General features: G+C 60.7%; 50 protein-coding genes (2 of these 50 only partly in view). 32 read left to right on the top strand and 18 right to left on the bottom strand.

The genetic code is table 11. The annotated features are described in order from the left end of the window. The 4 genes from groL to guaA form a co-directional block, all read left to right on the top strand. Positions 1-878, top strand: the 3' portion of a protein-coding gene (gene groL, locus RWL87_RS00905) for a chaperonin GroEL (protein WP_070824594.1). The gene continues 709 nt to the left of window position 1, outside the view; only the last 878 of its 1,587 coding nucleotides appear in the window; its start codon lies off the left edge, out of view; the stop codon is at positions 876-878. Positions 879-1,185: 307 nt separating this feature from the next. Continuing rightward, on the top strand, positions 1,186-2,703 hold the full coding sequence (gene guaB, locus RWL87_RS00900; protein WP_294627912.1) for an IMP dehydrogenase: 1,518 nt from the start codon (positions 1,186-1,188) through the stop codon (positions 2,701-2,703). 147 nt (positions 2,704-2,850) lie between these two features. Further along, a complete protein-coding gene (locus RWL87_RS00895; RefSeq protein ID WP_070690995.1) occupies positions 2,851-3,981 on the top strand; it encodes a GuaB3 family IMP dehydrogenase-related protein in 1,131 nt (376 codons plus the stop codon). A 218-nt stretch (positions 3,982-4,199) separates the two neighbouring features. Next, the gene (guaA, locus tag RWL87_RS00890; RefSeq protein WP_313968599.1) at positions 4,200-5,792 is read left to right on the top strand and encodes a glutamine-hydrolyzing GMP synthase; all 1,593 of its coding nucleotides are present in this window, start codon (positions 4,200-4,202) and stop codon (positions 5,790-5,792) included. Between the two features lie 231 nt (positions 5,793-6,023). Here the strand turns inward: guaA and RWL87_RS00885 are convergent, their stop codons facing one another. After that, positions 6,024-6,509 carry a hypothetical protein gene (locus tag RWL87_RS00885; RefSeq protein ID WP_313968598.1) on the bottom strand — a complete coding sequence of 162 codons (486 nt, stop codon included), beginning with the start codon at positions 6,507-6,509 and terminating at the stop codon, positions 6,024-6,026. Positions 6,510-6,811: 302 nt separating this feature from the next. Between RWL87_RS00885 and RWL87_RS00880 the strand changes: the two genes are divergently transcribed. After that, the gene (locus tag RWL87_RS00880) at positions 6,812-7,786 is read left to right on the top strand and encodes a permease (RefSeq protein WP_313968597.1); all 975 of its coding nucleotides are present in this window, start codon (positions 6,812-6,814) and stop codon (positions 7,784-7,786) included. A 140-nt stretch (positions 7,787-7,926) separates the two neighbouring features. Here RWL87_RS00880 and RWL87_RS00875 read toward each other — a convergent pair whose 3' ends face one another. From RWL87_RS00875 to RWL87_RS00865, 3 genes are all read right to left on the bottom strand, one after another. Next, entirely contained in the window at positions 7,927-9,732 is a 1,806-nt protein-coding gene (locus tag RWL87_RS00875) for an alpha-glucosidase (protein WP_313968596.1), read from the bottom strand. A gap of 126 nt (positions 9,733-9,858) precedes the next feature. After that, on the bottom strand, positions 9,859-11,673 hold the full coding sequence (locus RWL87_RS00870; RefSeq protein ID WP_313968595.1) for an alpha-glucosidase: 1,815 nt from the start codon (positions 11,671-11,673) through the stop codon (positions 9,859-9,861). 78 nt (positions 11,674-11,751) lie between these two features. Beyond that, entirely contained in the window at positions 11,752-12,630 is an 879-nt protein-coding gene (locus tag RWL87_RS00865) for an endonuclease/exonuclease/phosphatase family protein (RefSeq protein ID WP_313968594.1), read from the bottom strand. Between the two features lie 417 nt (positions 12,631-13,047). Between RWL87_RS00865 and RWL87_RS00860 the strand changes: the two genes are divergently transcribed. The 5 genes from RWL87_RS00860 (at position 13,048) to RWL87_RS00840 (ending at position 20,677) form a co-directional block, all read left to right on the top strand. Further along, positions 13,048-14,685, top strand: coding sequence for an alpha-glucoside-specific PTS transporter subunit IIBC (locus tag RWL87_RS00860; protein WP_313968593.1), 1,638 nt, complete (start codon positions 13,048-13,050; stop codon positions 14,683-14,685). Positions 14,686-14,993: 308 nt separating this feature from the next. Next, on the top strand, positions 14,994-15,740 hold the full coding sequence (locus tag RWL87_RS00855) for a MurR/RpiR family transcriptional regulator (RefSeq protein ID WP_246827250.1): 747 nt from the start codon (positions 14,994-14,996) through the stop codon (positions 15,738-15,740). Positions 15,741-15,828: 88 nt separating this feature from the next. Then, positions 15,829-16,287 carry a cell shape determination protein CcmA gene (locus tag RWL87_RS00850; RefSeq protein ID WP_070642894.1) on the top strand — a complete coding sequence of 153 codons (459 nt, stop codon included), beginning with the start codon at positions 15,829-15,831 and terminating at the stop codon, positions 16,285-16,287. Positions 16,288-16,410: 123 nt separating this feature from the next. After that, a complete protein-coding gene (locus tag RWL87_RS00845) occupies positions 16,411-20,412 on the top strand; it encodes a DNA helicase (RefSeq protein WP_313968592.1) in 4,002 nt (1,333 codons plus the stop codon). Beyond that, the gene (locus RWL87_RS00840) at positions 20,405-20,677 is read left to right on the top strand and encodes a hypothetical protein (protein ID WP_141762262.1); all 273 of its coding nucleotides are present in this window, start codon (positions 20,405-20,407) and stop codon (positions 20,675-20,677) included. Before RWL87_RS00845 ends, RWL87_RS00840 begins: the two co-directional genes overlap by 8 nt. 91 nt (positions 20,678-20,768) lie before the next feature. On the opposite strand, the gene RWL87_RS00835 is transcribed toward RWL87_RS00840, so the two are convergent. Beyond that, a complete protein-coding gene (locus RWL87_RS00835) occupies positions 20,769-20,954 on the bottom strand; it encodes an FmdB family zinc ribbon protein (RefSeq protein WP_005505091.1) in 186 nt (61 codons plus the stop codon). Positions 20,955-21,194: 240 nt separating this feature from the next. After that, positions 21,195-21,854, bottom strand: a complete 660-nt coding sequence (locus tag RWL87_RS00830; RefSeq protein ID WP_246827248.1) for a 5-formyltetrahydrofolate cyclo-ligase — start codon at positions 21,852-21,854, stop codon at positions 21,195-21,197. A 333-nt stretch (positions 21,855-22,187) separates the two neighbouring features. Between RWL87_RS00830 and galU the strand changes: the two genes are divergently transcribed. The 7 genes from galU to RWL87_RS00795 all read left to right on the top strand — a co-directional run bounded on the left by galU (position 22,188) and on the right by RWL87_RS00795 (position 30,301). After that, positions 22,188-23,096 (top strand): UTP--glucose-1-phosphate uridylyltransferase GalU, encoded by a 909-nt coding sequence (gene galU / locus RWL87_RS00825; RefSeq protein WP_070642885.1) that lies wholly within the window; start codon positions 22,188-22,190, stop codon positions 23,094-23,096. 321 nt (positions 23,097-23,417) lie between these two features. Beyond that, on the top strand, positions 23,418-25,097 hold the full coding sequence (locus RWL87_RS00820) for a hypothetical protein (protein WP_313968591.1): 1,680 nt from the start codon (positions 23,418-23,420) through the stop codon (positions 25,095-25,097). A 408-nt stretch (positions 25,098-25,505) separates the two neighbouring features. Beyond that, positions 25,506-25,994 (top strand): hypothetical protein, encoded by a 489-nt coding sequence (locus RWL87_RS00815; protein WP_313968590.1) that lies wholly within the window; start codon positions 25,506-25,508, stop codon positions 25,992-25,994. A gap of 166 nt (positions 25,995-26,160) precedes the next feature. Continuing rightward, positions 26,161-27,351 carry a LysR substrate-binding domain-containing protein gene (locus RWL87_RS00810; RefSeq protein ID WP_313968589.1) on the top strand — a complete coding sequence of 397 codons (1,191 nt, stop codon included), beginning with the start codon at positions 26,161-26,163 and terminating at the stop codon, positions 27,349-27,351. A 38-nt stretch (positions 27,352-27,389) separates the two neighbouring features. Beyond that, entirely contained in the window at positions 27,390-27,887 is a 498-nt protein-coding gene (locus tag RWL87_RS00805; protein WP_044150240.1) for an NUDIX domain-containing protein, read from the top strand. Beyond that, a complete protein-coding gene (locus RWL87_RS00800) occupies positions 27,887-29,071 on the top strand; it encodes a glycine betaine ABC transporter substrate-binding protein (protein WP_313968588.1) in 1,185 nt (394 codons plus the stop codon). The genes RWL87_RS00805 and RWL87_RS00800 overlap by 1 nt, the downstream gene beginning before the upstream one ends. A gap of 6 nt (positions 29,072-29,077) precedes the next feature. Beyond that, the gene (locus RWL87_RS00795) at positions 29,078-30,301 is read left to right on the top strand and encodes a pyridoxal phosphate-dependent aminotransferase (RefSeq protein WP_294643817.1); all 1,224 of its coding nucleotides are present in this window, start codon (positions 29,078-29,080) and stop codon (positions 30,299-30,301) included. Between the two features lie 138 nt (positions 30,302-30,439). On the opposite strand, the gene RWL87_RS00790 is transcribed toward RWL87_RS00795, so the two are convergent. Both RWL87_RS00790 and xseA read right to left on the bottom strand, forming a co-directional pair. Next, positions 30,440-30,700, bottom strand: a complete 261-nt coding sequence (locus RWL87_RS00790) for an exodeoxyribonuclease VII small subunit (RefSeq protein WP_313968587.1) — start codon at positions 30,698-30,700, stop codon at positions 30,440-30,442. Between the two features lie 54 nt (positions 30,701-30,754). Next, positions 30,755-32,056 carry an exodeoxyribonuclease VII large subunit gene (gene xseA, locus RWL87_RS00785; RefSeq protein WP_313968586.1) on the bottom strand — a complete coding sequence of 434 codons (1,302 nt, stop codon included), beginning with the start codon at positions 32,054-32,056 and terminating at the stop codon, positions 30,755-30,757. 156 nt (positions 32,057-32,212) lie between these two features. Between xseA and RWL87_RS00780 the strand changes: the two genes are divergently transcribed. The 8 genes from RWL87_RS00780 to RWL87_RS00745 all read left to right on the top strand — a co-directional run bounded on the left by RWL87_RS00780 (position 32,213) and on the right by RWL87_RS00745 (position 41,761). Then, complete coding sequence (locus RWL87_RS00780) at positions 32,213-33,442, top strand: dehydrogenase (RefSeq protein WP_313968585.1); 1,230 nt, start codon at positions 32,213-32,215, stop codon at positions 33,440-33,442. A gap of 27 nt (positions 33,443-33,469) precedes the next feature. After that, positions 33,470-34,555, top strand: a complete 1,086-nt coding sequence (locus RWL87_RS00775) for a 4-hydroxy-3-methylbut-2-enyl diphosphate reductase (protein WP_049341830.1) — start codon at positions 33,470-33,472, stop codon at positions 34,553-34,555. 404 nt (positions 34,556-34,959) lie between these two features. Beyond that, entirely contained in the window at positions 34,960-35,913 is a 954-nt protein-coding gene (locus RWL87_RS00770) for an ABC transporter ATP-binding protein (RefSeq protein ID WP_313968584.1), read from the top strand. 71 nt (positions 35,914-35,984) lie between these two features. After that, positions 35,985-36,743: an ABC transporter permease gene (locus RWL87_RS00765; RefSeq protein ID WP_070688555.1), complete on the top strand. Its 759-nt coding sequence runs from the start codon at positions 35,985-35,987 to the stop codon at positions 36,741-36,743. Positions 36,744-36,888: 145 nt separating this feature from the next. Continuing rightward, entirely contained in the window at positions 36,889-38,145 is a 1,257-nt protein-coding gene (locus RWL87_RS00760; protein WP_313968583.1) for a histidine kinase, read from the top strand. Between the two features lie 129 nt (positions 38,146-38,274). After that, a complete protein-coding gene (locus RWL87_RS00755; RefSeq protein WP_313968582.1) occupies positions 38,275-38,907 on the top strand; it encodes a response regulator transcription factor in 633 nt (210 codons plus the stop codon). 214 nt (positions 38,908-39,121) lie between these two features. Next, on the top strand, positions 39,122-40,207 hold the full coding sequence (gene ychF / locus RWL87_RS00750; protein WP_313968581.1) for a redox-regulated ATPase YchF: 1,086 nt from the start codon (positions 39,122-39,124) through the stop codon (positions 40,205-40,207). A gap of 384 nt (positions 40,208-40,591) precedes the next feature. After that, positions 40,592-41,761 (top strand): hypothetical protein, encoded by a 1,170-nt coding sequence (locus tag RWL87_RS00745; protein WP_313968580.1) that lies wholly within the window; start codon positions 40,592-40,594, stop codon positions 41,759-41,761. Positions 41,762-41,940: 179 nt separating this feature from the next. Here the strand turns inward: RWL87_RS00745 and RWL87_RS00740 are convergent, their stop codons facing one another. Then, positions 41,941-42,153: a molybdopterin-binding protein gene (locus RWL87_RS00740; RefSeq protein WP_005505155.1), complete on the bottom strand. Its 213-nt coding sequence runs from the start codon at positions 42,151-42,153 to the stop codon at positions 41,941-41,943. A gap of 346 nt (positions 42,154-42,499) precedes the next feature. Between RWL87_RS00740 and RWL87_RS00735 the strand changes: the two genes are divergently transcribed. Then, positions 42,500-42,868 (top strand): zinc ribbon domain-containing protein YjdM, encoded by a 369-nt coding sequence (locus tag RWL87_RS00735; protein WP_070690950.1) that lies wholly within the window; start codon positions 42,500-42,502, stop codon positions 42,866-42,868. 139 nt (positions 42,869-43,007) lie between these two features. Here RWL87_RS00735 and RWL87_RS00730 read toward each other — a convergent pair whose 3' ends face one another. The 4 genes from RWL87_RS00730 to RWL87_RS00715 form a co-directional block, all read right to left on the bottom strand. Further along, entirely contained in the window at positions 43,008-43,265 is a 258-nt protein-coding gene (locus tag RWL87_RS00730) for a GlsB/YeaQ/YmgE family stress response membrane protein (protein WP_313968579.1), read from the bottom strand. Positions 43,266-43,431: 166 nt separating this feature from the next. After that, a complete protein-coding gene (locus RWL87_RS00725) occupies positions 43,432-43,824 on the bottom strand; it encodes a hypothetical protein (protein ID WP_294631994.1) in 393 nt (130 codons plus the stop codon). 436 nt (positions 43,825-44,260) lie between these two features. Continuing rightward, entirely contained in the window at positions 44,261-45,043 is a 783-nt protein-coding gene (locus RWL87_RS00720; protein ID WP_313968578.1) for an LppP/LprE family lipoprotein, read from the bottom strand. 174 nt (positions 45,044-45,217) lie between these two features. After that, entirely contained in the window at positions 45,218-46,141 is a 924-nt protein-coding gene (locus tag RWL87_RS00715) for a hypothetical protein (RefSeq protein ID WP_313968577.1), read from the bottom strand. Positions 46,142-46,273: 132 nt separating this feature from the next. Between RWL87_RS00715 and tpx the strand changes: the two genes are divergently transcribed. Next, positions 46,274-46,774, top strand: a complete 501-nt coding sequence (gene tpx, locus RWL87_RS00710) for a thiol peroxidase (protein ID WP_303981461.1) — start codon at positions 46,274-46,276, stop codon at positions 46,772-46,774. A gap of 199 nt (positions 46,775-46,973) precedes the next feature. Here tpx and RWL87_RS00705 read toward each other — a convergent pair whose 3' ends face one another. The 3 genes from RWL87_RS00705 to RWL87_RS00695 form a co-directional block, all read right to left on the bottom strand. Further along, positions 46,974-47,912 carry an AzlC family ABC transporter permease gene (locus tag RWL87_RS00705; protein WP_313968576.1) on the bottom strand — a complete coding sequence of 313 codons (939 nt, stop codon included), beginning with the start codon at positions 47,910-47,912 and terminating at the stop codon, positions 46,974-46,976. Between the two features lie 9 nt (positions 47,913-47,921). Next, positions 47,922-48,257 carry a branched-chain amino acid transporter permease gene (locus RWL87_RS00700; RefSeq protein ID WP_294628450.1) on the bottom strand — a complete coding sequence of 112 codons (336 nt, stop codon included), beginning with the start codon at positions 48,255-48,257 and terminating at the stop codon, positions 47,922-47,924. Positions 48,258-48,713: 456 nt separating this feature from the next. Continuing rightward, positions 48,714-49,547: an AzlC family ABC transporter permease gene (locus RWL87_RS00695; protein WP_313968575.1), complete on the bottom strand. Its 834-nt coding sequence runs from the start codon at positions 49,545-49,547 to the stop codon at positions 48,714-48,716. A 209-nt stretch (positions 49,548-49,756) separates the two neighbouring features. Here RWL87_RS00695 and RWL87_RS00690 point away from each other — a divergent pair, with 209 nt between their 5' ends. Together RWL87_RS00690 and RWL87_RS00685 are read left to right on the top strand one after the other, a co-directional pair. Further along, the gene (locus RWL87_RS00690; RefSeq protein WP_313968574.1) at positions 49,757-50,254 is read left to right on the top strand and encodes an OsmC family protein; all 498 of its coding nucleotides are present in this window, start codon (positions 49,757-49,759) and stop codon (positions 50,252-50,254) included. Between the two features lie 329 nt (positions 50,255-50,583). After that, positions 50,584-52,077: an amino acid permease gene (locus RWL87_RS00685; RefSeq protein WP_313968573.1), complete on the top strand. Its 1,494-nt coding sequence runs from the start codon at positions 50,584-50,586 to the stop codon at positions 52,075-52,077. Between the two features lie 151 nt (positions 52,078-52,228). Here the strand turns inward: RWL87_RS00685 and RWL87_RS00680 are convergent, their stop codons facing one another. Then, positions 52,229-53,968: an LPXTG cell wall anchor domain-containing protein gene (locus tag RWL87_RS00680; RefSeq protein WP_313968572.1), complete on the bottom strand. Its 1,740-nt coding sequence runs from the start codon at positions 53,966-53,968 to the stop codon at positions 52,229-52,231. 254 nt (positions 53,969-54,222) lie between these two features. Here RWL87_RS00680 and RWL87_RS00675 point away from each other — a divergent pair, with 254 nt between their 5' ends. The 3 genes from RWL87_RS00675 (at position 54,223) to RWL87_RS00665 (ending at position 56,229) form a co-directional block, all read left to right on the top strand. Continuing rightward, positions 54,223-54,744, top strand: a complete 522-nt coding sequence (locus tag RWL87_RS00675) for an NUDIX domain-containing protein (RefSeq protein WP_313968571.1) — start codon at positions 54,223-54,225, stop codon at positions 54,742-54,744. A gap of 147 nt (positions 54,745-54,891) precedes the next feature. Then, on the top strand, positions 54,892-55,479 hold the full coding sequence (locus RWL87_RS00670; RefSeq protein ID WP_070690927.1) for a TIGR00730 family Rossman fold protein: 588 nt from the start codon (positions 54,892-54,894) through the stop codon (positions 55,477-55,479). 45 nt (positions 55,480-55,524) lie between these two features. After that, positions 55,525-56,229 (top strand): pyroglutamyl-peptidase I, encoded by a 705-nt coding sequence (locus RWL87_RS00665; protein WP_313968570.1) that lies wholly within the window; start codon positions 55,525-55,527, stop codon positions 56,227-56,229. A 142-nt stretch (positions 56,230-56,371) separates the two neighbouring features. Here RWL87_RS00665 and pgi read toward each other — a convergent pair whose 3' ends face one another. Further along, positions 56,372-57,671 carry the 3' portion of a glucose-6-phosphate isomerase gene (gene pgi / locus RWL87_RS00660; protein WP_313968569.1) on the bottom strand. 377 nt of this gene lie beyond the right edge of the window, so 1,300 of the gene's 1,677 nt are visible here — the last part of the coding sequence; its start codon lies off the right edge, out of view; the stop codon is at positions 56,372-56,374.

The raw sequence follows: 57,671 nt of genomic DNA, 5'->3' as shown, positions 1-57,671 counted from the left end.
TCGTTCAGGCCAAGAAGCCGCTGACCATCATCGCTGAAGACGTTGACGGTGAGGCGCTCTCCGCCCTGGTCGTGAACAAGCTGCGCGGCACCATCAACGTGGTGGCTCTGAAGGCCCCCGGTTTCGGTGACCGCCGCAAGGCCATCATGCAGGATCTCGCAATCCTGACCGGCGGTACCGTCGTGACCGGCGAGCTCGGCATCGACCTGCCGCAGGTTACCCTGGAGCACCTGGGCTCGGCACGCCGCGTGACCGTCACCAAGTCCCACACCACCATCGTGGACGGCGGCGGCGACCCCGAGGCCATCGAGGACCGCGTGCAGCAGCTGCGCCGCGAAATCGAGCGCGTGGATTCCGAGTGGGACCGCGAGAAGCTCAAGGAGCGCCTGGCTAAGCTGGCCGGCGGCGTGGGCGTCATCAAGGTCGGTGCCGCAACCGAGGTTGAGGCGAAGGAGCGCAAGCACCGCATCGAGGATGCTGTCTCCTCCACCCGCGCAGCCCTGGAAGAGGGCATTGTCTCCGGTGGTGGTTCCGCGCTGGTCCACGCTCTGAAGGCGCTGGACGGCCTGGAGCTGGATAACCACGACGCAAACGTGGGCGTGCAGATTGTTCGCCGCGCCCTGGTTCAGCCGCTGCGCTGGATTGCTGAGAACGCCGGCGAGGACGGCTACGTCATCGTCTCCAAGGTCTCCGAGCTGCCCGTGGGTCACGGCTACAACGCCAAGACCGGCGAGTACGGCGACCTGATTGAGGCCGGCGTGATTGACCCGGTGAAGGTGACTCGTTCGGCCCTGCAGAACGCCTCCTCCATCGCGGCTCTGGTGCTGACCACCGAGACCCTGGTGGTTGAGAAGCCCGAAGAAACAGAAGAAGACTAAAAAGTGTGTGTGCCCGGTACTGCCCCCTGAACTGGAGGCGGTACCGGGCACTCGCTGTCGGTAGGCTCGGGTGCGCTCGCGTTCGTGAGTGCGCTAGAACCTACCGGCGGCCTCCCGCTGAGGGGTGCTTACTATGAGTGCTTCTCAGCAAAGAAACCTTTAGCGGTTTACTATAGAAGGTAAGCTGCTCCCGTTTGCGCTCAAACCACCTTGTGGGGTGCGAGCAGGCGGGTCGTACCGCATCTTGACATACGCAACGTATAGGCTGAGCTTCTCACCGATGAAGCCAGCATCCGAAAGGTAGACAATGACCATTCCCACCGCTCTGTCCGAGGATCCCTTCGGCTTCACCGGCCTGACCTACGATGACGTGCTGCTGCTGCCCGGCAACACCGACGTCATCCCCTCCGATGCGGACACCTCCACCCGCCTGTCCAAGCGCATCACCCTGAACACCCCCATCATCTCCGCGGCAATGGACACCGTGACCGATTCCGCTATGGCAATCGCTATGGCACGTCTGGGCGGTATGGGTGTTATCCACCGCAACCTTTCCATCGAGGATCAGGCTGCACACGTTGACCGCGTGAAGCGCTCCGAGTCCGGCATGATTATCAACCCCGTCACCATCGGTGCTGACGCAACCATCGCTGAGTACGACGAGGTCTGCGGCTACTACAAGGTTTCCGGTCTGCCGGTTGTCAGCGAAGAGGGCGTGCTGGAAGGTATCATCACCAACCGCGATATCCGCTACATCTCCCGCTCCGACTACGACGGCATTCGCGTTCGCGACATCATGACCCCCATGCCGCTGGTCACCGCGCACCCCAGCGTCACCAAGGACGAGGCGTTCGCACTGCTGTCCCACAACAAGATTGAGCGTCTGCCCCTGGTTGACGACGCAGGCAAGCTCGCCGGTCTGATTACCCTGAAGGACTTCGTCAAGACCGAGCAGTACCCCCGCGCCACCAAGGATGAGGATGGCCGCCTGCGTGCCGGTGCCGCTATCGGTTTCTTCGGTGACGGCTACGAGCGTGCAATGACCCTGGTCGAGGCTGGCGTCGACGCACTGTTCGTGGATACCGCAAACGGTCACTCCCAGGGCGTGCTCGACATGATCGCCCGCCTGAAGAAGGACCCCGCCGCAGCACACGTGGACGTCATCGGTGGCCAGGCTGCAACCCGCCTGGGCGCACAGGCAATCATTGACGCTGGCGCTGACGGCGTGAAGGTTGGCGTTGGTCCCGGCTCCATCTGCACCACCCGCATTATCGCCGGTGTTGGCGTTCCCCAGGTGACCGCTATCAACGAGTCCGCTAAGGCAGCAATCCCGGCAGGTGTGCCGCTGATTGCTGACGGCGGTATGCAGCACTCCGGCGAGATTGGCAAGGCACTGGTTGCTGGCGCTGACTCCGTGATGCTCGGTTCCCTGCTTGCTGGTACTACCGAGTCTCCCGGTGAGCTGATCTTCATGAACGGTAAGCAGTACAAGGCATACCGCGGCATGGGTTCGCTCGGCGCAATGCAGACCCGCGGCCGCCACAAGTCCTTCTCCAAGGACCGCTACTTCCAGGCTGACGTCTCCAGCGAAGAGAAGCTGATCCCCGAGGGTATTGAGGGTCAGGTTCCCTTCCGCGGCCCGCTCTCCGCAGTGATTCACCAGCTCGAAGGCGGCCTGCGCCAGACCATGTTCTACGTCGGTTCCCGCACCATCGAGGAGCTCAAGTACAAGGGTCAGTTCGTGCGCATCACCCCCGCAGGCCTGAAGGAATCGCACCCGCACGACATCATGATGACCGTTGAGGCACCGAACTACCGCCGCTAAAACGCATCACTAACGATGATTCGCCGCATGGTGTGCACACCGTGCGCCGTTGAGCCCGCCCCATACCCGCTACGGTATCGGGGGCGGGCATCGGCGCGAATAACGCCCAGCGGCACCCCTCAAACCGAATTCGAAAGGATTCACCCCATGTCTGAAATTCAGATTGGCCTCTCCAAGAACGCCCGCCCCACCTACTCCCTGGACGATGTAGCGCTGGTACCCACCCGCCGTACTCGCGACCGCCGCGATGTCGACACCTCCTGGCAGATTGACGCCTTCAAGTTCGACACCCCGATTATTGGTGCGCCCATGGACTCGGTCATGTCCCCGGCGACCGCCATTGCCCTGGGCAAGCTGGGTGGCCTGGGCGTGCTGAACCTCGAGGGCCTGTGGACCCGCTACGAGGACCCGCAGCCGCTGCTCGACGAGATTGTTGAGCTGCCCGAGGCAGATCCCGCCTCCGCAACTACCCGCATGCAGCAGATTTACTCCGAGCCGATTAAGCCGGAACTGATTACTGCACGCTTGGAAGAGATTCGTGACTCCGGTGTGGTTGTTGCCGGCTCCCTGAGCCCGCAGAACACCCAGGAGCACTACGAGACTGTGGTGAAGGCTGGCGTTGAGCTGTTCGTTATCCGCGGTGCATCCGTCTCTGCTGAGCACATTTCGACCTCTCACGAGCCGCTGAACCTGAAGAAGTTCATCTACGAGCTGGACGTTCCCGTCATCGTCGGTGGCGTGGCTGGCTACTCGCAGGCTAAGCACCTGATGCGTACCGGTGCCGCCGGTGTGCTGGTTGGCTTCGGCGGCGGCTCCGCGCAGACCACCCGCCAGGGCCTGGGCATCTCCGCACCCATGGCAACCGCTATCGCCGACGTGGCAGCGGCACGTTCCGACTACCTGGACGAGTCCGGCGGCCGCTACGTACACGTGATCGCTGACGGCTCCCTGGGCCGCTCCGGCGACATGGTGAAGGCGCTCGCACTGGGCGCTGACGCTGTCATGCTGGGCGCTCCGCTGGCTCGCGCATCCGAGGCTCCCGGCCAGGGCTGGTACTGGGGCAACGAGGCGCACTCGCTGGACTTCCCGCGCGGCGTGCGCACCCCGCTGGGTGTTGTCGGCTCCCTGGAGGAGGTCCTGTACGGTCCTTCGCACCACGTGAACGGCACCAGCAACATTGTCGGTGCGCTCAAGCGCGCAATGGCTAACTGCGGTTACTTGGATCTGAAGAAGTTCCAGAAGGCGGAACTGACTGTGGTTCCTTCCTACCGCGGCTAATGTAGCTTCATGAATCACCGCTTGGCGGTTGGCAGGTTTTGGTCTGCCGGTCGCCGGGCGGTGCTTTCTATACGCGCGCTCTACCCCGTTAGGACATGTAGCGGCACCTCCGGATGGGGGAGTGTCTACGTGCCGTCGGCGGCGTACAGCGATAGCGTAAAATAGATGTATCCCCGCGCAAGTGCGCGGATTAGTACCAACACGTTGAGGTAATTTTCGTGACCAACTCTGTGAACCTGGACCAGCTCGAAGAGCGTCCCGTCCTGGTGGTAGATTACGGTGCACAGTACGCGCAGCTCATCGCTCGCCGCGTGCGTGAAGCCGGCATCTACTCCGAAATCGTCCCCCACTCCATGAGCACCGAGAAGATGCTCGCCAAGAACCCGGCAGCCATCGTGCTCTCCGGTGGCCCCTCCTCGGTCTACGCCGATGGCGCACCCAAGGGCGACAAGGCCCTCTTCGAAGCTGGCGTGCCGATTTTCGGTATCTGCTACGGCTTCCAGGTGATGGCCCAGACCCTCGGCGGCACCGTCGCCCAGACCGGCCTGCGCGAATACGGCGCAACTGACGCTGTGGTCTGCGCCGAGAACTCCTCCTTCCTGACCGGCACCCCCACCACCCAGAACGTGTGGATGTCTCACGGCGACTCCGTGACCGAAGCCCCCGAAGGCTTCGAGGTGCTGGCAAAGACCCCCGGCGCATCCGTGGCAGCATTCGTGGACGAGTCCCGTAAGCTCGGCGGCGTGCAGTGGCACCCCGAGGTGAAGCACTCCGACTACGGCCAGGTCGCCCTGGAGAACTTCCTCTACAATGTGGCAGGCCTGAAGCCCACCTGGTCCACCAACAACATCATCGAGGAGCAGGTCGCTAAGATCCGCGAGCAGGTCGGTAGCGACCGCGTCATCTGCGCGCTCTCCGGCGGCGTTGACTCCTCCGTGGCGGCAGCACTCGTGCACAAGGCTGTCGGCGACCAGCTCACCTGCTTCTTCATCGACCACGGTCTGCTCCGTGAGGGCGAGCGTGAACAGGTCGAGCAGGACTACGCAGCATCCATGGGCATTAAGGTCATCACCATCGACGAGTCGGAGCGTTTCCTCTCCGCACTCGAGGGCATCACCGAGCCCGAGGCAAAGCGTAAGGCTATCGGCCGCGAGTTCATCCGCTCCTTTGAAGAGGCACAGCGCAAGCTGATTGCCGAAGCTGGCGAAGAAGGCGCAGACATCAAGTTCCTGGTCCAGGGCACCCTGTACCCGGATGTTGTCGAGTCCGGCGGCGGCGACGGCACCGCAAACATTAAGAGCCACCACAACGTGGGCGGCCTTCCCGACGACCTGACCTTCGAACTGGTTGAGCCGCTGCGCACCCTGTTCAAGGACGAGGTCCGCGCTATCGGTCGTGAGCTCGGCGTTCCCGAGAAGATCGTGGCGCGTCAGCCCTTCCCCGGCCCCGGCCTGGGCATCCGCATTGTCGGCGAGGTTAACCGCGAGAACCTGGAGACCCTGCGTGCCGCTGACGCTATCGTGCGTGAAGAACTGACCGCAGCAGGTCAGGACGAGCACATCTGGCAGTGCCCCGTAGTTCTGCTGGCTGGCGTTCGCTCCGTGGGCGTTCAGGGCGACGGTCGTACCTACGGTCACCCGATTGTTCTGCGCCCGGTCTCTTCGGAAGACGCAATGACCGCTGACTGGTCGCGCCTGCCGTACGACCTGCTGGCTAAGATCTCGAACCGTATTACGAACGAGGTCAAGGACGTTAACCGAGTGGTGCTGGACGTTACCTCCAAGCCCCCGGGAACCATTGAGTGGGAGTAATAATCCCTGTGGGGGAGTGAAGCTCCTCCCGTGAAAAAGCCGCCCGGTGCATCCTGTTGTGGATGCGCCGGGCGGCTTCTTGCGTAAGAACATGTAGAAAATTTCTGGGCGGATATTTTTCAAATTTATAAAAAATCGTCTATTTATTTAAACCGTGAGTCTAAATAAAAGAAATGCACTCCATAAATACCTCGAAAGTACCCACAAAACTACATCAAGAAATAAAACGGTTTAGTGCGGGTGGTTCGGGTGACGAATCGAATCACGCCAATGAGCGCTCGACCCCAACCCAAAATGCAGAGCAAAAAACGTGCCAAAACAACAGAACCCAAACGCGCACGCCATGTACACGCCGTAGGTCAGCATCATAAACTCAGAATCGTGACTCACACCCGAAGCGACATTCAGCGCCAACGAGACGCCCAGAATCACAAGCCACGCAGCGCTTGCAGCCGCAATCAGCCACGAGATAGCACTCAACACCGGGTGAGGAACCCTAAACGTGCGCTCAGGGTCGCTCACAGACGCTACAGGCGCATTATCAACGGCGACAGGTTCAGCTACCACGGTCGAAATATTCGAGGCTGAGGGAGCCGCAGAAGAACGCCACGGAATATGCACACCGGCGTGCTGCCCCTGCGTCTTCGCGGGGTTCTTTGCGGACCGGTGAGGGACGCCTCCAGATTCGGGAGGAGAAGAAAGATACGGTTGCTGCATGGCGGGCTCCTGGATATATAACCTCGCATGAGAAGAAACAACAGTGCGTCTAATGATGCGAGAAAATGAGTGTCGGCGATAGATTGAAAGAATACGGTGAGGACATATTCTTTCTATATTTCAAGATTAGAAGCGAACCGCATAAAAAACGAGGGTTTGACGGAATATGATGCAATATGACGCGAAAAATCCGAAAACCATAGAGAAAAAATAATCAACCTCAACCTGAAGGTTCAGGGTAGGGTTATTAGACACGCCCCATTGCGGCGAAAAACAGCAGAGCTACAGCGAAAGGAACGAGCATGGGAATCATCCTCCCACTCATCTACCTAAGTCTAGGTCTGGGGCTCGCGCTACTGCTACCCGAACGCTGGAGCACCCGCCTCAAAGAAAGCGCCTCAACCCTGCTGACCCGCTGGATTATTCCCGCCGTCATCATCTACACGGTTGCCACTAGCCGTCCCGAGCTGTTCTTTGTTGCCGCCTCCACCATGGTGCTGATGCTCCTCGGCGTGCTCGGTGCCGGGCGGATTACCCGTGATCCCGTGCAGAAGCTCGCCTTCGTCTACCTGAACGCGGGACTCTTCGGCATCCCCGTGGTCGCGGGCATCTGGGGCGATGAGGCCGTGCGCGTCTACATTGGCGCGTACATCGGAAACTCCATCATGGGCAATATCCTGGGAACCTCGCTACTACGCGGTGGTTCCAAGACAGATGCCGGGGCAGGGAAGGGCAACGCACCGGATACACAAGCCACAAGGAGTCACGGTGGGACCCTCCTCACGGTGTTGCGGGGTCTGCGTACCAGCCCGCCCGTTATCGCCGTGGTGGTGGGTCTACTCTGCCTGCCCGCTGGGCCCATCCTGAGCCAGCACGGGGCAGGTTTCTACCGGGTACTGACCTGGGTCTTCAGCTTTATCGGAATGATCGTGCTGGGCATGTGGCTCGGTGCCGCCAAACTGCACCGCGCAGACCTCACCCGCGCCGCCGGATGGGCTCTCCTACGCGCCGTGCTCATGAGCGTCTACAGCGTCGGCGTGCTGGGGCTCGCCCGCTGGGCACACGATACAGCGGGCATACACTTCGACCAGCTACTCGCGCATCCGCAGGTGCTCTTCATCCTTGCGGTCCTGCCGCCAGCCGCCAACATCGTCATCCTGGAAACACACTACCGGCACGAAGGCACCGCAGCCCCCGTCATTGCCGCCGGCGCGGTCGTCAGCCTGGGAATGATCGCGCTCGCCGTACCAATCCTGCAACTCGTATTCGCCAGCTAAACAGAGCCAAGAAAGCACGCCGGGATCACCAAGAAGACAACAAAAAAGACAGCAAAAGGAGGGCGGGGCATAAGCCTCACCCTCCTTCTACTGTCTATTCACCTTATCGGCACGCGGTAGCACTCAACGAGCTACAGCGCTTAGCGTACGATGTGGTACACCTTCGCCTCGTAGGGGCGCAGGGTCGAACCCGCATCGTCCTTGTAGTTGGAGCTCACCAGCTCAACACGAGCGCCAGCCTCACGAGCCTCGTTCAGCAGCGCGAAGTCACGCTCCTGCTCTTCAGCGGTGAAGTTCGAAATCACCAGCAGAGACTCGTTCGCCGGGGAACCGTCAGCGCCACCGGTACGGGTGTACGCGTACACAGCCTCGTCCTCGTTGTGCGGAACCTGAACCGAATCCACCGGAGCGAAGGACGCATAAACCATCAGGTCCTTCAGCTCACCGCGGCGCAGCGCCACCAGCTGCTGGTAGTGGTAGAAGACCGAGTCCTCATCCGCCAGAACAGCCTCAGCGTTAATCGCCGGGTAGTTCGGGTTCACAGCAATCCACGGGGTCACACCCTCGGGGCTAAAACCGCCGTTAGCGGAAGCATCCCACTGAACCGGGGTACGAGCATTGTCGCGGCCCTTGATGTAGATCGCCTGCATCGCCTCTTCGTGGCTCAGACGCTTGTGGTCCACGTGCATGTCCTCGTAGAAGCGAATCGAGTCACCATCGCGGTAGTCCTCAATCGAATCGAACTTCACGTTGGTCATGCCGATTTCTTCACCCTGGTAGATGTACGGGGTGCCCTGCATGAAGTGCAGGGTGGTCGCCAGCTGCTTAGCGGACAGGGTGCGGAACTCATCCGAATCGTTACCGAAACGGGAAACCACGCGCGGCTGGTCGTGGTTGTTCCAGTACAGCGAACCCCAGGCGTTACCCTCCAGGGTGGTCTGCCAGTCGTTCAGGATGCGCTTGAGCTCGGTCAGCTTGTACGGTGCGTAGGACCACTTACCGCCCAGGGAGCCGTTCGGGTCGTTGTCCACGCCCATGTGATCGAAGTGGAAGATCATGTTCAGCTCACCGGTGTGGTAGCCGGCCCACAGCTTAGCGTCCTCGGGGCTGGTTGCGCTGGTCTCGCCCACGGTCATCACGTCGTAGCGGCTGAAGGTCTCGCGGGTGAGCTCCTTCATCCACGGGTGCACCATGGTGCCGTTGGAGATGACGAACGGAATCGAGGAGGTGTGCTTCTCAAAGTCGGTGGAGGGGTCATCCGGGAAGCCCTCGGGCTTGGAGATGATGTTGATAGCGTCCAGGCGGAAGCCGTCAACGCCCTTGTCCAGCCACCAGCGAACCATGGAGTACAGGTCCTCGCGAACCTTCTCGTTCTCCCAGTTCAGGTCGGGCTGTTCCTTGAAGAAGATGTGCAGGTAGAACTGGCCGGTCGCCTCGTCCCACTCCCATGCCGGGCCACCGAACTCGGATGCCCAGTTGTTCGGAGGAATCGGGTTGCCGTCCTCGTCGAAGCCCTTCGGGTCCTTCCAAATGTAGTAGTCGCGGTAGGGGTTGTCCTTGGAGGAGCGGGACTCCTTGAACCAGGGGTGCTGATCGGAGGTGTGGTTCGCGACCAGGTCCATGAGGATCTTGATGCCGTGCTTGTGGGCGGTCTCAAGCATCTCGTCGAAGTCTTCCATGGTGCCGAAGTCACTCATGATGGCGAAGTAATCGGAAATGTCGTAGCCGTTATCCACGTTCGGCGAGTCGAACACAGGGGAGAGCCAGATGACGTTGATACCCAGCTTAGCCAGGTAGGGCAGCTTATCGGTGATACCCTTCAGGTCACCGATACCGTCGCCGTTCGCGTCGTTGAAGGAACGGGGGTACACCTGGTACACCACGGCTTCCTTCCACCACTGGCGGCCCTCGTAGGAGGGAACCTCGTATGCCTCGGAGTTGCTCATAATTGCCTTTCTGTACCGGCGGTTACGCCGAAGAGGGAAAAGGTGTCTGTGATTGAAGTATAGGGCGAAGGGGGACCGGAATGTCTGTGCCGAATCCCCCTCGCGCATTACATTTTTGGGGCGTGCCTACTTAGCGTTGCCGAAGAGGTAAACCTTCGCCTCGTAGGGGCGCAGCAGGGTGCCCTCGTCGGTGAACTCGCGGTTCTCATCGCGGTAGTTCGAGCTAATCAGCTTCGGGGTGTTCTCGATAGCCTTCAGCTCGTTCGGGGAGAGAGCCTGCGAGTTGGTCAGAACCACCGAATCCAGGTTGCCGCCCGCGTAGTTCAGCTGAACGGTGTCATCGGTGAAGTTAGCTACGACCAGCAGGGCGCGCTCGCCGGTTGCAGCGGCGTCCTCATCGGAGTTCACGCGCAGGTAGGCGTAGACCTGCTCGTCCTCTTCATCCAGGAGGCGGTACTCACCGGTCAGGACGATCGGGTGCTCACGGCGCAGGCTAATCAGGTCGCGGTAGTGGTAGAACACGGAATCCGGGTCTGCGAGCTCTGCTTCTGCGTTGATTTCGGTGTAGCGCGGGTTCAGCTTCAGCCACGGGGTGCCGGAGGTGAAGCCTGCGTTCTCGCCAGCGGTCCACTGCATGGGGGTGCGTGCGTTGTCGCGGCCGGAGGCGCTGATGTAGCGCAGCATGTCCTCGGCGGAGACGCGGCCCGACTCTTCAACGTACTTGCGCCAGGAGTCGTGAATTTCCAGGTCGTTGTAGTCCTTGACGTCGTCGAAGAAGACGTTGGTCATGCCCAGCTCTTCACCCTGGTAGATGTAGGGGGTGCCCTGCATCAGGTGCAGTACGGTGCCCAGCATCTTGGCGCTGACGGTGCGGTACTCGGGGGAGTCGTTACCGAAGCGGGAGACGGTGCGGGGCTGGTCGTGGTTGTTCCAGTACAGGGAGTTCCAGCCGCGGCCGTGCAGACCCTCCTGCCAGTGGGTGAGGACCTTCTTGAGGTCAACCAGGTTGAAGCGGCGGTCGGACCACTTGCCGGTCACGCCACCTTCGGAGGCGTCTACGTCCATGTGTTCGAACTGGAACACCATCTGCAGCTCGTTGCGGTCGAAGCCGGTGTAGAGTGCGGCGTCGTCCACGGTCACGCAGGGGGTTTCGCCCACGGTCATGACCGGGTACTTGCTGAGCACCTCGCGGTTCATTTCCTGCAGGAACTCGTGCACGCGCGGGCCGTTAGCTGCGACGGCAAGGGAGTTGTCGAGGCCGCCAGCGAGGACTGCCGGGTCCTCGGGGAAGGAGAGATCCTTAGAGATCAGGTTGATGACGTCCATGCGGAAGCCGTCCACGCCCTTGTCCAGCCAGAAGCGCATGATGTCGTAGACCTCTTCGCGGACCTTCGGGTTCTCCCAGTTCAGGTCGGGCTGCTTGACGGAGAAGTAGTGCAGGTAGAACTGGCCGGTCGCCTCGTCCCACTCCCATACGGAGGGGCTGAAGCAGGAAATCCAGTTGTTCGGCGGAATCGGCTTGCCGTCCTCGTCGAAGCCCTTGGGGTCGCGCCAGATGTAGTAGTCGCGGTAGGGGTTGTCCTTGGAGGAGCGTGCCTGCTTGAACCATTCGTGCTCGTCGGAGGTGTGGTTGACCACCAGGTCCATCATGAGCTTGATGCCGTGCTCGTGCGCGGTTTCGAGCAGCTTGTCGAAGTCGTCCATGGTGCCGAACTCGGTCATGATGGCACGGTAGTCGGAGATGTCGTAGCCGTTGTCGTCGTTCGGGGACGCGTAGATGGGGGAGAGCCACAGCACCTCGATGCCGAGGTCTGCCAGGTACGGAATCTTCTCGGTGATGCCGGGCAGGTCGCCGATGCCGTCGCCGTTGGAGTCGTTGAAGGAACGGGGGTAGATCTGGTAGACAACGGGTTCCTGCCACCACTGGGTCTGGGTCGTCATTGGGGTTCCCTCCTTTGGGGTGGATGAGTGTTGTGCGGTTCGCCCTGCTGCGGTGCGGGCGGTTAAGCCTTGGGTTGTTTAGGGCAGCTGGTTGAGGGGCGTGAGGATGCTCTCCGGTGCCCAGCTTTCGGGGTCAATCTCTAGCAGCAGACCGCTGTGGTCGGAGATTGCTTCGGGGGAGTTGTCACGGAAGACAACCGCGTGGGAGTTGACCGTGAGCAGGCGATCTGCGAAGACAAAGTCGATGCGCTTGGCATCCGTGCTACCTTCCCAACCCGCAATTTCGCGGTGGACGGTGTTCTCGCCGTCGGTGTGCTCCGCCAGGGAGCGGGTATCAATCAGACCGCTGGAGGTTACGAACGCGTAGCCTTCGTTGGGCAGGTGCGCCGCGGAGTTGAAGTCGCCGCCGAGAAGTACCGGGGCGGTGCGGGCGCACTCGGCAAGCTCCTGCGAGAGGTGTGCATATTCCTGGGCGAAGAGGGGTTCGCCGTCGAAGTCCCACCAGGACATGTGGGTGGTTGCGCACCAGAAAGGACCGGAGGGGGTCTCGATGAGCGCTGCCTGGGCGGCGCGGCGCTGTACCTGGTGGTAGCCGTAGCCGGGGGACATATTGACGGGCTTGATGCCGCGAATCGGCAGGCGCGAGAGGATGGCTACGCATTCGTCGTAACGGTCCCAGCCGATGTGGGTTTCGGTGAGGGTCCACTCGTAGGTGGCGCCCATTTCGTTGAGCGCCTGCACGAGCAACAGGGCGTAGTTGTCTTCGCGGACCGGAATGCCCGCGCCGCCGCGGTAGTTGAGGGGCTCCTTCACCACTGGGGTGGAGGTGAGCTGGTTGACTTCCTGCAACGCAATGACGTCCACCTGCTGTTCAATGATGAACTTGGCGAGGGTACGGATCTTGGCAATCTGGTGGATTTCGCACCAGCTGTGCGTATTGAGGGTGAGGAAGCGCATGTATTAAGTCCGGGGTATGTGTGAGGTTGAAGAATGATATGCGCACCGCGTATTGAGGTGGTGAGTGTTTATGCACTCTGACCTATGGGTGCACTGTTTATGCTATCGATTCTGTGGGCTGAGTAATAGGGGAAAAGTCGCATCCGCCCTCAGTATTTTTAACCAGTGCCGGGAGATGTTTCAGGTTCTGAAAAACTCTTTCAAAACTCACAGTTTTGGTACCTGCGGGTAGGTAATACCTGGCATTATTGTTTCTGTCTAAAACACATTCGGCATTTAGCGCACGCAGGATATGTGGCACCCGTCTCATATACTTTCGTTTGGAGGTATAAAGATGCGGCGTGACCATCGCAGGCTGGCAATGATCGCCAACCCCTGCGTCCGCTCACTCGACAACCCGAAAGGGCGTATAGCCTCATGATGGAAAAAGTACAGAGGTTCGGCTCTGCCATGCTGGCACCCGTTCTTCTCTTCGCATTCGCTGGCCTCGCGGTCGGTATTGCGATCATTGCACAGAACGGCGACCTGATCCCCCTCGCTGCTGACAAGGAAAGCGCGTGGAACCACTTCTGGTCCGTTTGGGAGTCCGGCGCATGGACCGTCTTCAACCAGATGGAACTGCTCTTCGTGATCGGTCTGCCCATTGCACTGGCAAAGACCGCTAACGCACGTGCAGTGATGGAAGCTGCAATGGTCTACCTGACCTTCAACTACTTCGTCGGCACCATGCTCAAGGTATGGGGCAAGGGCGGCACCGGTTTCTTCGACCTGGACTACACCACCGACATCTCTAAGAGCGCGGCAGGTACCGGTCTGAAGATGATCGCCGGTATCAAGACCATGGACACCGGTATCTTCGGTGCAATCATCATCTCCGCAATCGTGGTGTGGGCACACAACCGCTGGTTCGACAAGAAGCTGCCCGACTTCCTCGGCATCTTCCAGGGTTCCCAGTACGTCTACGGCGTCTGCTTCTTCCTGATGATGCCCGTGGCATTCCTGTTCTCCTGGCTGTGGCCCTACGCTCAGCACGGCATCTCCTCCCTGCAGGGCTTCTTCATCGCATCCGGCGCACTCGGCGTGTGGGTTTACACTTTCCTCGAGCGCTTCCTGATTCCGACCGGTCTGCACCACTTCATCTACTCCCCGTTCGTCTTCGGTAATGTTGTTACCCCGAACGGTATTGCTAAGGACTGGCCGACCCACCTGACCGAGTTCGCAAAGAGCGACAAGCCCCTGAAGGAACTGTTCCCCGGCGGCGGCTTCGCACTGCACGGTAACTCCAAGGTCTTTGCACCCATCGGTATCGCAGCGGCGTTCTACACCACTGCTCGTCCCGAGAAGCGCAAGGAAGTTCTCGCTCTGATGATCCCCGTCTGCCTTACCGCAATCCTGATCGGTATCACCGAGCCCCTCGAGTTCACCTTCCTGTTCCTGGCACCCCCGCTGTTCCTGGTCCACGCAATCCTGGCAGCATCCATGGCAGCAATCATGTACCAGCTGGGCCTGGTTGGTTACATGGGTGGCGGTCTGCTCGACTTCCTGTTCCAGAACTGGATTCCGCTGTGGGCAAACCACTCCGGCACCTACCTCATGCAGATTGGTGTGGGCCTGTGCTTCACCGTCCTGTACTTCCTGATCTTCCGCTTCATGATTCTGAAGTTCGACTTCAAGACCCCCGGTCGTGAAGAAGACGGCGGCGAGACCAAGCTCTACAGCAAGGCAGAGTACAAGGCAGCTAAGGCTGCTGAGAAGAACGGCGGCGCAGCTGCTGAGTCCGCTGACGGCGACCTCTACGCACCCCGTGCAGCTGGCTTCCTCGAACTGCTCGGTGGCGCAGAGAACATCACCACCGTGAACAACTGCGCAACCCGCCTGCGTGTCTCCGTCGCTGATGAGTCCCTCGTCAGCACCTCGGATGCAGACTTCAAGAATGCAGGCGCTCTGGGCCTCGTCCGCAAGGGCAAGGCATTCCAGGTCATCGTCGGCATGGACGTTCCCCAGGTTCGCGAGCGTTTCGAGACCATGGTGAACGAAGCTAAGACCCTCTCCTAAGAGGTATCAGCTTTCAACCGCCTGACGGTATGACGCCTCATAAGGTATAGACTTCGCCGGCGGTATCGGATAACACCGATGCCGCCGGCGAAGCTGTACCCGGGCGCGTGCCTGGACTCAAATCTGCACGAGGCACCCACCCAAAGTGAGCGACGACCATCCCCACCCACCCTGGCCGATAACCCTAGAGCGTGTACTATTTATATATTGCTCACCATCGGATTCAGGAGCTTTGAGTGGATTTACAAGACGTCGTGAATGCGAACCAGCACCGATTCAGTGAAACTGAACGGGAAATTTTGGCATTCATGCTAGAAAATGAAGAGTTCGTTGCGGAGTCAACGATCAACTCTCTGGCACATAAAACGTATACTTCGACCAGCTCAATTATCCGCCTGACGAAGAAGCTGAACTTCTCCGGATTTGCCGAGTTGAAGTACTTCATTAAGTCCTCTCTGAACCGCAGCGAACCCTTCAACCCGCGGTTCATTGAGAGCGGCCGCGAAGATATTCAGCGCACCTACGACTACCTCGAGCACATGGAACTGAGCGGACTGCTCAAGCGCATCCATGAGGCTCGTACTGTGTACTGCTTCGGTACCGGCTACGCTCAGCGCAATGCGGTGCAGGAATTTACCAAGTCCATGCAGGTTTGCGGTAAGTTCTGCCAGGTCATCCCGGCACGCAATGAGTTCGAAAGCGCCATGAACAATATGACCCAGGACGACGTGGTCATCATTGTGTCCTTCTCCGGCCAGACCGAGAACATGCGCGAACACATTAAGATGCTGGCGCTGCGCCGCATCCCCATGATTGCGGTGACCGCCATTGGTGTGAACTATATGTCCTCGCACGCCGAGTACTCCCTGCACTACCAGACCACCCCCACCCACATCAGCACCCAGCGCAAGCCCTACTACTCCTTCGTTGCGCTGTCGGTGCTACTGGACTACATCGTGCGCCGCTACATTGAATTCGTTGAGAATGAGCGCCGCGAATCCCTGCAGGACCAGGTGGACGACGCCCTCAACGCTGGGGACGAAACCGACGCCTGACAAGGTATTATTGTGCCCACCTGCTCCTTCACTCACTCCTCCTGAATCCGACCGAATCCCGCCTGAGACCATCTGAAAGAGACACCCTGTGACCGCAATTTTCGCGCTCATCGAAAACACCGAGAAGATGCGTAAGTACCTGTTCTGGTACCTCATGATTATCCCTGCGCTGCTACTGCTGTGGATTGCTCTGGGCGCAGCGAACTCCCAGATGGATTTCCAAGCCGCCCTGAAGATTCCCTTCTTCACCGTGGCGTTCCTGAACGCCTGCCTCAGCCTGCTGCTGGGCGGCACCCTCAAGTTCGCGGGCGCAGAGAACGAACGCACCGAACGAGCCTACGCCCTGTACCTGACCATTCTGCTGGTCATCATCGGTAACCTGCCCGGCGCAATCCTGAGCTTCTTCCTCTTCCGCTCCCTGCGCTTCGGCAACCTGGAAGGCGAGCTGGCGCCCAAGTACCGTTGGGCGCTTCTGCCTGCCCTGGTCTTCTACGTACTGGTGACCGTAGTGCTGCTCGTCGCCAACATCGCAATGTGGTCGAAGTAAGCACCCGGCGTATTAAGCGCACAGGAGCATTGAGCATACGGGCGTGCGCTGATACCCGCCCCGCTTGAAGCACAGCATGAGGCACACCGGGCAGAGGACCCCGGAAGAACCACCATCTTCGGTGTGTACGCGCAAACGTACACCGCATTGACCCACAAGGACACTCACGACGTGAACCAGATTCCCGAGCCTACCGACGCGCAATACGCACCCGGCACCCCGGCTGATACTGCTCAGCCCGCCGCAGCAGCCGCGACCTCAGCAGAGGAAACCCACGAAGTAGCCGACGAAATCAACATCGCCGAGCTGCCCGCACACCTGAACCCCGCCCACGAGGACTTTGACCCCTCGGCGGGGCTTGAACGCTGGGCGGAACAGATGGACGTCTACACCGGTCCCGACGCGATGCTCGACTTCAATCAGGTCGACTACGTGCACATCGACCTGTCGGAGGCGAACCCCTCCGGCCTGGCGCAGCTGCTCGCCGGACGTAAGACCCGCCTCTCCACGATTCTGCGCGACAAGTCGCAGCTGGAGGCGGGCATGCGCTCCGCACGCACCCTGCGCACCAAGATTTACGAACTCGCCACCGACCACGGCCTGGACTCCGGCTACTTCGTGGCGGGTACCGCCTCCTGGCTGTCGCACGACACCCGCGAGGACGCCGCCGCCTACGAGAAGCGCTTCATCGCGCCAATCCTCATGGCGCCGCTGAGCATCACCCCGCACCCGAAGGATGACGACTTCGAGCTGCGCCTCGCCGGTTCCGCGCGTCTGAACCCTGCGATGGTCCGCCAGATCAAGCAGGAGTACGGCATCGACCTGGGCACCATGGACGTGGCGCAGCTGGCGAACTCCATGTCCCGTCTGGACCCCGAGCCGGTCATTGAGCGTATGCGCGCCTCCGCCGGTCGTATTCCCGGCATGACCATCGAGTCGAAGTACTTCATCTCCACCTTTGCTGACCTGAAGGAAAGCCTGGGCGAGCTGCCGCACACCGCCATCACCCCGCTGGTTCGTGACCTGGCGGCGTTGAAGGTGCCCGGCGTGAAGCCGCGTGAGCTCAACGCACACAATCTGCAGCAGCCTCTGGATCAGCGCGACCCGGCAGAGGAAATGCTCCTGCTGGACGCTGACGCCAACGCTCAGGAGATTATCGACACCGCGGTGAGCGGTTTCTCCTTCACTATCACTGCGGCACCCGGCACCGAGCCGCTGCGCACCGCCGTGAACATTGCTTCTGCACTGATGGGGCGCGGTAAGTCCGTGCTCGTTGTGGGCGAGAAGCGCTCCACCCTTGCCGAGTTCTCTGCGCTACTCAAGCGCACCGGCATTGAGAGCCTGCGCTACGACCTGCTTGCCGAACACGATTCTGAGGCTCAGCGCGCCGAATTCATTCGCGCGATTGTGCGCAACGAGAGTGCCGAAGAGCCGAACTCTGAGGACCTGAACGAAGAGCTCGTCGCGACCCGCGCCGCGCTGCTCGACCACACCCGTGCCCTGCTGAACAAGGACTCGAACTGGCAGATTTCCGTCTACTCGGCGCTGCAGCGTCTGGCTGAGCTGACCGCCTCCGAGGACGGCCCGGCAACCCGCGTGCGTTTTGACCGCCCCATGCTCGATTCGCTCATGGAGCGTGAGCAGGTGCGTGCTGAGCTGGTACGCCTGGGCGAGATTGACGGTTTTGCGTCGGCCTCGCGTACCTCCCCGTGGTACCGTGCCCGCCTGGTCAATGACGAGGAAGCCGCTGAGGCGTACGCCCTGGTCATTACCCTCAAGTCCTCCCTGCTGAACCTGCGTGAGGCGATGAACCAGACCAGCGCCATGCTGGGTCTGCGCCGCGGCCGCACCATCTCTGAGTGGGAGTCGCAGCTGGCGATTCTGATGCGCATCCGCGAGACGCTCAAGCGTTTCCGCGCGGATGTCTACGACCGCCCGGTGACCGACCTGATTGCTGCGACCGCTTCGGGCGCGTGGCGCCGTGAGAACGGCATCGAGATGAGCAGTATGCAGCGTTCCCGCCTGCGCCGCGCGGCTAAGGAGTACATCCTGCCCGGCGTGAATATCGGTGACCTGCACGAGCAGCTGAAGATTGTTCAGGCGGAGCGTGCCGAGTGGATTCGCCACATTGAGGCGCCCCGCACCCCGCAGATTCCGGAGAACCTGGATCAGCTGGCTGCAGCCCTGAACTCCCTGGTGTCTGAGCTGGCGGGTCTGGGCATTGTTCTGACGGACACCATCGAGGGCACCGACTTCGTGCGCACCGACCTGGATGCTCTGGATGCGCGCCTGGACGCCCTCATGGCGGACCGTGTGCTGCTCATGACCCTGCCTGAGCGTGACGCCCTGACCCAGAAGCTGCGTGAACGCGGCCTGTCGGAGCTGCTCGATGACCTGTACGCGCGTCAGGTTCCGACCGAGGTTGTTTCCGCTGAGCTGGAGCTTGCCTGGTGGCAGTCTGCCCTGGAGTTCTTGCTGCAGCATCACGAGGGTAAGCTGCTGGATGGCGACCGCCTGCGCGATACGGAGTCCCGTTTCCGCCGTGCCGACTACGCCCACATGACCAGCGCCCCGGCGCGTCTGCTGGCGAAGATTGCGCGCGTATGGACCGAGCGTATTGAATCCGAGCACGACCAGGCGGCGTACCTGAAGAGCCAGCTGCGCGGCTACGAGTTCGTGCTCGAGGAACTGCTGACTCACGCCCCGGTCATGGCGCGTACCCTGCTACCGCTGTGGACTGCGAGCCCCTTCGCCCTGGCGCGTAAGGTTCCCGCCTCCATGCGTTTTGATACGGTGCTGCTACTGGATTCTGAATCGACCCCGCTGGCAGCGAACCTGCCGGCGATTACCCGCGCCGACCAGGTGATTGCGCTGGGCGACCCGCACTCGGGTTACCCCTCACCGTTCATCGTGTCCGCGCCGACTTTCGGTGCGCCCGAGCCGACCGACGAGCAGCTGGACAGCACCTTCGACGTGCTCGCTACCGTACTGCCCAACCGCACCCTGGCGATGCTGCACCGCAGCATGGACCCGGTGATTCTGGACTACCTGAACCGTGAATTCTACGGTTCGCAGCTGCATGCGGCTCCGGTGAGCCGCGCCTCCTCTCAGCCTGCCGGCTCTCTGACCGTTGAGTACATTGATACTCGCGGCAAGGTCAGCGATAACGCGAACCTGGATTCGCCCGGTGTTGAGGTGGAGCGCGTCACGAACCTGGTGCTCGAGCATGCGTACCGCACCCCGGACCGTTCGCTGGCGGTTGTGACGGCTAGCCCGAAGCACGCTCAGCGTGTGGCTGAGTCGGTGCGTCACGCCCTGAGCCTGTACCCGCAGCTGGCGCCGTTCTTTGCCGCCGGTGAGGAGTCGTTCCGCGTGGTCGACCTGACCCGTGCCGAGACCCTCGAGCGCGATACCGTGATTTTCTCCTTGGGTGTGGGCCGTGCCCGCCTGGGCCAGGCGTCGTACGATTTGGGGCAGCTGTCTGCTGAGCATGGTCGTCAGGGCTTTGTGGTGGCGTTGACTCGTGCCCGCCGTGCCCTGCGTATCGTTTCGTGCATTGACCCGTCGGAGCTGGATCCGCAGAAGCTGCATCATGGCGCGGTAGATTTCTACCACCTGTTGCGTGAGCATGCGGAACGTCAGGCGCGTGAAGAGGTGGAGGCGAAGGCACAGCGCGTACCCGAGACCCTGCCGCGTAACGCGTTCTTGGCGGCTGACGATGCGGACACCCCGGATCTGGGCGACTGGCTGCTCAACGATTTGGTGGCGCGCCTGCAGGCTCACGGTGTGCGTGTGACCCGCGGTGAGGGCGACATCGCTCTGATCGCGCACGCCCCGGAGAAGCTGGCTGCTGAGCCGGTGCCCGCGCTGGGTGTGGCTCCCGTGGTCTCTTCGAACCCGAGCGTTCCGGCGGCTATGCCGCTGGTGGCGTGCTCCGATGGCGAGCCGAACTATGCGCGCGCTTCGGTGCGTGAGCGTACCCGCCTGCTGCCGGAGCGTCTGAGCCGCACGGGCTGGAACTACATCACCCTGGGCACCCTGGAGGTGTTCGCCGATCCGGATGCTGTGGTGGCGCGCGTGCTGCACTACCTGGATATGGATGAGGGCGCTGAGGTTCGTGGCTAGTTATTCGTCAACGCCGAAGCCTCGCCGCGGGCACCGCCGTGTGAGCGGCGGCGGCTCGGTGAGCGGGGCTGAGCCTCTGCTGGTGGGTGTGACTACGCCTCCGGTTGTGGCTTCGGGTACCTCGTCTGCCGTGGGTGCTTCCGTGCAGAAGGCTGGTACCAAGAAAGCGGCTACTTCCGCGCAGCCTCTAACCCCGGAGGAGCGTGAGCGTCTGGAATGGATGCGTCAGCAGCGTCCTCCGCACTGGGGTAACAATATCGTGTAGTGTCTTCCCGCGGGGGAGTGCTTCTTAAACGCCGAGGGGCGGGGCAACCTGTGTTGCCCCGCCCCTCGTTTTGGCTGGTGTGGAACCCCGTTTAGGAGTTGCCCTTGTCGGTGCTGTAGAAGCCGGAACCCTTGAAGGTCACGCCGACGGTGTTGTAGCGCTTGCGCAGGGTTTCTTCGCCGCACTGCGGGCAGACGCGCAGTGCATCGTCGCTAAAGGACTGGCGCTGCTCAAAGACGTGGTTGCAATTCTTGCACTGGTAAACGTAGACCGGCATTTTGTCCTTCTGTATCCGTTTTCGCTGGGATGGTTTATTAACGTGGTTTGAGTGTACCGCTTTTGAAACGTTGGGAGCTATTTGCGTTTTCTTCTCAAAAAGCTATTTCTGGTTTCTTTTTGCCTTTTTCCTGGGTGATTTTGTGGGTGTGTCCCGCATATCTTTGTGCTTTTGCATAAAGATTCGGGGTGTCAATCAGGGGTGAAGCGGGTACGAGAGAATTGGGTACTTTTAGACCTGCTAACGGGTGCGGTAGATACCCTGCTCGGTGAGGATGACCGGCAGAATAGCATCCCACTGGTCGTAGGGGACAGCCTCGTAGATTTCGTCGCTGAAGACGATACCGATGCTCTGCTCCTCCAGCTGCTGGTCGCTGAGCAGGGGGATAATGCGGTCATAGTAGCCGCCTCCCTGACCGAGGCGGTGCCCGCCGGCGTCAAAGGCGAGTGCGGGGATGAGGCGCAGGTCGGCATCAACGAAAGCTTGCGAGTCCTGCTCTTCACCTTCGGGTTCCGGGATACCCATGGGGCTGAGCGGGTGCTCAACGGTGGGGTCCCAGTGCACCCAGGCGAGTTTGCGACCGGGGCGTACGACGGGTACGAGGATGCGGTGTCCGTCCTTGTGCAGGCGGGTTAGCGCCTCGATGATGGGCGGTTCGGACTTGGTGGGCAGGTACGCCGCGATGATACCGGGGGAGTGGACCCGCTGTGCGACTGCTTCGAGGATGTGTGCGGTGAAGAGCTCCTCCATCTGCTGCTGGCCGTGTTCGCCGCGGTGGCTGCGTGCGGTGAGGCGGCGCGGGCGGATTTGGGAGCGGAGAATGTCTTTGTCTAGGGAGATATCGTCTGCGCTGGCACCGGCGTCAGAGTTGCTGGTGGCGGGGGTGGTGTTGAGGTGCATGGTGTGTCCCATCGTCGTTGCGGGTTGCGGGTGAAGGGGGAGCGTCCCGTAGAGGGAAGGGAGATGTGTTATTCCCGGGCTGAGAGGTATCCGCGAGTAAGGACGAAAACATCCTTGTAGGCTACGAAAATACCCGATTCTGCCGGGGCTGTAGATTCCACTTTTTAGTATAGGGTTTGAGAAAAATAGCGCTGAGTTCTGCGGGGCGCATTTTCTTTGCACGTCGAAGAATGTACTTGCGCGGATATGCAGTTAGTCACGTTGAAGATTTTTTCATGTCATAGTCGCGATAAATCGCCTTAAGTACTTTACAACTTAGGGTATTCTTGTGGCATGGCTACTGAAATTAAGTCTGTTACTAAGGCAGTTATTCCTGCTGCTGGTCTGGGCACCCGATTCCTGCCCGCAACGAAGGCAACCCCCAAGGAAATGCTCCCCGTCGTTGATCGCCCCGCGATTCAGTACGTGGTGGAGGAAGCAATCCGTGCCGGTCTGAACGACGTTCTGATGATTACCGGCCGTAACAAGCGTGCTCTCGAGGATCACTTCGACCGCGTTCCCGTTCTGGAGCAGCAGCTCGCTGAGCAGGGTAAGGACGCCCTGCTAGCATCTGTTGTTGAGACCAATGAGCTCGGTGGCGACCTGCACTACGTGCGTCAGGGTGACCCCAAGGGCCTGGGGCACGCTGTTCTGCGCGCAAAGCGCCACGTTGGTGACGAGGCATTCGCTGTTCTGCTCGGCGATGACCTGATTGACGAGAAGGAAGACCTGCTCTCCCGCATGGTGGAGGTTCAGGAGCGCACCGGCGGCTCCGTCGTTGCCCTGATGGAGGTTCCTCGCGAGGCTATTTCCGCTTACGGCGCAGCTGCTATTGAGGCTGTTGAGGGCGAAGACGGTTTCGTGAAGATCACCGGCCTGGTTGAGAAGCCTGCTGCTGATGAGGCTCCCTCGAACTACGCTGTGATTGGCCGTTACGTTCTGAGCTCGAAGGTCTTCGAGGTTCTGGAGAACACCGCTCCGGGCCGCGGCGGCGAGATTCAGCTGACCGACGCTCTGCAGACCCTGGCTCAGGGCGAGGGTGAAGGCGAAGGCGTCTACGGTGTGGTCTTCTCCGGCCGCCGTTTCGACACCGGTGACAAGCTGTCTTACCTGAAGGCAAACGTTATTCTTGCTGCTGAGCGTCCCGAGTTCGGTGACGACCTGCGCGCATGGCTGAAGGACTTTGTTGCAGAGAACTGCTAATTACTCTGCATCCGCTCTCTGATGAGGGCAACCGATAAATACCAACCACGCTGAGGAAGGCGTTCTTTCCGGTGGGGCGTTTTAGCCCCCATGGGAGGGCGCCTTCCTTTGCGTCGTTCGTGTCCGTTATGCGTGTGGCGTGCTGCTGGGTGAGGGTCCAGAGTGTGTCTTGTGCAGGGACGCGACGACGTCGTAGTGCGCATATTCCTTCTGGGGTATATGCGCATATCCAGCCCGATTCTTGCCGCTTATGGAAAGCATCGGGAATATAAGGGTATGATTAAAGTCTAGGGATAAAGGGACGATAGAGGGCGACCTGATATGACGCTGTTGAACACCTCGGGTGTGTTGGTAATTCTGACCGTGATTTTGCTGCTGTGGTTTGTGCCCAGGAGCCTGCGTCGCGCGCCCGCTGGTCCTTCCGTGGAGCCCGAGCGTCCCCTGATCAGTGCCGAGCGTACCGCGGAGGATATTCTCGCCTCTGCCGGCGTGCTGCTGAATGAGTCGGAGGCGTACCAGTCTTCCGATCACGCGGTGGCGCCGGGTACTTCCTTGCCCTCTTCCGCTCTTCCCCAGGCTTCTTCCCGTTCCTCCCACGCTGTAGAGGATGCCGTTCAGCCTGCCCCGGATACGGCTTCTATTTCGCAGATTCGCGATTCTTCCCCGACTGCTCCCTACACCGATGAAATTCCGGTGGTGGAGGAGCCGAAGCCCTCGCCGCTGTCCTACTTTGATACCTCGAGCCCGAGCGGTATCGCCCTGCTGGTTGCGGCTGGTCTGGGCGTGCTTGCCCTGGTGACCGGTCTTCTGGCGCTCTTTGGCGTTCTGGCGTGGGGTTGGGCTGTTCTCTTCCTGATTCTTGCCGGCGGTGCATGGGCTGTAAGCCGTTTTGGTCTGCTGGAGTCTGTCTCTAACCAGGTCAAGGCGAGCCGCGATGAGCGCCGCGCCAAGGCAGAAGCAGAAGATGCCGAGGGTACTGACGCTGAGGCGTATGAAGAGTCCGACGGCGAAGAAGCTTACGATGACGCTTCCGAGTCGGTAGAAGACTCGACTGCCGAGGGTGCAGATTCTGAAGCTACTGAAGAGCCTGAGCCTGAGGCTCGCCCCGCAACCCGTGAGGCCGCTACCCGCAAGCCTGCGCGCGGTGTGAACCGTGAGGCGGCGCGCCCGAGCCGCGCGCACATTGCGGTGGACTCCTCTGAAGAGGCACACCAGGCAGAAGCAGCTCAGGCAGAAGCGCCTGTAGCATCTGAATCTTCTCACGCAGGTCGTCCCGTACCTGCCCGTTCTGCCCGCCCGGTGGAGGCGCCCGCGGGTCACCGTCAGGAGCGCCGCCAGCAGCGTCCGAGCCGCTTCCAGCCGATTCGCCGCGGAAGCGTGCTCTTTGACCAGGAGAGCGGTTCTGCTGCTTCCTCCACTGCACCGCGTACTGCGGCACAGCCTCAGCAGGTAGTACAGGCTCCGGTAGCTCCGAGCCAGCCCGTACAGTCCCAGCCTGTTCAGCCCCAGCGCATTCAGTCCGTGCCGTCTGCGCAGCCCGCTCAGCCTGCACAGTCCGCTCAGGCACCTGTTGCTCCTACTCAGCCGGTAGCACCTCAGCCCGCGCAACCTGCTCCTGTTCAGCAGGCTCCCGCACAGCAGTCGGCTATTCAGCCGGCTCAGTCGGTGGCTCGCCAGGCTCTGCGTGACGGTTCGCCCGTCCGCCAGGCACCTGCTGCTCAGGCTCCCGCGCATCAGGCTCCTGCTGCTCAGCCGATTCCCGAAGAGATTCCTCTGCCGGACGTCCTGGATGATTCCGAGTTCGATGCTCTGGATATTGCGTCCCTGAACGACCCGGCGCTCTCGACCGGTGCTACGGCGAGCGGTGGTGTTCGTTCGATGAACCGTCACCCCGGTGCTGGCTCCTCCTTTGAGGCAGTGAGCAACACCTGGAACCCGGTTCAGCTGCCCAAGCCGCTGAGCGCTCTGCACCGCCAGGACAAGAACCAGGGTAAGAAGTAGACCCTGCTCTAGATGTGAATAAAACCCCGACAGTTCACACTGTCGGGGTTTTTGCATGCCTGGGGGGGGGGAGCAGTTAAAAAGAAAAGGAACCCCGTCCATGGGGTTCCTTTTCCAGCATCACACACAGGAAGAAAGTCTTCTAGACCGATTAGGAAGGCCTTCCCACAAGGCCTGCCCTATTCGGTAATAAAAATATAACCTAATTCCTTTGGGTGTTACAAACCGAAAATAGCGACATTTCGTCAATAAACTAAGGCTGACCTAAGTGAAATCCGCGCCATTGCAGGCGAAACGGGGCGATACCCTTCCATGAAAAAAGTTTAAAAAAATTTTTGAGCCCCTCCGGTACCTGAACAAGAAGCCTCGAAGCGGGTCAATATTGCTGGTCCGTGAGAGAATATCCGGGTGAAAGAATGGTTTAACACACTTCCGTTTGAGGTTGCCCTACTCTTCATGTGGGTGGTCGGCATTGTCCGCACCAGCATCGTCTACGCCCTCGGAGCGCTTGCCGCTGAGGGTGGCTCCCGCCTCGCCCGCATCCGCAACGCGATGAACAGCCCGCTCTACCGCAAGGCCCGCGCCTTCATCAACCGGTGGGGCGTTATCGCCGTGCCCCTCTGCTTTTTGACCGTGGGCCTGCAGACCGCCGTCATCATCACGACCGGCTTCACGAAAATGCCGCTGCGCCGCTGGGTGCCCGCCATGCTCGCCGGAACCTTCATGTGGGCGTGCATCTACACCAGCTTCGGTTTTGCGCTGCTTGCCGCGCTCGGCCTGGAACCGTGGATGTTCCCCGTCGCCCTCGCCGTTGTGGTTACGGTACTGGTGGTCGCCGCCCAGATCCGCGAACGCCGTATTAACCGCGAACCCGTTGAGGACGTTGCCGAGCACTAACCCTCTTAGCCTCAACCTCTCTTAACCTCAGCCTCTCTCCGCGAACGGGGGAGGGGACCTCTCTTTCACCGCAGGGCACAGCGCCCCAGCAGCACCGCCCCTACCGTCACGGGATGGGTGTTTACCGACCTTAATGCCCGCTCCTAATCTGTGCTAGCGTGGAGGGATGACTTCTACCGCATCCTCCACCGCAGGTACTCCCGAAGAGCAGCCCCTCAACGAGCCTGCTCTCACCGAACCCAACGCCGAGTTGAGCGCGCCCGAAAACACTACCGGCGAGGTAGAGAACGAAGCGCCCGCCGAGGCACCCACCCGCGTGTACCTGCACCCCGAGCAGCTGGCAATGATTCAGACTCCGGAGGCTCTGCCCGTACCCGTGCTGCAGCGTTCTATGCTGCGCATCAGCTACGTGCCCGCGATTATGCCCGGCAAGTGGTTCAACCGCTGGCATGAGCGTTACGGCGACCGCGTGCAGCTGGCGGAGGTGCCCGTGCGTGAGGCGCGCGGCCTGGACTCCCTACACCAGGATTTGTGCCTGATTGATCCTGCCCCTGAATCGGCGGCAGAAGGAGAAAATACTGCTGAGGCGCCCGCTGAGGATAGCGCTGAGGCTACCGAGCACGCACCCATCGAGCGTAAGGACGTGCCCGAGAATCCCTTCGCGCACATGAGCATTGTGCGCCCCGACCGCGAACCGGCAAGCACCGACGGCGAGAAGTACCACAGCATCCGCCTCTACGAGGAGCTACCCGTGGTCATTCTGCCCGTGGACCACGTGCTCACCGTGCTCGACGAGGTGCCCGTGGAGGAGCTTGCCGAGGAGTTCCTGCTGCAGCCTGCCTCCGATATTCCCGCCTATGAGGAAGTTTCCCGCGCATGGCGTGAGAGCGCTGGCCGCATCGTGCCCGAGGGCCTGACCGATAAGGAAACCATCGAGCTGGTTGCCGCCGGTGTGGGTCTGTACATTGTGCCCATGTCCATCGCGCGTTTCTACCACCGCAAGGACCTCACCTACCGCCCCGTTGCGGGTCTGGACACCTACCCGGTGCACCTGGTGTGGCCGCGCGCCCCCAAGGGTGAGCCGCGCAGCGAAGAGCTTGAAGCGCTCCTGCAGGACTTCATCGGTATTGTGCGCGGACGCACCGCAACCAGCGACCGCGGCAGCGAAACCCGACAGGCACGTGCTGAACGCGTCGCCGCCGAAAAGGCGAAGGCGAAAGCGAAGGCACGAGCCGCCAACGCACGCCGCGAAGCACGCGATAAGAAACGTGCCAACGCCAAGAAAAACGGCAACGCACGCCAGCACGCTCGACAGTCCGCCAAAGCCGCCAGCGCACGCCGCGGCAAGAAACGCTAAAGAACGATAGACGGTAAAATCAAACCATGGCATTAGCAATGGAAACTCGACCCGCAGCCTACGCAGTCATCATTGAGCAGGGCAAGCTGCTCATGACCCGTTGGGTGCCCGAAGACCGCGCGCTCAGCCCCCTCTGGTCCCTGCCCGGTGGCGGCATGGAACCCGGTGAACAGGCTGACGAAACCGCGCTGAGGGAAACCCTCGAAGAGACCGGCTACAGCGTCGCCATTGAAGATATTCTGGGCGTGCACGCCGGGCACTTCCCCGTGCGTTCGACCCAGAAGGACCCGCAGGCGCTGCCTTTCTGCGCCCTGCGGGTGGTTTTCCGCGCCCACATTGTCACCGGCGAACTGCGCCACGAGGTTAACGGCTCCTCCGACACGGCACGCTGGGTGCCCATCGCAGAGCTGGATACCATCCGCTACGGCACTCTCATCGATGAGGTCGCCTCCATGATGGGCTACTCCAACGCCGCAAGCTGGGCACGCGAATACCGCGAATTTCTTGCCGACGAGAACGCACGGAAGCTCCCCTAATGAACCGACTGACCATCACCCGTCGTGCGGCGCTCACCTCCCTGGCGCTCATGCCGATTCTTGCCGCCTGCGGTAGCAACGACACGACCCCGCACGTGGACCCCTCCGCGTCCAGCTACGGCACCCTGCGCATCGGTTACGGTGCCCTGCGTGAGATGCGCGCCGTAGCGCACGTGTACGCGCGCGCCCTGCGCCAGGTCGGCTACACCGTCGAACTGGTTGACACCGACAACAGCCGCGCCGCCGCCCTGCGTGGGCTCATGGTGCCTTCGGCGAACTCAGCCACCCCCACCGCAACCCTGCCCGACGACGAGGAAACCGGTACCGCCGCCACCGCGGAAGCACTGGACCTGGTGATTGACTACAGCGGCGACCTGCTGCTCTACCTGACCGACGACGGAAAAATCAGCCCCGCCGCCGCCCAGAACGAACGCATCGCCGCCTCCGTGAGTGCCTCTGCGGCCGCCGCAGGTGTGACCCTGCCGCCCGCGCCCACCGTCACCCCCACCGCGGAGGAGAGCGCCGCCTCCGCGCATGCTGAGGACGCAACCGCGAGCCCCACCGCAAGCTCCACCCGCTCCGCAGACCCCATTAACCTGCGCGCCATGAGCACCACCGACATGACCAACGCCATCTCGCGCATCCTGCCCGAAGAGCTCATGCTCCTTAACGGCGCTAACGCCACCAACAAGGATGTACTGGTCACCACCCGCGCCGTGAGCGCCCGCCACAAGCTCAACTCCCTCGCGAACCTGCGCGAGGTGCAGTCTTCCCTGGCGTTCTCCATTCCGACCGGGTACTCCAGCGGCACCTACGGCGTGGATTCCCTGCGTAGCCTCTACCGCTACCGCGTGCACGACCCGAAGATTCAGGAAGACCCCGCCGAGCGCGTCAACGCCCTCACCGCAGACACCGTGCAGGTGACCCTGCTGCACAGCTGCGACTCGGCAATTGACGATAACCGCCTGGTCACCCTGGAAGACCCCTCAACGGCACTTTTGCAGCAACAGCTGGTGCCCATTATCCGTCGTACCCTGCCAGATAGCGCCCGTACGGCGATTAACCGCGTATCATCTACATTAGACACGGGTAACCTCTCGTTCCTGTTGCGTCTGACTAGCGGTTCCAACCCCATCGCAGATGATGACGCAGCACAATTCATTTTGGATCACCCTAGAAAGTAAATCATCATGACGAAGTACCGTCAGTCCTCAAAGTTGAGCAACGTCCTGTACGACATCCGCGGCCCCATTCTGGACGAGGCCAATCGCATGGAGGCGATGGGTCACCGCATCCTCAAACTGAACATTGGTAACCCCGCACCCTTCGGCTTTGAGGCGCCGGATGCCATCATGATGGATATCATTCGTCACCTGCCCGAAACCCAGGGCTACTCCGATTCCCGCGGCCTCTACTCGGCACGTACCGCCATTGTGCAGCACTACCAGAACCGCGGCATCATGAACCTCGACACCGACTCCATCTACCTGGGTAACGGTGTGTCTGAGCTGATCCCGATGACCCTGCAGGCGCTCTGCGAGACCGGCGACGAAATCCTGGTCCCCATGCCCGACTACCCGCTGTGGACCGCATCCACCGCGCTGGTGGGCGGCAAGCCCGTGCACTACCTGTGCGACGAGGAAAACAACTGGTACCCGGACATCGAAGACATCAAGTCGAAGATTACCGAGCGCACCAAGGGCATCGTGGTTATTAACCCGAACAACCCCACCGGTGCCGTCTACCCGCGCTCGATTCTGAAGCAGATTGTGGACCTGGCACGCGAGCACGGCCTGGTCGTGTTCTCCGATGAAATCTACGAAAAGATCACCTACGACGGTGCTGAAGCCATCAACATGGCAACCCTCACCGGCGACGACGTGCTCTGCCTGACCTTCTCCGGCCTGTCCAAGGCATACCGCGTGTGCGGTTACCGTGCCGGCTGGGTCGCTATCACCGGCCCCAAGAAGGATGCAGCAAGCTACCTGGAAGGCATTCACCTGCTCGCCTCGATGCGTCTGTGCTCCAACGTTCCGGCACAGCACGCAATCCAGACCGCGCTCGGCGGCTACCAGTCCATTAACGAGCTGATTGTTCCCGGTGGCCGCCTGTACGAGCAGCGCACCCTGGCGCACAAGATGCTCAACGAGATTGACGGCATCAGCTGCACCAGCGCGGACGGCGCGCTCTACCTGTTCCCGAAGATTGATATTGAGCGCTTCGACATTACCGACGACGAGCAGTTCGCCCTGGACCTGTTGAAGAGCCAGAAGATTCTCTTCAGCCACGGCCGCGCGTTCAACTGGAAGGACCCGGACCACTTCCGCTTGGTGTTCCTGCCCGATACTCAGACCCTCACCAGTGCACTGGAGCGTCTGGGTAACTTCATGGCTGACTACAAGCAGAAGCACTAGCGAGCTTTACGGCCGCCTCTGCTTTGTGAGAGACAGAAATAGCCTGCCCCGCAGTTCTGATGAGCTGCGGGGCAGGCTATTTTTAGCGGAGCGTGGATGCGCCCGGGCGATATGTGCCAGGGGGTGCTGGAAACGGCTTTAGTTTGCCGGGGTCTCCTGACCGCCCTGCTGTGCACCACGTGCCGCGTTCAGGCGCTCCTGCGCGCCCTGCAACCACGCCTCGCAGCGGGCGGCAAGCGCCTCGCCACGCTCCCACAGTGCGATGGAGGTTTCTAGGTCGCTGGCGCCCGACTCGAGCTGGCGCACGACCTGCTCCAGTTCGGCGCGTGCCTGCTCGTAGCCGAGGGTTTCGACGGGTGCGCCCAGCTCGGCGCTGTTGAAGCTAATGTTCTCGCTCATTGAGGAACCTTTCAGGGGTAAAAAACTGGGGGTAAAACTTGAGGTGTTTGAGGTTTAGGAGATGTTCGAGGGATTCGTGAAGGTCACGGTCGCCTGCGCCGAACCTGCCGCCGCGCGTACCGTAATCTGCTCGCCCTCGCTCAGCGTCGAGGCGTCACGCACAATAGCGCCCGTGGCATCCTGAACGATGGAGTAGCCGCGGTTCAGCGTCTGCGCCGGCGATAGCGAACGCACCCGCGCCAACGTGTGCGACAGGGTAGCCGACTCACGCTCCAGGCGGTGCTGCACCGAACGGTGGGCGCGCTCGCGTAGCTGGCTCAGCTCCTCCACACGCATGAGCAGGGAGGACTCTGGGTGGGTGAGCACCGGGCGGCTACGCAGCTGCGCAATGTAGTTCATCTGCATGCCCACGTAGCCGAGCACCGCACGGTCCAGGCGGGCGCGCGCCTCGGTGATGCGGGCGGTTTCCTCCGAAATATCGGGCACAATGCGTTTACCCGCATCGGTCGGGGTGGAGGCGCGCAGATCGGCGACCGCATCCAGGATGGGGGAGTCAGCTTCGTGACCAATCGCCGAGACCACCGGGGTGGTGGCTGCCGCGACGGCGCGGATGAGCGCCTCCTCGGAGAAGGGGAGCAGGTCTTCGAAGGAGCCGCCGCCTCGGGCGATGACGATGACGTCCACCTCCGGGTGGGCGTCCAGCTCCGCGAGGGCGGCAATGACCTCAGCCGCCGCGCCTTCACCCTGAACGCGGGTGTTGCGCACCTCGAAGGTCACTCCGGGCCAGCGCAGGGAGGCGTTACGGATGACGTCCTTCTCCGCGTCAGAATCACGGCCGGTAATCAGACCGACCCTGTTCGGCAGCATGGGCAGCGGCTTCTTCCGCGCGTCAGAGAACAGCCCCTCGGCGGCGAGAGCCTCACGCAGACGTTGCAACTGCTCGTGCAGGTTGCCGGTGCCGACCGCGTACACTTCCTTGCCGATGAGGGAGAGCTTGCCGTTCTTCCACAGGCTCGGCTTGGCGCGGGTCACGATGCGAGCGCCTACGGTCACATCAGCCGCCAGACCGCTACCGGCACGCCCGAAGAGCGCGAGGGTGAAGGAGAAATCTTCGTTGAGGTCCTTGAGCTCCATGAAGACGTTGCCGCCGCGGCCGTTGAGGGAGGCGACCTGCGCCTCCACCCACAGCTCGGGAACCTTGTCTACGTAGTTTTTGAGGTTCTGCGCGAGCAGGGCGAGGGGCCAGGGGTTGGTGGCGGTGGTTTCCTGAGACTTCCCGGGAAGCTGCCGCTCGTGCACGGGCGGCACCACCAGTGCGGGTGCCGGCTGCCCTGCGGAGGGGTTGTAGAAGTTCATACCCTCTATTGTCCCTGATTGGTTGGTTATGCGCCCGCCCACAGGTCAGCCGGGGCGAATCGGGGAGCTTGCACGGAGTGCAGACGGAACTTAGCTACTGGCGCATTCGGCGGGTCTGAATCGGCTTTGAACAGTGTGAGCGGGTACCCTAGGCTCATGCGCTCACCCGATCAGTCAGCACATCAGAACAACGCCCTCAATACCGCCGCGGCTTCGTCTGCGGCGGGTACTGGCGCGCAGAACTACCCGGCGGATGCGACCCGAGTCGTGGACACCAGGATTACCCGCACGGACGGGTACCACAAGGGCGGTTACTACACAGCGGATGAAGACACCACCCTGCTGCAGCCCACGCGCACGCTCGGTCACGCCGCAGCCCCCACCAAAGCTGAGTTGCAGGCCGCCCCTGAGCCTCCCTTCGCGGCGGGTCTGCGCAGATTCCTGACCGTCGTGCTGTGCGCCCTGGCACTGGTGACCGGACTGGGTGCGACCGCGGGCGCCTGGGTGAACTCTAAGCTCATGTCAGAGCGTGGTTTCTCGCAGATTTCCTCCAACCTGGCGGAGGACTCGCAGCTCGCCTCGCGCATCGCTGACGGTGCGGTCGAAGACCTCATGAAGTCCGAGGCTATGACAACCTTCCTCGACGGCACCAAAGAAAGCGGCTTATACTCCATTCTTGTAAAGCCGACACAAGACGGCATACGTTCCATGCTCAACCGTTCCGCGGCTGAGCTGTCAAAAACTGAAGAATATCGAAGCCTCTGGAAGGAAATAGCCGAGGAAACTCGCCGCTACAACCTTGAGCACCAGGACGGTCCCGCCGTTATCGTGCTCACCCCCTTCTACCGTGCGCTGGACGCGAAGGTCGGCTCTATTGGCTCCTTCGACCCGGACCTGACGAAGCTCGGCCCTGAAACCCTCAACATTGACCGGGTGAAGGACGGTAGTAGCCAGGACCAGCAAGGCCAGCAGGAGTGGTTCCTGCACGCCGGCATTAACCGTGCCGCCGCGCTGGGCAAGTCCACCATGCCGCTGACCATCATTGCGGTGCTGAGCCTGCTGCTGGCTACGCTGCTGGCGCCCAGGCACCGCATCCTGGTGCCGGTGGTTACGGCTCTGCTCTACGCCCTGCTGGGTTGGGGCGCGGCAGCCTGGCTGAACGGTCAGAGCCCCGAATCCCTGGGAATTACCAGCCACAGCACCGCCGGAACGGCGCTGATTACCGGGGTATGGAACCAGCTCGCCCCGTCCCTGACAGGGCACCTGAAAGCGGCGGCAAGCTACGGGCTGGTCATGGCAATCCTCGCCCTACTGCTCGGTATTCTGATTCGCCTCATCGCCCTGGGACGTAGCTCTGCGAGCGGTGCCACAGTCATCACACACTAAAAGTCCGAACAACGTAGGATAGTAACCATGTCCACTGAAACTATTGCCCTGGGCCTGCCGCCCGTACCCCGCGAGCGCCGCAGCCGCGCCGACGTTGAAGCCGCCGCACCCGTCAACGGTGAGAAGAAGGTTCTGCTCGCCACCCCGCGCGGTTACTGCGCCGGCGTTGACCGTGCCGTGATTGCTGTCGAGAAGGCGCTGGAGCACTACGGTGCGCCCGTCTACGTGCGCAAGCAGATTGTTCACAACCGCCACGTGGTGGAAACCCTGGAAAAGCAGGGCGCAATCTTCGTTGATGAAGTGGACGAAGTTCCCGAAGGCTCCGTGACCGTGTTCTCGGCGCACGGCGTGTCCCCCGCAGTGGTTTCGGCTGCCGGTGAGCGCTCGCTGAACACCATCGATGCGACCTGCCCGCTGGTGAACAAGGTGCACCGCGAGGCTGTGCGCTTCGCCAAGCAGGACTACGACATTCTGCTCATCGGTCACACCGGCCACGAAGAGGTCGAAGGCACCGCAGGTGAGGCGCCCGAGCACATCCAGATCGTGAACTCGCCCGACGAGGTGGACCAGGTGACCGTCCGCAACCCGGAGAAGGTCGTCTGGATTTCTCAGACCACCCTGTCCGTGGATGAGACCCTGGAAACCGTGGCGCGTCTGCGTGAGCGTTTCCCGTCCCTGCAGGACCCGCCCTCGGATGACATCTGCTACGCAACCTCCAACCGCCAGGGCGCCATCAAGGAGATCGCTCCGCGCGCCGACCTGGTCATCGTGGTGGGTTCCGCGAACTCCTCGAACTCCGTGCGTCTGAAGGAAGTAGCCCTCGAATACGGTGCCAAGCGCGCCGAGCGTGTGGACTTCGCACACCAGGTCGACGAGTCCTGGTTTGAGGGTGTGGCAACCGTGGGCCTGACCTCCGGCGCGTCCGTGCCCGAGGTGCTGGTTCAGGAGGTGCTGGCACTGCTTGCCGAGTACGGCTACAGCACCATCGAAGAGGTCGAGACCGCGAAGGAAGACATCCTCTTCTCCCTGCCGAAGGAACTGCGTTCCGCCCTGAAGAATGACGAGAACGTAGGCCGCCAGCTCGGTGGCCGCGGCGCAAAGCCCACTCGCTAAAGGCTTGCTCAAGAGAGCTTAACAATCCCCGTATCTTCTCCCGCATGGGAGCGGATGCGGGGATTTTTGCGTCTGATGTGCGGGACGCGCGGGTAGGGCGCTTACGCCGCTTCGTGGTCACGCTGCGCGGGGGAGTGCCCCCCTCTGCGGCGCTGGGGCGCCTTGAGGACGGAGCCCCCGCTTCACGTGACCACCTCCGCTGCTGGGGTAGTGCCCCCCTCTGCGGCGCTCCAACAACGATTGACACTGGCGCCTTGAGGCCGGAGCCCCCGCTTCGCGCGACCGCCTCCGCTGCTGAAAATGCCTCGTCATACCGGCCCCTCCACGAACTCATGACATTTGTCATGTGCAGGTCATGACACTCTGTACCGCAGCGGTGCGAAAACCGGCGGTGTAATAGAAACATGAACACCGCAGCACTTCAGAACAGCAAGCCCAATACCGCAGAAACCGTTATTTCCGCCCGCGCCCTCAGCCAGGTTTTCACCACCCGCGCCGCAGGTAAAGTCGTAGCCGTCAACTCGATTGACCTGACCGTCAAGCGCGGCGAAATCATCGCACTGCTCGGCCCCAACGGCGCAGGCAAGACCACCCTCATCGACATGATTCTTGGTCTGACCCAGCCCAGCGGCGGTGAGCTGAGCGTCTTCGGTCGCAGCGCCTCCGAGGCAGCACGCGCCGGTCTACTCGGTGCGGTTCAGCAGACCGGTGGCCTGCTCAAGGACCTCACGATTCGCGCTACGGTCGAGATGATTGCGGCGCTGTACCCCAAGCCCATCAACGTGGACGAGGTACTCGCCAGCGCCGACCTGACCGATATTGCGAAGCGTAAGGTCGGCAAGTGCTCGGGCGGTCAGCAGCAGCGCCTGCGTTACGCCCTGGCGACCATGCACTCGCCGGAACTGCTAATCCTGGACGAGCCGACCGCCGGCATGGACGTGAACGCGCGCCGCACCTTCTGGGAGCGTATGGAAGCCATCGCCGAGCGTGGAACGACCATTCTTTTTGCGACGCACTACCTGGAAGAAGCACAGAACTTCGCCCAGCGCATCGTGCTCATGGAATCCGGCTCCATCATCGCTGACGGCTCCTCCGACGAGATTCGCGCCCTGACCGGCCACCGCCACCTCAGCTTCCTCGCCCCCGCGCCCATCACCGACCTGGATGTGCCGGTTGAGGTGACCGAAGAGTCCGGCGGGTACCGCCACCGCATCTCAGTACTGGAGATTGAGCAGGTACTGCGCACTCTGCTGAACAATTACAGCATCAGCGACCTGGAGGTTATCAAGCCCTCCCTGGACGAGTCCTTCACCCTGCTGACTGAGCAGGCCGCCGCCTCCAAGGCAACCGAAGCCTAAACACTAGACCGCCTCAACACCACGCAGCCTCAACACCGCACACTGCCGCTACACACCTCAAGGAAAACATCATGCTCCGCTACGCACTCTACGACATCCGCGCTTCTATCCTCTCGACCGACCGATTCTTCTTCGGCGTGGCACTGCCCATCGTCTTCTTCCTGCTCTTCGGCGCGATGCAGGACTACTCCTCCCAGCCGATGGGCGACGGCAACGTAGCGGCGTACGTCATGATTGGCATGGCGCTGTACGGCGCCGTGCAGAACACCGTGGCGATTAGCGGCAGCACCGTCGCTGAGCTGTCCAGCGGTTGGAACCGCCAGTTGGCGCTGACCCCGCTGACCACCGGTAAGTACCTGGGTGCGAAGTCGCTGACCGCCCTGGTGATTTCTGCGGTGCCGGTGATTGCGGTGAACATTGTGGGCATGTTTACCGGCGTTGAAATCCCCGTGAACCAGCAGCTTGCCGCTGGCGCGCTGACGGTGCTGTGCGGTCTGGTGTTCGCCTTCTACGGCATCATGATGGGCCTGCTGATTCGTAACGAGAACGCCGTGTCCATTGCGAACGGTCTGCTGGTGATTATGAGCTTCTTCGGTACCGTGTTCTCCCCGCTGAGCACCGACCTGCTGAAGTACGCCCGCTTCACCCCGCTGTACGGTGCCGCTGAGATTGCCCGCTACCCCTTCTCTGCAGGTCAGACCATTATCTCGGGCGGTGCGGACTGGCTCGTGACCGAGCCGCTCTGGTACGCCGTGGTGAGCCTCATCGTGTGGGCTGCTATCTTCCTGGGTGTTTCTGCCCTGCTGATGCGCCGCGCAACCCGCCGCTAAATGCTTCTTCCCGCCGTAGCCTTGAATCCCGAGGCTGCGGCGGAAGCCGTATCCAACTCACACTGCTCCTACTAACACAGCCCCTACTAACACCGCCGCACCGGTGGTATCTGCACCCGCGGCACCCGCACGTTAGGCTAGAACCATGACCGAAACCCACACCCACCCGAACGAACACCCCCACGCAGAGAACGAGGCGGCACCCTCCGCCGCGAAGCGCACCCTGGGCAAGAACCGCTTCCGCTTCCTCTACCGCGAACGCCGCGGCAGCGTGAACTGGCTGGCGCTGGGCTTTAGCGCCCCGTGGCTGGTGTTTCTGCTCATGCCGCTGGACAGCTTCCTCACCGCCGCGGAACTGGCGCCGGTGCGTTGGACCGGTGTGGCGCTGATTGCGCTGTTCGCGGTGGTGAACTGCTCGGCGTACGCGGTGCCGTGGCTGGTGCCGGTCGCCTCCACGGTGCGTCGAAGCGTCATCTGGACGGTGCTGATGATTCTGCCGTTGGTAGGTATGGCGGTGCTGACCCCGAGTGACATACACGTAATTCTGCTGGGCTTCGGTATGTACTTTGTGGCGTTCTGGATTTTTGGCACGATTGCCCCGTACCGTCTGCGACTGACCGTCGCGGCGTCGATGGGCGCAATCTGCTGGTTGACATTCGTTACTGTGAGCGGTTTCGATTTCTCCTCTCACGGAGGCATTGCTCTCTTTATCGGCGCGCCGCTGCTGGGTCTTCTGGGCTTCTCTTACCTGATTGAGCTCGGCGAACGCGCGGACGTAGCTCGTGCATCCCTGGCGCTCTCCGAGGAACGCGAGGAGATTGCCCGCGACGTGCATGACGTGCTGGGCCACTCCCTGACCGTCATCACCCTCAAGGCGGAGCTGGCGCAGCGTCTGCTGGAGATTGACCCCGCCCGCGCCGGTGCCGAAATGGAGGCGATCGCGCAGCTGTCTCGCGCATCCCTGGCGGAGGTGCGTTCGACCGTGACGCGCCTGCGCGTGCCTGACTTCTCGGGTGAGATTGAGGGTGCAGGTCGTGCCCTGCAGACCGCCGGTATTCGCGCCGAACTGCCGGATGCTCAGAGTGCGCTCGCGGTGGCTGGTGTGAACGCGAAGCTGTTCTCCTGGGTGCTGCGTGAGGCGGTCACGAACATGGTGCGCCACTCGGGCGCGAACGCGGCGCGGGTGCGCTTGAGCGCAACCGGCCTGGATATCCTCGATAACGGTGTGGGTGCTGGCGATGCGCGCGGTAACGGCCTGACGGGCATGGTTCAGCGCGTGGCGGCGTCCGGCGGTAGCGTGGTGATTGAGCCGGCACCCGAGCAGTGGCTGGCGGAAAACCCCGGCGGTGGGGTGGGTACGCGCATCCGCGTGAGCATGGACGGCGACACCTCGCTGCTGTAGATTGTGGAACATGGCGCCGCGCCCTGGACGGGGGAGCTACCTGCCCCTGTATGGTGGTGGTAGGCAACCTCTCACGGTGGTTGTTCCGCCCGCTATTTTCTGCCCCGTCTTCACCCCAGGGAGGCTCCTATGATTCGTGTTCTGCTCGCTGATGACCAGCAGCTTATCCGTGAGGCTCTTGCCGCCCTGCTGGGCCTGGAGGTTGACCTGGAAATTGTGGGCCAGGTCGGTAGCGGCGATGAGGTGTTGGGCGCTGTTGCCCTGTTGAAGCCGGACGTGGTGCTGCTGGATGTGCAGATGCCCGGCACCCTGCTGACCGACGGCATCGAGGCGGCTGCGGCGCTGCGTGATGCGGGTGCGGTGAGTGAGTCGGGTGAGCCGGTGCGTACGCTGATTGTGACGACGTTTGGCCGCCCGGGTTATGTGCGCCGTGCGCTGGAAGCTGGTGCGAGTGGTTTCGTGGTGAAGGATACGGGTGCTCGCCAGTTGGCGGAGGCGATTCGTCGTGTGCATGCGGGGTTGCGTGTGGTGGATCCGTCGTTGGCGGCGGATTCTTTGGTGACGGGTGCTTCTCCGTTGACGGAGCGTGAGGCGCAGGTGCTGCGTGAGGCGGCGTCGGGTGGTACGGCTCAGCAGATTGCGTCGGCGTTGTTTTTGTCGGCGGGTACGGTGCGTAATTATTTGTCGGCTGCAATGGCGAAGACGGGTGCGTCGACTCGTCAGGATGCGGTGCGTATCGCCACGGAGAACGGCTGGCTTTAGCTCCCTGCTCTCATCAACACGGGCGGCTCCTGCTCGAACACGATAGAATGGTAGTGTCTATGCCCGCAGGCGCCCCGAACCCGTTTCTTCCTGAGACTGACGGTGTCGCGCTTGGAAGCGGGCACCATTTTCGCCCTGTGCCCGCCCGCACCCGCCGCATCACGTACGCGGCGCATCCTGAGCGTATGGCGGCACATGATTCGAAGGAAAACTTGTGGCTCTAACTATCGGCATTGTTGGCCTGCCTAACGTGGGCAAGTCCACCCTGTTCAACGCTCTGACCGGCAACACTGTGCTGGCGGCTAACTACCCGTTCGCGACCATTGACCCGAACGTGGGCGTGGTGAACCTGCCGGATGCGCGTCTGAACCGTCTGGCTGAGATTTTTGGTTCGGAGCGTATTCTGCCTGCGACTGTTTCGTTCGTTGATATTGCGGGTATTGTGAAGGGCGCTTCTGAGGGAGAGGGCCTGGGTAATAAGTTCCTCGCGAACATTCGTGAGGCGCACGCTATCGCGCAGGTTGTGCGTGCGTTTGATGACCCGGATGTCATTCACGTGGACGGCAAGGTCGACCCCGCATCCGATATGGAGACCATTAACACTGAGCTGATTCTGGCTGACCTGCAGACTCTGGAGAACGCTATTCCGCGTCTGGAGAAGGCTGTGAAGATTAAGAAGGGTGACGCCGCTCAGCTGGAGACTTACAAGGCTGCGCAGAAGATCCTGGAGGATGGCGAAACCATCATTTCTCGCGCGAAGGACGAGAAGCTGGAGCTGGCTCACTTGAAGGAGCTGAACCTGCTGACCGCTAAGCCGTTCATTTACGTGTTCAACGCGGATGAGGGCATTCTGGCGTCTGAGGAGAAGCAGCAGGAGCTGCGCGATATGGTGGCGCCGGCTGAGGCTGTGTTCCTGGATGCGAAGCTGGAGGCTGATTTGGTTGAGCTGTCTGAGGAGGAGGCTCGCGAGATGCTGGAGATGAACGGTCAGGATGAGTCCGGCCTGGACCAGCTGGCGCGCGTTGGCTTCTCGACCCTGGGTTTGCAGACTTACCTGACTGCCGGCCCGAAGGAGGCTCGCGCCTGGACCATTTACAAGGGTGATACTGCGCCGCAGGCTGCCGGTGTGATTCACTCTGATTTTGAGCGTGGCTTCATTAAGGCTGAGGTTGTGTCGTTCAAGGACCTGGATGAGGCTGGCTCCATGGCGGAGGCGAAGGCTCGCGGTAAGGTCCGTATGGAGGGCAAGGACTACATCATGCAGGACGGCGACGTGGTCGAGTTCCGCTTCAACGTCTAAATCTGACTGGTCGATAGGACTTTGAGAATCCGGTGACGGAGGGATGACGAAATTCATCTCACTGTCACCGGATTTTCTGTACCCTTTAAGCGCAAGCTGAATTTGTAATAATTCTCAAATCAGGAGATACGGGAGGCGGATACGTCTGTAAATAATGAAATAAATAAAGAGAATAACGAACCCATTGTACCGAAGACCTCCAGGCGCTCATGCTTGTGACAAGTCTTCTGGTCTACGTTAACGAGAATGAACGAAATTCTGATTTATGATCGTGAATCGTAATTTTAGAATCAAAATAATATCTTCAGTGAAAAGTAATACTAGCTTATGGCTGTGAAGTGGTGGAGTTCCGCTTCAACGTCTAAGAATAAGAAAGGATAAGAAATGCCCGGATGGTGGGAATCTTTTTTAGCTAAATGGTCGTGGGATGACCCGACGCTTCTCTTGGGTTTTGCATCCTTTGTGGTCGCTGTAGCATCCTTGGTGGTCACTGCAAGCATCTCCATTGTGTTATGGAAGATGGGAGATAAACAGGCAAAACGTGATAGCGAACAAGCAAAACGTGACAGCGAGTTGCAAGCTGAATTCCTCGCTAGTCTAACGTCGGTTTCTCAGCTCCAGCGACGCGATGCACTACTGGGAACCGTTACTCAAGCCTCAGACCCCAGGTATCTGGAAGCGCTCTGGAAGGAGATTCGTGAGTATGAGGGAGCAGATTGGGATTTCCTCCTCAATCATCTCCGCGCCAATCCTGCTATTGCGCTTCCTGGAACGTCCACCGGTGTGAAAGTGCAAGATAACCTGACTGATGCCGCTGTGAGTAATTATGTTGACGGGCTTGAACGTCGTTATGCAGAAGGGGACGGCTATTGGCCCTATCCTGGATTGCTCAAATTCATTGCGGAAGTAACAAGACAGGGATCTAAGGTTGAGGTCTCACGTATCGTCGAACTTGTTACGGGACCGACTGCAGAAAAGCAACGTCCAGGTCACGTCTTCTACCGGGAACTGGTTAATACTCTTCCCCAGGTAGCGAGTCCTCTTCTTCATGCGGTTGAGAGGATTGATTCCCGGGCTCCCGGTGGTCTTAAACTGAATGTTCTGACAGGTGCCCTTCTTGCGGTCAAAGATATGGAACCGGAACCCGGAGATTCGACTTTGAGCGCGGATGAATCGCAAGAGTTGAAGGGGGAGATTGCCCAAGCTCTTGCCTATCTGCTACATCGAGATGTCCTACGCTCGTTTGATCGGTGGGAAATTGAGGGCTCGACCGACAGCGTTACTGCTACAGCTGCCTGGCTCATCAGAGCGGTTGGATGGGCTGCCGATGCTGATAGTCATCTAGCGATGCGGATGATTCAAAATCTAGCTTTCGCAATTAAATCAGTACCTAAATCGGATCGCATAGGGGGCTGGGGAATTGATGACGTTGATGTCCGTCAGGGATTCGAATGGATCAGTGAAAAGCGTCCTGATTTGTGGGAAGTCTACGGGGAAGAATTAGAAGCGGCCGCCACGGAAATTGGGCCGTGGAAGGAGGACCCCTCCTCGTAGGGTACCGCTTACCTTGAAACGTCGAATTACACCGAACGTGGTGGAGTTCCGCTTCAACGTCTAAGCGATAAAAATATAAAAGTGGGGCCCCGCACTACAAACCGTAGTGCGGGGCCCCGCTCTATTCACCCTTACGAGCTGCCTAGGCAGCTACCGGGCGTAAGTCTTGTTGACCGGGATTAGTGGTCAGCACCAACCATAACGTTGGAAGCCTTGATAACTGCGTAAGCGGTCTCGCCAACCTTCAGGCCCAGCTCCTTGATGGACTCATTGGTGATGGACGCAGAGATAACAACCTCCGGAGCAATCTCAATCTTAACGATGCCGTTAGTCGCACCCTCAGTAATCTCAACAACCTTGCCAGCGAACTGGTTACGTGCAGAAAGCTTCATGAAGCCGTGCCTTTCACTACTCAAAACGTACAAATACTCTAAGTACTCTACACGCCGCGGCCACCCAGAATCACCTTCCAACCAAAATATTACGCACGAACCATGCAAATTTTATTTTCGGCTTCACCCACGCCCCGCACCCACCCCAAAAGACCGGCAAAAACCAGCCCCACACATGCGGTTCACGCCCGCTAAATGGTATAGTCAGCACGAATGCGAGAATCCTCGCAACCCTCCATCGTCGCGCCCCTTGCCTGGCTGACGCGCGCCCACACGCCGCAGCACCACCGCAGTAACACCGCGAAAACAGGGGAGCGGCGCATCCGCACAGATCGAAGAAGGAACCATGAGCGAAAACCTCAACGAAATCGAAGCACCCGCCTGCCCCGAATGCAACGAAAACTACACCTACGAAATGGGTGAACTCTGGGCATGCCCCATGTGCGGCCACGAATGGGAACGCACCGCAGCAGGCGAAACCGAAGAAGAAGCAGGCACCAAGGTTCTGGACTCCGTCGGTAACGAGCTCGTCGACGGCGACTCCGTCACCATCGTCAAGGGCCTGAAGGTCAAGGGCGGCGCAGACATCAAGGCAGGCACCAAGGTGCGCGGCATCCGCCTGCTCGAATCCCCCGTCAACGGCCACGACATTGAGGCGAAGGTCCCCGGCGCAGGCCAGATGTACCTGAAGTCCTCCGTGGTGAAGAAGGCATAAACCAAGGCGATATAAACCAAGAAGACGTAACGCCTCCTGTGAGGCGCAGAAAAGGCGGCACCTCCCGCACTAGCTCACGCTAGGGGAGGTGCCGCCTTTGTACATGAGGGACTCCGCGAGCCCTCAAAGGGTCGGATTGTTACTTCCTGCCGGTCATACCCAGGTACAGGGAGATGGTCAGCATCGCCGCGAAGACTGAAAGAATCCCACGCATCCAGTCGATGCCATCCGTTACGGCAACGCCCAGCTGAACTGCCGCCCAGTTGCCGATAGCCGCACCGATAGCGCCGCAGACAATGGTCCAAAGAAGCGAAATATTCTGGCGGCCTCGCATGAAGAAACGTGCAATCGCGCCAATAATTGCGCCGGTAATAATGGTGCCAATAAGAGTGCCCATTGTTCTCTCCAAAGGTTGTACACCTGCCGCTGTGACAGGTGGCGTGTTAGTTCCAGTGTAGGCAATGCTGGTTACGGAAAGCTTAATAACGGGTATGTTAAGGTAAACGGCACCTCAATGTTTTACGTGTAAAACACTGAGGTGCCGTTCCTAACGAACAAAGCGACTACTTCGACTTACGCCAAATCTTCAGAGCGCTGCAAATCATCGGCAGCTGCAGGGGCAGGCGACCATACGCAATAGCCTTACGCTGAGTGGACTGGTTACGCGCATCCAGAGCCATCTGAATGTTCGCGGGGAACACCGCAACAAACAGCAGAGCCGCAAGCAGGCCACCAGCACGGCGGGTCTTATCATTAGCCAGCAGGGCAGCGGTGCCCAGCTCAGCTACACCCGAACCGTGAGTGTACGCGTGGGCAGGACCCGGCAGGTACTTCGGCACAATCGAGTCGAAGGGTTCCGGGATGATGAAGTGCAGCGCACCCATCACAGCGAGGGCGCGAGCCATGCGAGTAGCCGAGCGCTCAGCGCTGTACTCTTTCTTCTTAAAAATACTCATGCTCCCATTATGCGCCCGTCAGAGGCTTATTCCCCGCCTCAACGGCGCGCTGAACCGCTGCGTGTTTGACTGTCTAAAATGCGGACTAGGCACGTCAAACAGAAAACATTGTTCAAAAGCAGGTAAGATAGGGAACAACGGCACCACGTGCGGATGACGCCCCGCCTGCCCTCACCTTTAGGTGAGTCGCCAGACGGAGTAAAACACCGGGTGCCTACCGGAACAATCAAAGGAGTTATACCGTGAAGAAGATCCTGTGCATCGCTATCCTGGCAGGCGCCGCATACTTCGGTTACAAGAAGTTCGTTGCCTAAATAGCTAGCCCTCGGGCACTCTACATATCCTTAAGCAACGAAAACCCGCCGTCTCACATATGCACCATATGCGAGACGGCGGGTTTCTCGTACGCCCAGTTTGTGCGCCCCAAGTACGTAGCCTAAGAGTTATAGCTCGGAGGCGGGGTACCTTCCATATCGACTTGGTTCTTTGCTGGGTTCCAAGTGAACTCAGCAGTCGTGCTACCACTCGCGCTAGCGGGAGCTTCGTCTTCCTTCATGTAACGGTAGGTCACACGAATCGAGCTGTCCGAGGTGCGGGTAATCACCGGGGAGAACGAGTACGGCTCATAGGTTGCGGTACCAATGAACTTGCCGCGGTGGAACAGCAGAATGTGATGCACCATCGAGGAGATGCAACATTCCTTATGAGAGCTTCCCGGAATAGCGTCAATCCAGGACAGCTCAGCACAGGGATCATAACCCTCGTAGTCTTCTGAAACGTTCGTCCACTGATTCCACTTGCTCTTATTCTTCAGCTCGCGCAGAGCCTTAGACACCACGGTCGATGCAGAATCAGACGCGCAGGTGGAGTCCTTCTTCGACTCAGACTTAGCTTCAGACTTGGAATCCGACTTCGACTCGGATGCCGTCGGCTCAGCATGAACCGTAATCGTCACCACCGACGGCACCGGAGCAGGCGACGAAGCACTCGGGGTAGCGCTCGCGGATGCGCTCGGGCTCGCCGACGGGGTCGGGAACAGTGCCTGAGTGGAGGTCGCGCTCGCGGAGGCAGAAGCGCTGCCAGAAGAAGACACCACGGTACCCGAAACAGCAGAATCAGTGCTTGCCGAGCAGGAAGTGACAACAAGAGCTAGAGCGGCGCCCAATGCGGGTAGAGCCAAAGCGGTACGGCCGGTGAAACGGTGGCGATTAGAAGACATGGATACTCCTGAAGATGCGCGGCAGCGCGCATCGGTGCTGGTCAAGAAGTGAATAGTGAACTCGTCCAGTATAGGGAAAAAGAGGCGGGCACGTGGTGCGCGCGGTCAGCGCCGTTCGTTACCGTGACATGCGCGAGCAGCTGCCCGGCCCAAACACCCAGCACCAAAAACCGGCTAGCAGACCTTATCGTCCGTCAGATAATGCACCAGCCAGCCGCGCCTCGCCGTCGCAATACGCGCCGTAATCCGCGGAAAAACCCACAGACTGATAGCACCCTGAGCCCACAAAATCAGCGAAAACAGCAGCGGTCGGAACGCGTTATCGCGCGGATGCACCCCAGGATCGAAGAGACGGATGATTGCATCCGACAGGAAAATCGACGGGAACATCAGCGACATCAGCACCGTGCCCAGCACCCAGCCCGGCCCAAAGCACAGCAGAACCCAGCGGACGCTCATCCGCAGGTTCTTGCGGTGCGCCCAGCGGAACTGCCAGCCGCGCAAACGGTACGGATAAATCACACCCAGAATCGAGCCCAGGGACACCACAATAGCCGGCACCACAAAGAACGACAGGGACATCATGAGCGTGGGGGTCAGATGTTCATCCTGACTGTGCAGAATCAGCGCAACCGCCGTGCCAGAAACACCCGTGATGATGCCAATCGCAATAGCCTTCGTACGCACAAACAGGTGCAGGGCGTGCGGGTCGCTACTACGCAAAGCACGCAGGGCATGCTCCTCATCGTGACCCATCAGGTTCGTGGAGGTCACGTCCGCAACCATCCAGCCGACCATCACCAACGCGAAACCAGCCGGGCCCTTAAACTCGCTAAACAGCCAGGAACGCCAGGCTTCCGGCAGCAGATACCAGCAGATTGCCGCCAACAGGGCATTACACAGGAGGGTCTGCGTCTCCACCGGGAACGGGCGGGTAAACATGCGGCGCAACTCAGCGCGCACACTCGGACGGTACGTATTCTGCGGGTCAATGAGGGCACAACCCTCCACCCGCTGACGGCGCAGGTCCCGGCGGAGGGCCCTGAAATTCGTCACGGGATGCGCCAGCGGCGCCAGGCGGGAAGATACGTGCCTCAAAATGCTCACCAGCCCATTGTAGAGGTGCCACCGGGGTGAAGCAGCACAGCAGAAAATCAGCTATGCGGAAACTCCACCCGCTAACGCCTGTGTCTCCTTGCACACCCGCCCCATCCGGGGGACAATGAAGGCATGGCTGAAGTAACTCTACAGAATGAACTCGTAATCCACACCAACGGCGACCTGCCCGCAGTCGGCGCAAAGCTGCCCGAATTCTCGGTTCTCGCGGCTGATCTCTCCGAGATTTCCTCCGCAGACTTCGCAGGCAAGAATCTGGTGCTGAACATCTTCCCCTCCATCGACACCGGCGTTTGCGCAACTAGCGTCCGCACCTTCAACAAGGATGCAGCAAACCTGGACAACACTGTCGTGCTGTGCGTTTCCAACGACCTGCCCTTCGCAATCGGCCGCTTCTGCGCAGCTGAGGGCATTGAGAACGTTCAGACCTCCTCCGCTTTCCGCTCCTCCTTCGGTGAGGACTTCGGCGTGAAGCTCGTGGACGGCCCCCTGGCTGGTCTGCTGGCACGCTCCGTGGTTGTCGTGAACCCCGCCGGTGAGGTTGTCTACACCGAGCTGGTTCCCGAAACCACCAACGAGCCCAACTACGAAGCAGCACTGGCAGCTATCAAGTAAGCTTGACACGGGAGCCTGGCGCAATGCCTGCTCCTGAACAGTACTTCCGCTGGGTCTACCCCCGGCGGTATACAGCACAGCAGATACTGAACGTCTACAGCGCATGATCTAGGGTTCACCCACACATGCGGCTGGCGACAGCATAACGCCCCGCCCACCCGGTAACTCGGGTGGGCGGGGCGCTTTACTATGTTCGGGGTTAGTGCGTGGAGGCGGCAGATGTTTCGGAGGTTTCCTCATCGGCAACCAGCATATGCTCCGGCAGAGTGCCGCGGCGCTTAGCCACCACAAAACGCGACACCAACAGCAGAATGTACACCACCATCGAAATGAGCAGCATTGACTGCGGCGCCAACACCAAACCAACCACCGCAGACACACCCGCAATAGCGGCAGTCGTGCGGTCCTGAGAACTGCGATACGCATCAATAGCGAGCACCGCAAACAGTGAGGTCATCACAAAATCCACGCCCTTGAGCTCACTCAAGAAACTCGCACCCAGCACGTAGCCGAGTGTTGCGCTCGCCAGGACGCTCAGGTGCAGACCCGCGTGAATCCACAGAATGCGGGAGGCACGCAGCTTATGGCGGTCAGGCCCGGTGTTCAGTGCGTACGCCTCATCAATGAGGGTGTACACGGTGTAGAACTTCGCCAAACCACCGCGCACACGCTCAATCGGGTACGACAGGCCGTACATGAGGTGGCGCGAATTAATGAGCAGAGTCATCACGGCAATAGAGAACAGCGACGCATGCGTAGAAATCATGTCGATCAGCACGAACTCCACCGAACCGGCAAAAACCAAAGTTGGCAACAGGGGAGCCACCCAGAACGGCAGACCGTAACTGTGCACCAGCACGCCCAGACCAATGCCGACAAAGAACAGGCCCAGCATAATTACGCCGGCGACGCGCATCGCCTCCGCAAAACCGCTCTCGCGCGGTTGCTGAGAGCCCGGCGTATCGAGGGAGGCGGGTGCCTCCACCACGGGAATCATGCCGGTCAGCGGAAGTGCGGACGCGATGACCTGATCCACCTGCTCGGGAGAAGCCAGATGGGGCGCGGGCTGGCTCGCCTGCTGCGGCGCGGGCTGAGAAGAAACCTCGGGGGAAGAAACAGAATTCTTAGAGAAGCTCATCGTGACCCCCTAGAAAACCCAGTTAGCCAGCACAACACAGGTGACGGTACCCGCCACCATGCTCAGCACCATATTCTTACGCCACAGGTGCACACCCACGGTCACCACCAGCCCCGCCAGGTACGGTGCCGCCGTAGCGAATGAGGAGTAATCAATCTTCGCCACCGCATAGATGGCAAGTAGCGCGACCGCGCCAAGCGGGATCCAGTGGCTGAGTGCATCGAGCAGTTCGGAGCCAGCGAGCGCCTTCTTCAAACCGAAAGGCAGCAGACGCAGCGTAAAAGTAATACCTGCAGCAACGAACACCGCAGCGAGAATATATCCGGTGGTTACTTCACCGTTCATGAGGTTTCTCTTTCTGCACCACATAAAAACCCCGAAGGCTGTGCGGGCAAGCCGTGAAAGCGCCCGCGAAAAGGGTAGGGGAGAGTCCAGCCGAAGAGGGACTGGGCACTAAGTGGTGCGGTAGGTACGTGAGTTGATGAAAGCCGCGAAACATGGAGGCGGAGGGTCGTTCCTCCTGCGTGAGACTAGTGCTTGGCGCGGGTAGTTGTGCGCGTAACTAGTTCTTACGTGTGACCTCGGGTGATGCCGCTCCCGGTGCGGTGTTACTCCGGGGCGGCACAGCGTTCTGCGTCGCTAGTTTCCTTAGCGGTGTCTTTCATCTGAGTCATGGGTACCTCAACCTCTGGGTGCCTCCGCGCAGGTTCGCGCGGGAAGCATCGTGTAAATCCTAGAAAGAGGGGAGAGCGAAGCTCTACTCATCTATCCTAACCGGTTTTGAATACGTATGTAACGTTCTTATCGCTGTGTGGAAGCGGGCGCATCAGCGGAAGCGGTGGTGCCTGAGCTCTCTGCGGCAGTGCCTGGGGTCTCCGCCGTGCTTTCAGCCTTAGCCTCTCCCTCATGCACAGTACGATGCGGTAGCGTGCCGCGGCGCTTCGCCACCGGGAAGCGCGCCAATAGCAGAACCACATACGAACCCAACGCCACCACCAGGAACGATGACGGCGCAAAAATTAGCGCCACCGCAGCGGAAACCGCGACAAAGAGCGCCGTCACGCGATCCGGGTTGGCGCGGTAGCCGTCCATGGCAAGAACCGTGAAGATAGCCACCATCACGAAATCCACGCCCTTCAAGCTGCTGAGGAAACTCGCGCCCAGCACATACCCGAGGACTACGCTCAGAATCCACGAGACGTAAATCAGCACGTTCACCCACAGAATGCGCGCCCCCGAACGCTCATTACGGTCGGGACCGGAATTAAGTGCGAATGCCTCATCACACAGAGTGTGAATCGCCAGAGCCTTAGCCCAAAAACCCTTCACGCTATGTAGCGGGTAGGAAAGACCGTACACCAGATGACGCGCATTCACCAGGAACACCGTCAATGCAATCGACGCCAGGGGCGTGCCAGCGCTGACCATACCCACCATCAGGAACTCCACCGAACCGGCAAAAACCAGGGCAGAGAGCAGCGGTGCAGTCCAGATGGGCAGACCGTGCGCGTTGAGGATAATACCCAAACCCAAACCCAGCACAGCGATACCGAGCATCACCACGGAAGAATCCGCAATAGCCAAGCGGAGATCATTCTGCGCGCTCGCATGCTTAGCGTTCGGGGTCTGTGCCATCAGTGGGTTCCTTGTGTGCGTTACGTTCTGTGAAAAGCCTGTCTGCCTGTGCGCGGGTAAATATAACGCCCGCCGCGGCTTTCAAGTGTATAGGAGCGGCCGGTTGACCGACGAGAAAAAGAGTCCGGGAATAAAATATGAGAAACACGCTTATAGTGAATGACACTAAACAAAGAACCACCCGAAAGGGCACCCCGAAAGGAACCTCAATGGCTGAGCAGAACAACGCCGAGCAGAACACCGAAGAGCAGAAGAAGGTGTACGAGCGCCAGCAGGAACGCCGCGAACTCGAAAACTACCGCCAGACCAAGATCGAGCGCATCGACCGCCTGCGCTACCGTGCCTACGGTGCCAACGGCGCAACCCTCGACTTCGGCGTGGGTGAGGGCCTGCTGACCCCCGTCGAGCTGCTGCTCGCCGCAATTGCGGGTTGCTCCTCCGTGGACGTGGACGCGGGCACCTCCCGCCGCTCCACCCCCGAGGTGTTCGAGGTGCTCGCCTCGGCTCTGCGACTCAACGAGGACGGCGCGGTTCGCCTCGACGACGTTGAGGTGGACTTCGATGTGCGCTTCCCCGCCGATGAGCAGGGCGCCAAGGCACAGAAGATGGTTGACCGTCTGATTCAGCTCAGCGAGCAGAAGGATTGCACCGTCTCCCGTACCGTGGAGCACCCCACGAAGGTTTCCTTCCACAACCTTGCGAACTAAATACGCTGGGTGGGCTAAAAACCCTGAGAGCTGAATAGGCCGGGCAAATTAGCCTGATATGGAACCCTCCCGTACCGCTTGTGATGAAGCGGCGCGGGAGGGTTTTTCTGTGTTTTCGTGGTTTTGGGTGGAAATGAGCCTGAAAAGCGAGTAGGATTGACCCTCAGATTAGGAAAACTTACGGTACGTAAGAATTTCTAAAGATTGAAGAATTTCTTGACCCAGGCACAAACCTTCGGCGGCACCACCCGCAGCAGGACTAGACTGGACACCACAGACTAGACCGCTCGCAAACGCACGAAGCAATAGCCTCAGAAAGAAGACCTGACATGGCACAGCCTACAGAGACTTCCGGCGCTGCATCGGAAGCCACCCCCGCAGAGGGTGAACTGAAGCGAGGCCTCTCCGCCCGCCACATGCAGATGATCGCAATCGGCGGCGCAATCGGCACCGGCCTCTTCGTCGCATCCGGTAAGACCATCTCCACCGCAGGCCCCGGCGGCGCAATCCTCGCATACGCCCTCATCGGCATCATGGTGCTGTTCCTCATGCAGTCCCTCGGCGAGATGGCTGCGCACCTGCCCGTCCCCGGCGCCTTCCAGACCTACGCGGCACGCTACGTGTCCCCGTCCTTCGGCTTCGCCATGGGCTGGAACTACTGGTTCAACTGGGCGATTACCGTCGCCGCCGAGCTCGTCGCCGTCGGTGAGGTGATGAGGTACTGGTTCCCGGACGTCCCATCCTGGGTGTGGGCGGCAGGATTCCTTGTGCTGCTGACCGGCATCAACGCCCTCTCGGCACGCTCCTACGGTGAGAGTGAGTTCTGGCTCGCCACCATCAAGGTTGTGACCGTGGTCGTCTTCCTCATTGCTGGTATCGCCATGATTTTCGGCATCCTGGGTGGTAGCTCCCCGGGCTTCTCCAACTGGACCATCGGCGACGCCCCCTTCGTTGGCGGCGCACCCGCCGTGCTCGCCATCTTCATGGTGGCTGGCTTCTCCTTCCAGGGCACCGAAATGATTGGTGTGGCTGCGGGCGAGTCCGAGAACCCCCGCCGCGATGTGCCCCGCGCACTGACCAGCGTGTTCTGGCGCATCATGCTCTTCTACATTGGTGCGATGGTCGTTATCGGCTTCCTGATTCCCTACTCCGACCCGAACCTGCTCACCGCAGCGGACGGCAACATCAACATCTCCCCGTTCACCCTCATCTTCGAGCGTGCGGGTATCGCCTTCGCGGCAGCCATCATGAACGCCGTGATTCTCTCCGCAGTGCTCTCTGCGGGTAACTCGGGCCTGTACGTTTCGGCTCGTATGCTCTTCGCGCTCGCGCAGGAGGGTAAGGCGCCGAAGATGTTCACCCGCATCAACTCCGGTGGTGTGCCCATGAATGCGCTGCTGGCAACCGCCGCTATCGGTGCGGTCGGCTTCATTGCCGCGCTGCTCTCCCCGGATGGTGCGTACCTGTGGCTGGTGAACGTGTCCGGTCTGGCTGGCTTCATCACCTGGGTGGGTATCGCCGTGGCTCACTACCGTTTCCGCCGCGCATACCTGAAGCAGGGTAACAGCCTGAAGGACCTGCCCTACGTGGCGCCGTTCTTCCCCGCAGGCCCGATTATCGCCTTCCTCATGTGCCTGGTCGTCATTGGCGGTCAGAACTACGAGGCGTTCCTCAGCGGCGACTGGTTTGGCGTTCTGAGCTCCTACATTGGTCTGCCCGTGATTATTGCGGTTTGGCTGGTGCACCGTGTGGTCACTCGCGACCGCATTATCCCGCTGGAGCAGATTGACGTGAGCGGCATCGAGGTTAAGGCTTCGAAGTAACGCGAACGCTTGCGTCGGCTGATAGACTCTGCTGGCTGAATTAGCTGATACGTGAAGAGCCGCCGGTTCCCTTTGAATGGGGGAACCGGCGGTTCTTTGCTATCCGCGGTTTATCCCGGGCGGGTGGGCTAGGCTGTGCGCCCTGCAGCTTTTAGGAGCGGCGGCGCGAGCGCAGAACGCTCAGACCCGCGCAGATAGCGGCAACACCAAGAACAACGATCACGCCAACGCCGGATGCGCCGGTGTTCGCCAGGGTAGCCTTCTTGGGGCTGCTCTCCTTAGCGAGGCTGTCCTTTGCCAGGGTGTCCTGTGCCGAGCGGGCGGCGGTTACCGGAGCCTCCTGAGCTGGCTTGCTCTTGGGATGTGCCACGGTTGCGTCCTCCAGCTTGTCCGTGTTGGGGGTCTTATCGGCAGCCGGTGCCTGATCTGCCGCGGGTGCCTTGTCGGCAGGCATCGGAGCTTCCGGCAACGCCGGGACGGTCGGTGCATCGGTGGGGTTAACGCCTACGGTTGCTTCCGGCAGTGCCGGGACGGTGGGCGCATCGGTCGGATTCACACCAACGGTTGCCTCCGGTAGCGGTGCTACGGTCGGTGCGTCGGTGGGGTTCACGCCTACGGTTGCTTCCGGCAGCGCGGGAACCGTCGGTGCATCGGTCGGGTTCACTCCCACGGTTGCTTCCGGTAGTGCGGGAACCGTCGGGGCATCAGTGGGGTTCACACCTACGGTTGCTTCGGGAAGCGGAGCCACGGTGGGCGCATAGGTCGGGTTAACGCCTACGGTTGCCTCGGGCAGGGGTGCCACCGTCGGTGCGTCAGTGGGGTTAACTCCTACGGTTGCTTCCGGCAGGGGTGCCACGGTGGGTGCGTCAGTCGGGTTAACGCCTACGGTTGCCTCGGGCAGGGGTGCCACGGTGGGTGCATCGGTCGGGTTAACGCCTACGGTTGCCTCCGGCAACGGTGCCACGGTCGGTGCGTCAGTGGGGTTCACTCCCACGGTTGCCTCGGGCAGGGGAGCCACCGTCGGGGCATAAGTCGGAACCGCCGACACCACGGGCTCCTGCGCGAAAAGCTCAAGAGGCTTCTGGGCATCAAACGAACCGTACTCGGCACCCTCAACGCCAGCTGCCATGGTGCCCGCAATGTACTTGTGGGAGGTATTCAGCGTCGCCGCAACATCCGCCGGAACCTTCACCTCCGTCTCAAAGACACCGTTGTGAATCTGCGAAGCAGGTACGGTCACCTGAGCCACGAAACGCATACCCTGCTGGGGAAAACGACCGGGAACCCACACATTCGTATCAGACACCACCACACTCACACCGTGCGGGGTCGCCTCACCCGTGTAGCCGGTACCGCGCACCTTCAACACGGTCTCACCCTTGGTGTTCAGGCGCGGGGAATCCACGTGCAGAACCGGTGCGGCGCTATCCTTCACAACGTTCATGCGCAGAACCTGTCCGCCCCCGTAACCATCAACGATGATATTAGCGACGAAGCTGTAGTTCTTCGCCGGGTCAATCAGGCTACCGGGAACGTAATGGGTCGCAGTCGCCGTGCCATCCTTGAACGGGCCGTCAACGCGCACCGTCTGAATCGGGTTCAGAAACGGGAAACCCCTATGGTTTGCCTCGTGCAAAGCCGGGGCGAAAGCGGTAGTCTTCGCGGGCAGTTTCGATGCCTTGAACGTAATCTTGTTCAGACGCAGAGCGGTTTTCAACTCGCGGGTGTTGGTCTCAACCTTGTAGTTGTAGACCGTAATAACCGGCGGGTTATCCGGATTCGGGGTATTTGCTGCCGCAACAGAAGGCAGAGCGCCCAGGCTCAAGGAGGCGGCAAGAAGAACAGAAGCACCGGCGCTACCGTAGCGGCGGGCAGGAGAAGAGTTAGCCATCACGAAGTTCCTTCTACATGAGTGATTGAGCGATTCGCACTCTTCCTGTATCGCGCCAAGTCGAGTGCGTATACGGTACCGCGACATCGCGGTTAATTACACCGTAACACGCACCTAAACGCATGAACCGGACATAAGATAACTCGCCGAAATATTACGTAAAACCACTGCCCGCAGGGCGCACAATAGGGCGGATGAATAAGACAAACACGTACAGCGCCGGATGGAGGATGCGGAAATGCTAGGGTAGAAAGATGCCCACGCAGAAGAACCCGCAGAACCGAGTAGAAGTAGCCCACACCGTCCAGCCCGTTACTGAGCACACCGCCATCGACAGCGCGCACCGCGTCGTGAACGTGTGCGCCGTGGCAATCCGCAACCGGGACGGGCTCGTACTCACCGTGCGCAAGCAGGGTAGCGACGGGTTCATGATGCCCGGCGGCAAACCCGAACCGGGGGAGACCCCGCTACAGACCGCCTGCCGCGAAGTGAGCGAAGAAATCGGGCTCACCCCCGACCCCGACCGGATGCACCACCTCGGACTCCTGGAGGCCGCCGCGCTGAACGAGGCAGGCTTTACGGTACGCGCCGAAACCTACGAATACGCACCCACCGACGAGCAACACGAGCAGCTGGCTACGCTGGTGCCGCAGGCTGAAATTGCTGAGCTACGCTGGGTCAACCCCGCCATGAGCAGCCCCTCCGATAGCGCCGCGCAGGCACCGCTGAATACCGAGCAGATCTTCCCGCTGCTGGCACGCACCCCGCTACCGTAACCGCCGCACCCAACATGTGCCCTGAACCGGCGGGCGGCACACATGAGGTACACAGGTACATCCGGTACCCTCAACACAGAACACCGCGAGGCGAAGCCGCCACGCAGCGACGCGTACGGTACCCTCGCCCACCCCTCAAGGAGAACCATGAAGAAGACTGACTACAACCTCGCCGTCTACTGCGGCGCACGTTCCGGCAACGACCCGCTCTTCACCGAGCGCGCCCGCGAACTCGGCACTCTCTGCGCCCAGAACAATATTGGCGTGGTGTACGGAGGCGGCCGCACCGGCCTCATGGGCACCGTCGCGGGCGCAACCCTGGACGCCGGCGGCGTGGTCTACGGCGTGGTCACCCACAAGCTGGTCGGCCTGGAGGGCGTGTACCCCGGCCAGACCACCCTCGACATTGTGGACACCATGCACCAGCGCAAAATCGCCATGATTGAGAAGGCTGACGCGTTCGTCGCCATGCCCGGCGGCCCCGGCACCCTCGAAGAGTTCTTTGAAGTCTTCAGCTGGCAGTTCCTCGACATTCACTCCAAGCCGGTTGCCCTGCTGAACGTCAACGGCTACTGGGACAAGCTCATCGACGCGATGCACTACATGGCGTCCACCGGCCTGCTGAACGAGCGCTACCTGGACGAGCTCATCATTGCCACCACCCCCGAGGAGCTTCTGGAGGCGCTCGCCAAGGACCTGGAACGTCGCGCCGCCGAAAAGAACGCTGCTGAATAAAACTAACACTGCTGAATAAAACCAACGCAGAAAACGAGAACCACTATGGCAACCACCCCCAACCAGGCACGCACCCTGCTGCTGACCTTCTTCGGCCCGTTTCCCGGCGTGCCCGTGAACCCCACCGTAGCGCTCGCCGAAGGTGCTCAGCGTCTACTGACCCGGATGCGCCCGGATTTGAACGTCATCACCCGCGAGCTGCCCGTCAGCTACGACGGATCCAGCGCCGCACTGCGCGCCGCCCTGCAGGAGGTGCAGCCCGACGCGCTCATCAGCCTGGGCGTGGCGGTCGGCCGCGATGTGGTGAGCCTCGAGCAGGTCGCCATCAATCTGGACTCCGCGGGCATTGAGGATAACGACGGCGATCAGCGCTGCGATGAGCCGATTGCTCCGGGTGGTCAGGAGGCGTACTTCTCCTCCCTGCCTGTGCGCGCCAGCTTTGAGCGTCTGCGTGCGGCGGGGGAGCCGGTCGAGATTTCGTACACCGCCGGAACCTACGTGTGCAACCACGTGTTCTACGAGGGTCAGCGCATCAGCCGCGAGCTGGGTTTGAGCATCCCCGCCGGGTTCGTGCACGTGCCCGCAACCCGTGCTGACGGTGAAGAGGTAACCGAGGGGGTGGAACTGACCGCCCACCGTGACGCCGGTGGCGTGGTCCGCGACGAGCAGGGCATCCCGCAGCTGCCCGAATCCACCGTGGTGCGCATTATTGCGGAGGTCGCCTCCGACACCCTGCCCGCGCTGGACTAGCGGCACTGAGCCAGCTAGAACCCGTATAACTAGAACCCATATAGCAAAACCGCCGGATAGCCTCCCTAACTGGGAGCCTATCCGGCGGTTTGTGCATCCTACACCCACAGGCTATAAAACCCTCGAGCGTAGGTCTGAACTACTACTTGGTGCGGTTCTTCAGGTAGTAGTCAATCAGCGAAGCGGTCGAAGAATCCTGACGCTCCAGAACCTCGCGGTCACCCTCAATAGCGGGAACCAGATCCAGAGCCAGCTTCTTACCGAGCTCAACACCCCACTGGTCGAAGGAGTCAATACCCCAAACAACACCCTGAACGAAGGTGATGTGCTCGTACAGGGCAATCAGGGAGCCCAGAACGCGCGGGGTCAGGCGCGGCGCCATGATGGAGGTGGAGGGGCGGTTACCGCTGAAGATACGTGCGTTGACCACGTGCTCTGCGGTGCCCTCTGCGCGAACCTCTTCCTCGGTCTTACCGAAAGCGAGAGCCTGAGACTGTGCGAAGAAGTTAGCCAGGAACAGCTCGTGAACGTCCTGCTCGCCGTCCTTGGTCGGGTGGACCGGGTTAGCGAATGCCAGGAAGTCCGCGGGGATCAGGCGGGTGCCCTGGTGGATCAGCTGGTAGAAAGCGTGCTGGCCGTTGGTGCCGGGCTCGCCCCAGAACACTTCACCGGTTGCGTAGTTGACGAAGGAGCCGTCTGCGCGAACGGACTTGCCGTTGGACTCCATGGTCAGCTGCTGCAGGTATGCGGGGAAGCGGTGCAGGTACTGGTCGTAGGGCAGAACCGCGTGGGTCTCAGCACCCAGGAAGTTTACGTTCCAGATGTTCAGCAGAGCCATCAGAACGGGCACGTTCTGCGCCAGGGGAGCGGTGCGGAAGTGCTCATCCATTGCGTGGAAGCCGGAGAGGAATTCAGCGAAAACCTTCGGACCGAAAACAATAGCCAGGGAGGTGCCGATCGCGGAGTCTACGGAGTAGCGGCCGCCAACCCAGTCCCAGAAGCCGAAAGCGTTCTCGGGGTCGATGCCGAATGCTGCAACCTTGTCGAGTGCGGTGGAGACAGCCACGAAGTGCTTAGCCACAGCTTCGGATGCTTCCTTACCTTCCAGCGCGCCAGCCTCACGCAGGGAGGAGAGCAGCCACTCGCGCGCCACGCGTGCGTTGGTCAGGGTCTCCAGGGTGCCGAAGGTCTTGGATGCGACGATGAACAGAGTGGTCTCGGGGTCCAGGTCGGAGACCTTCTCAGCCACGTCGGTCGGGTCAATGTTGGAGATGAAGCGTGCGGTGATGCCTGCATCAGCGTAGGGCTTGAGAGCCTCGTACACCATGACCGGGCCCAGGTCGGAGCCACCGATACCGATGTTCACAACGGTCTCGATGCGCTTGCCGGTGATGCCGGTCCACTCGCCGTTGCGCACGCGCTCAGCGAATGCGTAGATCTTC

The organism is uncultured Rothia sp., from assembly GCF_963555405.1.
Classification (GTDB): Bacteria; Actinomycetota; Actinomycetes; order Actinomycetales; family Micrococcaceae; genus Rothia.
Note: the sequence above shows the minus strand (reverse complement) of the source record. Positions and strands in the feature narration are given on the sequence as shown.

Bases quoted from the DNA above. Each gene is read 5' to 3' on its own strand.
- RWL87_RS00680 (WP_313968572.1), bottom strand. From the start codon at position 53,968: ATGGCTAACTCTTCTCCTGCCCGCCGCTACGGTAGCGCCGGTGCTTCT.
- RWL87_RS00795 (WP_294643817.1), top strand. From the start codon at position 29,078: ATGACGAAGTACCGTCAGTCCTCAAAGTTGAGCAACGTCCTGTACGAC.
- RWL87_RS00790 (WP_313968587.1), bottom strand. From the start codon at position 30,700: ATGAGCGAGAACATTAGCTTCAACAGCGCCGAGCTGGGCGCACCCGTC.
- RWL87_RS00765 (WP_070688555.1), top strand. From the start codon at position 35,985: ATGCTCCGCTACGCACTCTACGACATCCGCGCTTCTATCCTCTCGACC.
- guaB (WP_294627912.1), top strand. From the start codon at position 1,186: ATGACCATTCCCACCGCTCTGTCCGAGGATCCCTTCGGCTTCACCGGC.
- RWL87_RS00740 (WP_005505155.1), bottom strand. From the start codon at position 42,153: ATGAAGCTTTCTGCACGTAACCAGTTCGCTGGCAAGGTTGTTGAGATT.
- RWL87_RS00700 (WP_294628450.1), bottom strand. From the start codon at position 48,257: ATGAACGGTGAAGTAACCACCGGATATATTCTCGCTGCGGTGTTCGTT.
- RWL87_RS00880 (WP_313968597.1), top strand. From the start codon at position 6,812: ATGGGAATCATCCTCCCACTCATCTACCTAAGTCTAGGTCTGGGGCTC.
- RWL87_RS00675 (WP_313968571.1), top strand. From the start codon at position 54,223: ATGCCCACGCAGAAGAACCCGCAGAACCGAGTAGAAGTAGCCCACACC.
- RWL87_RS00695 (WP_313968575.1), bottom strand. From the start codon at position 49,547: ATGGCACAGACCCCGAACGCTAAGCATGCGAGCGCGCAGAATGATCTC.
- RWL87_RS00830 (WP_246827248.1), bottom strand. From the start codon at position 21,854: ATGCACCTCAACACCACCCCCGCCACCAGCAACTCTGACGCCGGTGCC.
- RWL87_RS00855 (WP_246827250.1), top strand. From the start codon at position 14,994: ATGCTAGAAAATGAAGAGTTCGTTGCGGAGTCAACGATCAACTCTCTG.
- RWL87_RS00800 (WP_313968588.1), top strand. From the start codon at position 27,887: ATGAACCGACTGACCATCACCCGTCGTGCGGCGCTCACCTCCCTGGCG.
- RWL87_RS00705 (WP_313968576.1), bottom strand. From the start codon at position 47,912: ATGAGCTTCTCTAAGAATTCTGTTTCTTCCCCCGAGGTTTCTTCTCAG.
- RWL87_RS00725 (WP_294631994.1), bottom strand. From the start codon at position 43,824: ATGAGTATTTTTAAGAAGAAAGAGTACAGCGCTGAGCGCTCGGCTACT.
- RWL87_RS00895 (WP_070690995.1), top strand. From the start codon at position 2,851: ATGTCTGAAATTCAGATTGGCCTCTCCAAGAACGCCCGCCCCACCTAC.
- RWL87_RS00810 (WP_313968589.1), top strand. From the start codon at position 26,161: ATGACTTCTACCGCATCCTCCACCGCAGGTACTCCCGAAGAGCAGCCC.
- RWL87_RS00820 (WP_313968591.1), top strand. From the start codon at position 23,418: ATGACGCTGTTGAACACCTCGGGTGTGTTGGTAATTCTGACCGTGATT.
- xseA (WP_313968586.1), bottom strand. From the start codon at position 32,056: ATGAACTTCTACAACCCCTCCGCAGGGCAGCCGGCACCCGCACTGGTG.
- RWL87_RS00835 (WP_005505091.1), bottom strand. From the start codon at position 20,954: ATGCCGGTCTACGTTTACCAGTGCAAGAATTGCAACCACGTCTTTGAG.
- RWL87_RS00735 (WP_070690950.1), top strand. From the start codon at position 42,500: ATGAGCGAAAACCTCAACGAAATCGAAGCACCCGCCTGCCCCGAATGC.
- RWL87_RS00870 (WP_313968595.1), bottom strand. From the start codon at position 11,673: ATGACGACCCAGACCCAGTGGTGGCAGGAACCCGTTGTCTACCAGATC.
- RWL87_RS00875 (WP_313968596.1), bottom strand. From the start codon at position 9,732: ATGAGCAACTCCGAGGCATACGAGGTTCCCTCCTACGAGGGCCGCCAG.
- RWL87_RS00770 (WP_313968584.1), top strand. From the start codon at position 34,960: ATGAACACCGCAGCACTTCAGAACAGCAAGCCCAATACCGCAGAAACC.
- RWL87_RS00780 (WP_313968585.1), top strand. From the start codon at position 32,213: ATGCGCTCACCCGATCAGTCAGCACATCAGAACAACGCCCTCAATACC.
- RWL87_RS00730 (WP_313968579.1), bottom strand. From the start codon at position 43,265: ATGGGCACTCTTATTGGCACCATTATTACCGGCGCAATTATTGGCGCG.
- RWL87_RS00665 (WP_313968570.1), top strand. From the start codon at position 55,525: ATGGCAACCACCCCCAACCAGGCACGCACCCTGCTGCTGACCTTCTTC.
- RWL87_RS00760 (WP_313968583.1), top strand. From the start codon at position 36,889: ATGACCGAAACCCACACCCACCCGAACGAACACCCCCACGCAGAGAAC.
- RWL87_RS00775 (WP_049341830.1), top strand. From the start codon at position 33,470: ATGTCCACTGAAACTATTGCCCTGGGCCTGCCGCCCGTACCCCGCGAG.
- RWL87_RS00885 (WP_313968598.1), bottom strand. From the start codon at position 6,509: ATGCAGCAACCGTATCTTTCTTCTCCTCCCGAATCTGGAGGCGTCCCT.
- RWL87_RS00690 (WP_313968574.1), top strand. From the start codon at position 49,757: ATGGCTGAGCAGAACAACGCCGAGCAGAACACCGAAGAGCAGAAGAAG.
- RWL87_RS00720 (WP_313968578.1), bottom strand. From the start codon at position 45,043: ATGTCTTCTAATCGCCACCGTTTCACCGGCCGTACCGCTTTGGCTCTA.
- RWL87_RS00755 (WP_313968582.1), top strand. From the start codon at position 38,275: ATGATTCGTGTTCTGCTCGCTGATGACCAGCAGCTTATCCGTGAGGCT.
- galU (WP_070642885.1), top strand. From the start codon at position 22,188: ATGGCTACTGAAATTAAGTCTGTTACTAAGGCAGTTATTCCTGCTGCT.
- RWL87_RS00745 (WP_313968580.1), top strand. From the start codon at position 40,592: ATGCCCGGATGGTGGGAATCTTTTTTAGCTAAATGGTCGTGGGATGAC.
- RWL87_RS00685 (WP_313968573.1), top strand. From the start codon at position 50,584: ATGGCACAGCCTACAGAGACTTCCGGCGCTGCATCGGAAGCCACCCCC.
- RWL87_RS00865 (WP_313968594.1), bottom strand. From the start codon at position 12,630: ATGCGCTTCCTCACCCTCAATACGCACAGCTGGTGCGAAATCCACCAG.
- RWL87_RS00860 (WP_313968593.1), top strand. From the start codon at position 13,048: ATGATGGAAAAAGTACAGAGGTTCGGCTCTGCCATGCTGGCACCCGTT.
- RWL87_RS00805 (WP_044150240.1), top strand. From the start codon at position 27,390: ATGGAAACTCGACCCGCAGCCTACGCAGTCATCATTGAGCAGGGCAAG.
- RWL87_RS00670 (WP_070690927.1), top strand. From the start codon at position 54,892: ATGAAGAAGACTGACTACAACCTCGCCGTCTACTGCGGCGCACGTTCC.
- tpx (WP_303981461.1), top strand. From the start codon at position 46,274: ATGGCTGAAGTAACTCTACAGAATGAACTCGTAATCCACACCAACGGC.